Origin of the sequence: Rhizobacter sp. Root1221, from assembly GCF_001425785.1 — a bacterium.
Classification (GTDB): domain Bacteria; phylum Pseudomonadota; class Gammaproteobacteria; order Burkholderiales; family Burkholderiaceae_C; genus Rhizobacter.
Window position 1 is genome coordinate 1 of sequence record NZ_LMDI01000038.1, and the last position, 46,150, is coordinate 46,150.

Annotated in this window: 38 protein-coding genes and 3 pseudogenes; 17 read left to right on the top strand and 24 right to left on the bottom strand. The window is 66.5% G+C overall.

Annotated elements, in window-relative coordinates:
* Window positions 1–72 precede the first annotated feature (72 nt).
* Entirely contained in the window at window positions 73–570 is a 498-nt protein-coding gene (locus ASC87_RS23025; RefSeq protein WP_255359227.1) for a site-specific integrase, read from the top strand.
* Between the two features lie 32 nt (window positions 571–602).
* On the opposite strand, the gene ASC87_RS23030 is transcribed toward ASC87_RS23025, so the two are convergent.
* The 4 genes and pseudogenes from ASC87_RS23030 to ASC87_RS33870 all read right to left on the bottom strand — a co-directional run.
* On the bottom strand, window positions 603–1,295 hold the full coding sequence (locus ASC87_RS23030; protein ID WP_056668104.1) for a hypothetical protein: 693 nt from the start codon (window positions 1,293–1,295) through the stop codon (window positions 603–605).
* A gap of 12 nt (window positions 1,296–1,307) precedes the next feature.
* Window positions 1,308–2,375: an AAA family ATPase gene (locus tag ASC87_RS23035; protein ID WP_235582253.1), complete on the bottom strand. Its 1,068-nt coding sequence runs from the start codon at window positions 2,373–2,375 to the stop codon at window positions 1,308–1,310.
* Between the two features lie 592 nt (window positions 2,376–2,967).
* Window positions 2,968–3,510 (bottom strand): hypothetical protein, encoded by a 543-nt coding sequence (locus tag ASC87_RS33355; RefSeq protein ID WP_235582254.1) that lies wholly within the window; start codon window positions 3,508–3,510, stop codon window positions 2,968–2,970.
* 88 nt (window positions 3,511–3,598) lie between these two features.
* Window positions 3,599–3,922 (bottom strand): annotated as a pseudogene (locus ASC87_RS33870) (hypothetical protein); the annotation flags it as partial.
* A 253-nt stretch (window positions 3,923–4,175) separates the two neighbouring features.
* Here ASC87_RS33870 and ASC87_RS32090 point away from each other — a divergent pair.
* Both ASC87_RS32090 and ASC87_RS23040 read left to right on the top strand, forming a co-directional pair.
* Entirely contained in the window at window positions 4,176–5,378 is a 1,203-nt protein-coding gene (locus ASC87_RS32090; RefSeq protein ID WP_157604253.1) for a hypothetical protein, read from the top strand.
* 499 nt (window positions 5,379–5,877) lie between these two features.
* Window positions 5,878–7,059: an aminotransferase class V-fold PLP-dependent enzyme gene (locus tag ASC87_RS23040; RefSeq protein WP_235582255.1), complete on the top strand. Its 1,182-nt coding sequence runs from the start codon at window positions 5,878–5,880 to the stop codon at window positions 7,057–7,059.
* 27 nt (window positions 7,060–7,086) lie between these two features.
* On the opposite strand, the gene ASC87_RS23045 is transcribed toward ASC87_RS23040, so the two are convergent.
* The gene (locus ASC87_RS23045; protein ID WP_200954494.1) at window positions 7,087–8,046 is read right to left on the bottom strand and encodes a pirin family protein; all 960 of its coding nucleotides are present in this window, start codon (window positions 8,044–8,046) and stop codon (window positions 7,087–7,089) included.
* 29 nt (window positions 8,047–8,075) lie between these two features.
* Window positions 8,076–8,471, bottom strand: coding sequence for a DoxX family protein (locus ASC87_RS23050; RefSeq protein WP_056668112.1), 396 nt, complete (start codon window positions 8,469–8,471; stop codon window positions 8,076–8,078).
* 108 nt (window positions 8,472–8,579) lie between these two features.
* Here ASC87_RS23050 and ASC87_RS23055 point away from each other — a divergent pair, with 108 nt between their 5' ends.
* Window positions 8,580–9,452, top strand: coding sequence for a LysR family transcriptional regulator (locus tag ASC87_RS23055; protein WP_056668117.1), 873 nt, complete (start codon window positions 8,580–8,582; stop codon window positions 9,450–9,452).
* A gap of 42 nt (window positions 9,453–9,494) precedes the next feature.
* Here ASC87_RS23055 and ASC87_RS23060 read toward each other — a convergent pair whose 3' ends face one another.
* The 9 genes and pseudogenes from ASC87_RS23060 to ASC87_RS33890 all read right to left on the bottom strand — a co-directional run bounded on the left by ASC87_RS23060 (window position 9,495) and on the right by ASC87_RS33890 (window position 25,194).
* Window positions 9,495–10,250 (bottom strand): response regulator, encoded by a 756-nt coding sequence (locus ASC87_RS23060; protein ID WP_157604255.1) that lies wholly within the window; start codon window positions 10,248–10,250, stop codon window positions 9,495–9,497.
* A gap of 190 nt (window positions 10,251–10,440) precedes the next feature.
* The gene (locus tag ASC87_RS23065) at window positions 10,441–11,781 is read right to left on the bottom strand and encodes an HlyD family type I secretion periplasmic adaptor subunit (protein ID WP_157604257.1); all 1,341 of its coding nucleotides are present in this window, start codon (window positions 11,779–11,781) and stop codon (window positions 10,441–10,443) included.
* Window positions 11,778–13,544 (bottom strand): type I secretion system permease/ATPase, encoded by a 1,767-nt coding sequence (locus ASC87_RS23070; RefSeq protein WP_056668121.1) that lies wholly within the window; start codon window positions 13,542–13,544, stop codon window positions 11,778–11,780. Before ASC87_RS23070 ends, ASC87_RS23065 begins: the two co-directional genes overlap by 4 nt.
* Window positions 13,545–13,711: 167 nt before the next feature.
* The coding region (locus ASC87_RS23075; protein ID WP_255359228.1) for a VCBS domain-containing protein at window positions 13,712–17,336 on the bottom strand (3,625 nt) is incomplete at its 5' end.
* A 1-nt stretch (window position 17,337) separates the two neighbouring features.
* Window positions 17,338–18,622: pseudogene (locus tag ASC87_RS33875) on the bottom strand (VCBS domain-containing protein); the annotation flags it as partial.
* Complete coding sequence (locus ASC87_RS23080; protein WP_056668127.1) at window positions 18,510–19,748, bottom strand: VCBS domain-containing protein; 1,239 nt, start codon at window positions 19,746–19,748, stop codon at window positions 18,510–18,512. The pseudogene ASC87_RS33875 and the gene ASC87_RS23080, both read right to left, overlap by 113 nt.
* On the bottom strand, window positions 19,684–20,025 hold a 342-nt coding region (locus ASC87_RS33880; RefSeq protein ID WP_369820785.1), incomplete at its 5' end, for a VCBS domain-containing protein. The genes ASC87_RS23080 and ASC87_RS33880, both read right to left, overlap by 65 nt.
* Before the next feature lies 1 nt (window position 20,026).
* A pseudogene (locus ASC87_RS33885) lies at window positions 20,027–23,494 on the bottom strand (beta strand repeat-containing protein); the annotation flags it as partial.
* A gap of 548 nt (window positions 23,495–24,042) precedes the next feature.
* Window positions 24,043–25,194: a YopJ family acetyltransferase gene (locus ASC87_RS33890; RefSeq protein WP_082568874.1), complete on the bottom strand. Its 1,152-nt coding sequence runs from the start codon at window positions 25,192–25,194 to the stop codon at window positions 24,043–24,045.
* 259 nt (window positions 25,195–25,453) lie between these two features.
* On the opposite strand from ASC87_RS33890, the gene ASC87_RS23095 reads away from it, so the two are divergent.
* Genes ASC87_RS23095 through ASC87_RS23110 form a run of 4 tightly spaced genes read left to right on the top strand, consistent with a single transcriptional unit; the run spans window position 25,454 to window position 28,749 of the window.
* Window positions 25,454–26,398, top strand: a complete 945-nt coding sequence (locus tag ASC87_RS23095) for an ABC transporter substrate-binding protein (protein WP_056668135.1) — start codon at window positions 25,454–25,456, stop codon at window positions 26,396–26,398.
* 11 nt (window positions 26,399–26,409) lie between these two features.
* Window positions 26,410–27,189 (top strand): ABC transporter ATP-binding protein, encoded by a 780-nt coding sequence (locus tag ASC87_RS23100; RefSeq protein WP_082568875.1) that lies wholly within the window; start codon window positions 26,410–26,412, stop codon window positions 27,187–27,189.
* Window positions 27,182–27,979: an ABC transporter permease gene (locus ASC87_RS23105; protein ID WP_056668139.1), complete on the top strand. Its 798-nt coding sequence runs from the start codon at window positions 27,182–27,184 to the stop codon at window positions 27,977–27,979. The genes ASC87_RS23100 and ASC87_RS23105 overlap by 8 nt, the downstream gene beginning before the upstream one ends.
* A complete protein-coding gene (locus ASC87_RS23110) occupies window positions 27,976–28,749 on the top strand; it encodes an ABC transporter permease (RefSeq protein WP_056668142.1) in 774 nt (257 codons plus the stop codon). The genes ASC87_RS23105 and ASC87_RS23110 overlap by 4 nt, the downstream gene beginning before the upstream one ends.
* 154 nt (window positions 28,750–28,903) lie before the next feature.
* Here ASC87_RS23110 and ASC87_RS23115 read toward each other — a convergent pair whose 3' ends face one another.
* Window positions 28,904–29,803, bottom strand: a complete 900-nt coding sequence (locus tag ASC87_RS23115; protein ID WP_056668146.1) for a LysR family transcriptional regulator — start codon at window positions 29,801–29,803, stop codon at window positions 28,904–28,906.
* A gap of 146 nt (window positions 29,804–29,949) precedes the next feature.
* Between ASC87_RS23115 and ASC87_RS23120 the strand changes: the two genes are divergently transcribed.
* Both ASC87_RS23120 and ASC87_RS23125 read left to right on the top strand, forming a co-directional pair.
* Window positions 29,950–30,330: a DUF4440 domain-containing protein gene (locus ASC87_RS23120; protein ID WP_056668149.1), complete on the top strand. Its 381-nt coding sequence runs from the start codon at window positions 29,950–29,952 to the stop codon at window positions 30,328–30,330.
* Between the two features lie 165 nt (window positions 30,331–30,495).
* Window positions 30,496–31,491: a DnaJ C-terminal domain-containing protein gene (locus tag ASC87_RS23125; RefSeq protein WP_162255196.1), complete on the top strand. Its 996-nt coding sequence runs from the start codon at window positions 30,496–30,498 to the stop codon at window positions 31,489–31,491.
* A gap of 30 nt (window positions 31,492–31,521) precedes the next feature.
* Here ASC87_RS23125 and ASC87_RS23130 read toward each other — a convergent pair whose 3' ends face one another.
* The 4 genes from ASC87_RS23130 to ASC87_RS23145 all read right to left on the bottom strand — a co-directional run bounded on the left by ASC87_RS23130 (window position 31,522) and on the right by ASC87_RS23145 (window position 33,733).
* Window positions 31,522–31,854: a multidrug efflux SMR transporter gene (locus tag ASC87_RS23130; protein WP_056668200.1), complete on the bottom strand. Its 333-nt coding sequence runs from the start codon at window positions 31,852–31,854 to the stop codon at window positions 31,522–31,524.
* An 83-nt stretch (window positions 31,855–31,937) separates the two neighbouring features.
* Window positions 31,938–32,867: an oxygenase MpaB family protein gene (locus tag ASC87_RS23135; protein WP_082568876.1), complete on the bottom strand. Its 930-nt coding sequence runs from the start codon at window positions 32,865–32,867 to the stop codon at window positions 31,938–31,940.
* A 23-nt stretch (window positions 32,868–32,890) separates the two neighbouring features.
* Window positions 32,891–33,355 (bottom strand): GNAT family N-acetyltransferase, encoded by a 465-nt coding sequence (locus ASC87_RS23140; RefSeq protein WP_056668155.1) that lies wholly within the window; start codon window positions 33,353–33,355, stop codon window positions 32,891–32,893.
* A gap of 63 nt (window positions 33,356–33,418) precedes the next feature.
* Window positions 33,419–33,733, bottom strand: a complete 315-nt coding sequence (locus ASC87_RS23145; protein ID WP_056668158.1) for a YdhR family protein — start codon at window positions 33,731–33,733, stop codon at window positions 33,419–33,421.
* A gap of 168 nt (window positions 33,734–33,901) precedes the next feature.
* Between ASC87_RS23145 and ASC87_RS23150 the strand changes: the two genes are divergently transcribed.
* From ASC87_RS23150 to ASC87_RS23165, 4 genes are all read left to right on the top strand, one after another.
* Window positions 33,902–34,411 (top strand): sigma-70 family RNA polymerase sigma factor, encoded by a 510-nt coding sequence (locus tag ASC87_RS23150; protein WP_056668160.1) that lies wholly within the window; start codon window positions 33,902–33,904, stop codon window positions 34,409–34,411.
* Window positions 34,412–34,418: 7 nt separating this feature from the next.
* A complete protein-coding gene (locus ASC87_RS23155; RefSeq protein WP_056668163.1) occupies window positions 34,419–35,399 on the top strand; it encodes a FecR domain-containing protein in 981 nt (326 codons plus the stop codon).
* A 99-nt stretch (window positions 35,400–35,498) separates the two neighbouring features.
* Window positions 35,499–37,943, top strand: coding sequence for a TonB-dependent siderophore receptor (locus ASC87_RS23160; RefSeq protein WP_056668166.1), 2,445 nt, complete (start codon window positions 35,499–35,501; stop codon window positions 37,941–37,943).
* Between the two features lie 90 nt (window positions 37,944–38,033).
* Entirely contained in the window at window positions 38,034–38,438 is a 405-nt protein-coding gene (locus ASC87_RS23165; RefSeq protein ID WP_056668169.1) for an SRPBCC family protein, read from the top strand.
* A gap of 22 nt (window positions 38,439–38,460) precedes the next feature.
* Here the strand turns inward: ASC87_RS23165 and ASC87_RS23170 are convergent, their stop codons facing one another.
* Both ASC87_RS23170 and ASC87_RS23175 read right to left on the bottom strand, forming a co-directional pair.
* The gene (locus ASC87_RS23170) at window positions 38,461–38,880 is read right to left on the bottom strand and encodes an energy transducer TonB (protein WP_162255197.1); all 420 of its coding nucleotides are present in this window, start codon (window positions 38,878–38,880) and stop codon (window positions 38,461–38,463) included.
* A gap of 65 nt (window positions 38,881–38,945) precedes the next feature.
* Window positions 38,946–39,764, bottom strand: coding sequence for an SDR family NAD(P)-dependent oxidoreductase (locus tag ASC87_RS23175; RefSeq protein ID WP_056668175.1), 819 nt, complete (start codon window positions 39,762–39,764; stop codon window positions 38,946–38,948).
* A gap of 105 nt (window positions 39,765–39,869) precedes the next feature.
* Between ASC87_RS23175 and ASC87_RS23180 the strand changes: the two genes are divergently transcribed.
* The 3 genes from ASC87_RS23180 to ASC87_RS23190 all read left to right on the top strand — a co-directional run bounded on the left by ASC87_RS23180 (window position 39,870) and on the right by ASC87_RS23190 (window position 43,896).
* Window positions 39,870–40,748, top strand: a complete 879-nt coding sequence (locus tag ASC87_RS23180; RefSeq protein ID WP_056668178.1) for a LysR family transcriptional regulator — start codon at window positions 39,870–39,872, stop codon at window positions 40,746–40,748.
* 111 nt (window positions 40,749–40,859) lie between these two features.
* Complete coding sequence (locus ASC87_RS23185; RefSeq protein ID WP_056668181.1) at window positions 40,860–42,995, top strand: acyl-CoA dehydrogenase; 2,136 nt, start codon at window positions 40,860–40,862, stop codon at window positions 42,993–42,995.
* Between the two features lie 73 nt (window positions 42,996–43,068).
* The gene (locus tag ASC87_RS23190; RefSeq protein WP_056668184.1) at window positions 43,069–43,896 is read left to right on the top strand and encodes a hypothetical protein; all 828 of its coding nucleotides are present in this window, start codon (window positions 43,069–43,071) and stop codon (window positions 43,894–43,896) included.
* 7 nt (window positions 43,897–43,903) lie between these two features.
* On the opposite strand, the gene ASC87_RS23195 is transcribed toward ASC87_RS23190, so the two are convergent.
* Window positions 43,904–44,137, bottom strand: a complete 234-nt coding sequence (locus tag ASC87_RS23195; protein ID WP_162255198.1) for a DUF2805 domain-containing protein — start codon at window positions 44,135–44,137, stop codon at window positions 43,904–43,906.
* A gap of 56 nt (window positions 44,138–44,193) precedes the next feature.
* A complete protein-coding gene (locus ASC87_RS23200; protein ID WP_056668191.1) occupies window positions 44,194–45,762 on the bottom strand; it encodes a methyl-accepting chemotaxis protein in 1,569 nt (522 codons plus the stop codon).
* Window positions 45,763–46,150: the final 388 nt, after the last annotated feature.

Below are 46,150 nucleotides of genomic sequence, written 5' to 3' on the forward strand. Positions count from 1 at the left end.
TGGCTCTCGCTGAACTTGCTCTTTCTCATCGCGTCCTCGTCTTCCTTGTGAGGCCGCATTCTCCAGATTCAGGTGTCTACTGGTTGGGGGAGCTTACGCCTGTTCACGTTGATGGCGCTCACCACCGGCGCGCGGCGCGGAGAACTTCTCCAACTTCGAGGGCGAGACCTCGACCTCAATATTGAGCAACCCACAGCCACCGCACACCAAACGAAGAACGGCGACATCAAGGTCATGATCCTGACGGCGGCAGTCGTGCGTGAGATCAAGCGCCTCGGGCTGCCGCCCAACGACGATTTCCTGTTCCCGGCAGTGCGGGGCACGGGCAAGCCGTTCGCAGTCGCGAAGTCGTTCGAGCGTTTGCTTCGTCGGGCCGGGCTGAATGAGGCGCGGCTGCACGACATGCGGCACACCGTTGGCAGCACCCTGGCCCGCGAGGGACGCAGCGCCGTCGAGATCGCGACCGTACTCGGCCACAAGACCCTGGAAGTCGTCAAGCGCTACAGCCACATCAACGTGAAAGCCAAGGCCGGCATCGTCCGCGCGTCTGCCCTCGCGAAACTGCGCTGAGCACCCTTCCTTTGCCCCGAATCTGCGGTGGGCTAAAACAACGACGCCTCAAGCGAGGCAATGAATCGGTGAAAACTCGGTGAGCGCTGCCGCCCGTCGCCCAGCATATCCGGTAGCGACATCGCATTCACGGTCCGGCAGATGGTCTTGCCACGCTTCTTGTAGGCCCTGTTGCCCAACTTGTAGATGCGATGAAGGGTGTCGGCCGGATGCGGCCACGTATGCCCCACGCTCGTCACGATGTCGAATCCCGCCGCAACGATCACCTCGACCGTCAAAGCGGGCGCGATTCGCGAATAGTGCGTGTGCTCATCGATGAACCACGCCTCGGTCTCCAACTCGGCGAAATGAAGCGCCCTTGGGATCGTCCCTTGCGGCAAAACACGTGCGAAGCCCTGCTGGAGTTTCGGGACGTCCGTTGCACTGAAGTTGGGATAGAGATCTTGCAAGCCGAGTACCGATGTGTACCCTGCAGCCTGCAGTCCGGCGTACCGCTCCTTGATTTGAGTAACCACCTGCCCGTCGCTACAACAGTTGACGATGGTGACGTGGATGGTCGGCGCTTGGTTCGGAGCCGCGGGGGTTGCACGTACGGGGAGAAGGTTGCCGCCATACTGCCGCTGCACTTCAACGGTGTAGTGATGGCTATGGCACAAGTGCTCGACCAGCCTCACCGTCAGTTCGACCTCGGTCAAGCCCTCGACGAAGATGGCAACCTTGCGCACGATGTCGCCTGGTCAGTGGTAGCGACCGGCCGTGAAAAAGTCGAAGTTGCTCAAACCGAGAAACTTGAAATCTTCGAACGCTTGAGGCGAGTTCCGCGCCGTATACGCGCGGACCGTGTGCTTCTTCCGCTCCAACACAGCCCAGTATTGAAGCGGCACTTTGTTCATCACGAAGCGATCGTTGCTAGTCATCACAAGTTGAAACTGGCTCTGTTGGGCGAGTTCAATGGCGATTTCTACCAGCAACGATGCTCGCTCGTAGTCGAGCCCTTCACCGATGTCATCGATCAGGCACAGAGTCTCCGAGCCCGAGAACATCGCGGCATTCAAGTGAATGACCAAGGCGAGTGCCCGGTACTGTCCCTGCGACATGTGGGTCTGTGGAATTTCAAGATTCAACTCGTCGTCGTGGATCACGAGGCCGATGGGAGCTTCCTGAAGTCCTGGGAACAAGTCGGACGGCAACTGCTTTGCGTGAACAGCCGAGATCGAGTAGCCCAACTTTCGCATGCCCCGGACGATCGCGTGATCGTAGTCCGCGCCGTACGCCACGAAAGAGCTGATGTAAACATTGATCAGCGACGGGCGGTCCTGAAGCCGCCCCGCGGATTGAATGATTGCGACCTGCCCTAGGGCCAACTCCCGCTTCCCCAATTCCGAGCCGAAAGGGACGAGGGTGACCCCTGCCGCCCATTCGGCAAGTTCGACCGCGAAAGGATGCTGCAACTTGTCCCGCCGGTTGGGCAGAGCGAACTGACGCGGGTCCAACTCGAACGAGACGAATTCTTGCAACTGTTCGAACCAGATTTTCCCCCGCCCCTCTTCGCTGCGTTCGAGCACAAGCGCGCCGTTTACTCGGAGCACTTCGCGGACAACGTTTCCCGCGTGCATATGAAGCTCAAGCTCGTAGGCGCCGTGCTCCAACTCGAATTCAGCTTCGAACGCCCCGCTTTGATAGACAACGGAAAGCTTGCCAGAAAGAATGTGAGCGAGCCCAGCCAGCGTGTTCATCGCGCGAGACTTTCCAGTCGAGTTCTTCCCGACCAGCAAGTTCACCCGACCGAACTCGGTGCGTTCCAACCGCCACTCCTGCGGCTGCCCGGCAGATTCTGAGTATTTGAGAGACTTGAGCATGGCGAGGCGCTAGGTAGGAACGGTTGGTACCAAGAATTTTCTCACACGAACTTTTGCGCATCTTTGTGACTGCCACCGCGCCGGATCGTTCAGGGCTCCGCGCCCCTCGACATGCGACGACAGTTCAACGCCGGCTGACCATGCCATAGGGTATGGCGAGGTCAATCCTGATCGACCGTGAGCGGCGGCACGCTGTGCCCCAACATCGCGCCATCGGGCTCTCGACACGTTGCCCTCCATCGGACTACGCAGTACACCGCGCACAAGGCGCGCCGTCTCGGCCGACATCGTTTGGACAACGAAGGTCACCCCACCGAGTTCCGTCATCACCTGTTGCGGGATAACCTCGCCAGCAGGTTCATGTAGGCGACCGGGTTGATTTCGGCCTTACGAGCGAGGTAGTGACGCACACCCACCATGTCGAGCGATGCGAGGACTGAACCACGAAACACTTCCCGTCCTCTGTTGCACAAAAAGGCAGCAGAGTAGGTTCTTCACCTGGCTCAGTTTTGGGTCGGCGGCAACATGAATTGACGCTTCATTCCTCATAAACATCTGCCCCTTCGTCGTTGTTGTCATCGCCTTCATCCTCCGCATCGGCCCCTTGCTCTTCGGCATACGAGCGACATCCTTCGATGAACGATTCGGATTTTCCGCCACAGTCGTCTGGGTCGTCGATATCGTTTTCCTCCGCCCATTCATATCCGACTTCGTGGCCCGAGCAATCAACCGTGCACGCGTAGCCCCGCGAAAGATCGGCGAAGTGACAGACTCGACGAGCGGAGCGTGCGTCGATTTGGCACTGCGCGCCGCTGTCGGCAGCGTCCCTGACGCTGCTTCCGGCGAAGGCGCATGTATTGGCACGATTGGCGGTGACGCAGGCGCCGCGCTGTGAAGCTCGGCAAATCCCAAGAGAGCCGCAGCACCGAGAAGGATGAGGACTTTCATCAGCAGCCGCTGTAATTCTTCCGGCCGCTCGCCGTGATGGTGTACGTGCCGCCGCGAGGTCCGGTGTAGCAGGGTGACCGGGTTGTTGGTTGAACCACTGGAGCAGCAGATGTTCGAATTTCGTTGTTGGCAACGCTTGGCGAACTGAGCAACTCCGCTCGGGCGTCAACCCTCTGGGTCGGAGCCCGATGACAGTGGTAGTCGCCTGTCTTGCGGTTGTTGTGGCACCCCTCCGCATTGAGACCGCCACCGTGTGCCGATGCGAACTGACTTACTGCAATCAGCACTGTTGTGATACCGAATCTCAACTTTCCCATGACGGTTTCCCCAAAGTACGGAACGATGGTGCGCGTAGCAACCGTGGCATGCAAGGTCACAAGCGAGGGGAGCGAGGCGCAATTTCCTGGGATATTTGTCCTAGGAGAAACGCCGTCTCGAAACCAGACAGGATTCGGGATGTGTTCGAGCAATGCCAATCGCCCTGGCCGCGAACGGAAGTTCGTCAGGGGGCATGGAACGCCCCCCAGGAAGCAACACGGATTCATCGCGCGACTTGAAACTCGGAAGATGGCACCTCCCGCCGACGCAACTCAAGTCCATGCGCTGTCACCACCTGCCACTATGTGGGAACGTAGCCTGTCAGGTCACGGCTGCGGGTTCAAGGACGTGTGTCGACCGCTTACGAGCTTTTGTCCCATGCTGCCCCCAGATCGAGGGAGTACGAAGATCACTTGGTGCTCTACGGCCACGAGTCATAAGGTGGCGTACCTCCAAACCCGCCAGGGAAGAAAGCGAACCATGAAGCTCCCGTCACTCGCGCTGCTGACTTGCCTGCTCAGTGGTTGCTCGACACTGATCGCATACCGACCACAACTGATCGGCCCGGACCAAAGGCTGAAGTATGTACAAGGGGTTGGAACGCTCTCCGTGAAGAACGAAGACCACGAAGTCTTCATCTATCCGACCTTCAAGACACAAGGGCCGACCCAACCGACTTTCACGATCGGGTTCGCCAATAACTCAGCTGGCACGGTTGATTTTTCCGTGAACAACATCCGCGCCTACTTCCGAGGCGCATCCGTTCCGATCTACACGTATGTCGACAAAATCGACGAGATCAAATCGGAGAAGCAAGGGAAGCAGATTGCCCTGGCCCTTCTTGGTGGTCTGGCGGCCGGTGCAGCCGCATACAGCGCATCGCATCAGACGTATCAGTCGAACTATGCCGGTTCGGTGTGGACCCGGAGCGGTAGCGCTGGCTTTGCCGGATCAAACACAGTGCGCGTCTACGATCCGATGAGTGGCATCTTCGCGGGTGCGGCTGTGGCTGGCGCCACCGGCCTCGGCATCCGGCAAGTCCACTACAGCGCTCAGGCACAAGAGGAGGCGGCAGCTTCGATCCTGCAAGAAAATACCGTGGATCCTCATCAGATGGTGACAGGCAACCTCATCCTCAAAGACTGCTGCGATCAGTTCTCGAATCCGAACGATGTGATTCGGTTCGAGGTCACCGCAAACAATCGAGTGACCGCGTTCGAGTTTGCCCGGGTGAGCCCGAACGCGCCGGCTGCTGCTCCGCCGACATCACGTTCGCCTTCTGATGCGTTGCCTGCGCGCGAAGTGCAGCCACCGGCCATTGCAGCCACGGCAGTTCCCCCGGTCAGCGAAACAGTTCCCGCGGGCTTGACGAATCCGTTGGTCACCCCAAATGAATTCGATGGTGCGCCAACGGGACAGGCAATTCGAGCCCGCCCTGTGACTGCCCCGGCATCGCCTCGACAGTCCAACCTGGTCGTGGCTGAAGCGACACCGGCCGCGCAAGGAAATTGGTGGCGTGAGGCGGAACAGGCCGCGATCTTCTTTGGCTGCGTAGCGCCAATCGCGCGACTGACAACCGCAGAACCTGGCCTCGAGCGATATGCAGTCCGGTGTGGCGGGCGCAGCAGCGATGAGTCGCTCAGGATCAACTGCGAACGGGGCCGATGCGGTTCGGAACTGTGAGCTCCGCATGTGAATTTGCTGATGGGGGTCGATGATCGGCTCCTGATGACCGCTCGCGTGACCATATGGGACGAGCGCCGTGCGGCCTGAACGATATACCCGAGCGGCGAGGTGGCCCCGCGACCACTATGGATCATGAATTTTCCGTTCGGATTGAGACCACCCAGTAAGTCCAAGGTCGTTGGCTGTCCCAGATCGGGCCGATTCACATTGCGCGGGCGTAGACCAACTCCTTCGCAACGAAAGGCCGAAGATGCAGACCTTGGCGGCCACTGCGACGCCAGGCAGCGGGCAGGCGGCGGGCAGGCCGATCATCCCGGTGCCTGGAACCGCAACTTTCATTCCGTGGCACCTGGCTTGCACGCCAAGAACCTGCTGAACCCAAGACCCAAGAGCCGACGTTCAACCACAGGCGCGACCCATTTCAGCATCACATGCGCCCGCCCTTGCCGCATCATCGTGGCCCCTCCCCGCTTCACGCGCAAGGCGTGACAAGATGATGTCCGACCGACGACTGGCCCACGACGACGACGACAAGTACTGGGAAAGCGTGCGCGCGCGCTACCCGGCGCAGCAGCCTTTGCTCAACCTGAACAACGCCGCCGTCAGCCCGCCACCGCTCGAGGTGGAGCAGAGGACGGTCGAGGCCCTGCGCTTCATCAGTGCCAACCCCGACGTCAACATGTGGAGCAAGCTCGACGCGGACCTGCCTGCCATCAAACAGCAGCTGGCCGCCGTGGCCGATTGCGATCCCGACGAGATCGCCCTGAACCGCAACACGACCGAAGGCCTGTGCACGGCCATCTTCGGCCTGCCGCTCTCGCGCGGCGACGAAGTGGTGGTGTGCGAATGGGACTACCCCAGCATGCGCGCCGCCTGGCGGCAGCGCGAACAGCGTGAAGGCATCCGTGTCGTACCGGTGGACTTCGACCCGATGGACAGCGACGAAGCGATCGTGGCGGCCTACGCCAGGGCCTTGACGCCGCGCACGAAGGCCATGCAGATCACCCACATGCTGCACTGGACCGGCCGGCTGCTGCCTGCGCAGCGACTTTGCGCGCTGGCGCGCGAACATGGCATCGCCAGCGTCGTGGACGGTGCCCAGACCTTCGCGCAGATGCCGCTGAGCTTTCGCGAACTGGGCTGCGACTACTTCGCGACGAGCCTGCACAAATGGCTGGGGGCACCGGTGGGCAACGGCATGCTGATCGTCGCCCGGGAGCGCATCGGTTCGACGTGGCCGCTGCTGGGGCCGTTCGACCCGTCGCCGGGTGTCGACAAGTTCGACCACTGGAACCTTGGCACCTACAACTCCGCGTTGCAGGCCGGGATCGCGCCGGCGATCGCATTCCATCGCGAAATGGGCGCCGCGCGCATTCACGCGCGGCTGCGCGCGCTGACCCGCCACTGGGTGGGCATGGCACGGCGCATCCCCGGCTTCAGGCTGCACACGCCCATCGACGGTGACGGGCTCGGGGCGCTGAGCCTGTTCTCGATTGACGGCACGGACGCCAGGCGGATCGAGCGCGAGCTGCGCGAAACCCACCGCATTCACACGAAGTACCGCGAGGTGCGGCAGCTGCGCGGCCTGCGCGTGTCGCCGCATGTGTATACGACGCTGCCGGACCTCCAGCGTTTTGTCGACGCGCTGGAGGAGGTGGCCGCCGGCGCTCGCGCCTGACGCCACGTGCCGCCGGTGGGTTGCCGCCTATCGGAATACCGGCACCGTCCCTGATGACGTGCGCCGGTCTCCCATCGCGCGCAATTGGCGGCCCAACTCGGCAATGCGGCGCTCCCCTTCCACCAGGGCTGCCGCAGAGGTGTGGACGGAATAGTGGCCAAGGTGCAAGGGATGAGGATGTGGCACCGCCGAGCCCAGCACGAACACGGCATCCTCGCCAGCACCGGCCTGCAGGGCGATGGCTTCTTCACCGTGCTCGAACAGCACCATCTCACCCGCGCTGATGGACGTGCCTGCGTCGAGGACGCCGGTGGCGAGTGCAAGCCAGCCGACGTCGTGGCCTGCCGGCGGGTGGTAGATCCAACGATCGCCGGCCCGCAGGGTGACGAGCAGGTAGTTGACGCCCGTCGGGGCCGGCACGGGGCTCGAAACGCCGTCATGGGTGCCAACGATGACATAGGCCGGGCCGGCGCGCGGCATGTCTCCAGCCTCGATGTAGCGACTCTCCGGCGCACCATTTTCAACGTCGGGCGGGAGCGCGAGCCAGAGCTGGAAGCCCCGGACGCGCGACAGGTCAGGCGCCGGGGACATCTCCTTGCCGTGCCACACCCCACCGCCAGCGCGCATCCATTCCACCCCGCCGTGGGCGATCGTGCCGGAGCCGATGGTCGGATCGTCGTAGCGCAAGTGCCCCTCGGTGAGGACCGTGACGGTCGCAACGCCTGAATGGGGATGGATCGGCATGCCACCGCCGGAGGCCGAGGCGCGCAAGAACTCTTCATCCAGGTCGAAGATGTCGAGGAACACGAACGGCTTGAGCTGCTGCCCGAGGTCGGATGGGCTCATCAGCCGATTGATCGGTCCTTCACCGTGGCCCCGGGTACGGAATGCAACACGCCGGGTTGCCTCCGCCGCGTCGTTGCCGGTGGGCCGTGCGTTCTCCGGGTGTTGGCCGGGAATGCTGGGATCGACATGCAACAGGTTCATCTCCGTACTCCCAAATCAATCTGGCCCGATCAGGCCTTTTGTTGAAGGCGACGCGCATCGAGGCTCAGTCGCCCGGCGCCTGCCGCGGCCACTTGGAGCAAGCCACCCGCAATGGCAAGGTTCTTGACGAAGTGGATCGCCTGGTTCTGGTCAGCGAAGTTGTTGTGAAAGAAGATGGCTGCGCCCAGGGTGAAGAGCGCCAGCACCACGGCCACCGGCTTCGCCTGGAAGCCGATCAGCAGCAGCAACCCACCGCCGATCTCGACCAAGAGCGTGATCGCGTAGGCCACGCCGGGCAGCGGCAAACCGGCCGAGGCGATGTAGCTCGTGGTCGCTGCGGTAGCGCCCAGTTTGGACAGGCCGCTGATCAGGAACAAGGCGGCAAGAAGGAAGCGGCCAACGGCAGCGATCGAAGCATCACGCATGGGGTTTGGTCTCCAGGACTGGTCATCAGGTGCTTGCATGTTGCAGTTCCAAATGTCGATCCGCTAGCCCCAGAATGCAGCCTACCGAGTTGCTCAAACAGGAACGCCATGGATCTGGAAGACCTCAGGACCTTCGTAGAGGTCGCGGACACTGGCGGCGTGGCCCCCGGCGCGCGCCGGCTGGGGCTGTCCAAGTCGATCGTCAGCCGGAGGCTGGCCCGGCTGGAGGAGGCGCTCGGCGTTCAACTGCTCTCGCGCACCACCCGGGGCTCGGCCATCACCGAGGCCGGCGCCACCTTCCGCGAGCACGCCATGCGCATCGTGGCCGAGATCGACGCCGCGCAAGAGACGCTGTCGCCGGAAGGCGAGATCCGCGGGCTGCTTCGCATCGCCGCGCCGCTGTCATTCGGGACGAGCCAACTGGCACCGGTGTTCGCAGAACTCGCCCGGCGCCACCCCCAGCTGCAGGTGGAGACGTCCTACAGCGATCGCTTCGTGGACCTCGTCAGCGAGGGGTTCGATTGCGCGGTACGGCTCGGCTTCCTGTCCGACTCGAGCCTCATCGCCCGGCGAATCGCCGCCTTCAGGGGCAGGCTCGTCGCCAGCCCCGCCTACATCGCGGCGCATGGAACGCCCCTGACCGTGGAGGATCTGGCACATCACCAGGCGGTGACAAAGAAGGGCGAAGTCTGGCAAATCGGCGATGGGCACAAGACCGTCACGGTTCGCCCGCGCGGGCGCTTCTTCGCCGACAACGGTGAAGCGTTGCTGGCGGCCGCCTTGGCCGGCGTGGGAATTGCCGCATTGCCCGATTTCCTGACCGACCCGCACATCGCGGCGGGCGCCCTCGTGCCCTTGCTGGCGGACTACCCTGTCCCCGAAGCCGGCATGTTCGTCGTACGCCCGCCGGGTGCCTTTCCCTCCCGAAAGATTCGGGTCTTGATCGACATACTTGTCGAGCATTTCGGGAAAACGGATTAGCGTGCGAGTGCCCGGACCCGCAGAGGGGCGAGAGCGAGGGTGTCAGGCGACCCGCATGGCGTGCTCGCCCATCGCCCCGGCGACGGGCCGGACCGGCGCGAACCTCGGCCGGATCTTCTGCGCCGCCGAACGGTCATGCAAGGGGGCCACCTGGTCCAGCCAGCCGAGCAATGCCGAGCGCTGGCGTGACGAGCCGATCCGCTCGGCGATGGCGTGTGCCATGTCGGTGGCGCAGGCCTTGTGGCGACAGCCTGTGTCCGCACGGAGCTTCTCCACCGCCAGGTCCAGCGCCTGCAGGGCGTCCGGGTTCAGTCGGCCCAGCGACAACAGGCTCGAGATCACGAGGCGCCGGGCCGCATGCAGGGTCGAACTGGACGTCGGGTTGCCGAAATCGTCGGCCCCGCAGACCTGGTGGCTCCAGCCGGACAGGCAGGAGGCAATGGATTCGCGGCTTCGCGGCATGACGGCGAACGCGCCGCAAGACTGGCCCCACAGGGCCACCGCGGGATGCACGCTGCGAGACAGCAGGAAGACCGACACCGTGGGATCCTCCGCCTTCACGCGCCGCGCCAGATGCGTTCCCGTCGTGCCGCACGCCAGCTTCTCGAAGTCGATGAAGACGCGGGTGGGCCGGTGCTGCCGCAGCAGGGCCAGGGCCTCCGTGGCCGTCGAGGCGATGTCCGCCCATCCACTGTCGTCGACGTTGACCAGAGGGGCAGCCAGCACCAGCAAGGGCCGCCATGAGTGCCCCGTTTGAGCAGGGTGCCCGACACTAGTCGTGCAGCTCGCATTGTTCATGGTCGCTCCTCCATCGCGGTTTCCGATGCCTGATACTGGCCGCGATCGGATTCCTTGGCGACCACGGCGCGAAGGGGTTCGGGAGAATGCGAACTCGGCCGAAGATGCGAGCGGCCTCTGGCGCATTTTGGGTGATGTCAATGGCCCAAAATGCGCGACTCGGCCAACAGCAACACGGCCAACGCCAGGCTCAACGTTCTCGCCCCGCACGCCTCAGCACCTGCGTCACGGGCTCGATCAGGTATTGCAGCGGCGTGCGTTCCTCACCGGTGATGTACACGTCGGCCGGCATGCCGGCCTGTAGTTTCACGTCGCCTGCCTTCGCGAGCGATGCCGGGTCGGCCTCGATCAGTGCCACGTAATAGGCCTGGTTGGTCTGCCGGTCGAGCGTGCGGTCGGCTGCCACGTAGAACACCTTGCCCTGCACCAGCCGCGTGGTGCGGTACTTGAACGCGGTGAAGCGGATGTCGGCCGGCTGGCCTTGCTGGACCCGGCTCACGTCTTCGGTGCGGATGTGTGCCTCGACCACCAGGCGCGGGTTGCTCGGCACGATGTCGGCGATGGGTTCGCGTGGCGACACCATGCTGCCCGGCGTGGTGAACTTCAGGTTGATCACGTCACCGGCCACGGGCGCCACGATCACCTGCCGGCTCGATGCATCGACGGTCTTGCGCTGCTCCTGCTGAAGCTCGGCGAGCTTGGCTGCGCTCACCTTCAGCTGGTCGCTCGCCTGCTGCCGGTAGTCGCCCTCGAGCGACTTGATGCGCAGGTCGGCGTCGACCAGGCGTTGCTCGGCGCGTGCCAGGTCGGCACGCTTTTCCTCGAGCTTGACGCCGTAGTCGGCCACCGTGGCCTCCAGTTGCGAGATGCGGGTGGCGGAGATGAAGCCGTCGCTCAGCAGGCGGCGGTTGGTCTCGAGCTCGGCCGTCTGGTGCCTTTGCGATTCAGTGGCCTGGGTGATCTGCGCGCGCAGCGCCGTCGCCTCCTGCGCCACCTTGGCCTGCTGCGAACGCAGCAGCACCGACTGGCCGACCAGCGCCTCGCGGCGCGCGCCGAACAGCGCGCGCTCCTTGGCCATCTGCTCGGTCAGCCTCGTGTCGCTGCGGGCCGCATCGATCACGTCCGCCGGAAACTGCAGCGTTGCGGCCGACACCTGTTCGGCCTCGAGCCGCGCCAGGCTGGCGCGCTCGACGATCACGCGGTAGTTGAGGCGGTTCAGGTCGGCATCGACCGACACGTCTCCCAGCACCAGCAGCGGCTCGCCTTGCACCACATGCTGGCCGTCGCGCACCTTCACCTCGCGCACTGTTCCGCCCTCGGCATGCTGCACCACACGGCGGTCGAGGTCGACCTTGACGAAGGAGCTTGCGACGACGGCGGCCGACAGCGGCGCACACGCCAGCCACGCGGCCGCCGGAACGAGGCCCATCAGGAGCACCACGCCGGCCCGGCGAGCGAGCTTGCGCGCCTCGATCAGGTGCTGCGCCAGCGGCGCCTCGGGATCCATCGCATTCATCACCGCAGCGCTCATGACACCTTCTCCTCGCGTTCAACCTGGCTCGCGCCACGCTCTGCCGGCGGCACCGCACGCGGCGGCATGGCAACGACCAGCGCCCCGCCACCGCCGGGCTGCACCGCCTGCGGGGCCTTCTGCTGCATCGCCTTCATCACGTCGGCCGTCGGGCCGTAGTGCTGGGTCTTGCCGGCGTCGAGCACCAGCATCTTGTCGACATGCTGGATCAGCGTGGCGCGGTGCGTGACCACCACCACCGTAGCCTGCCCGCGCAGGGCCTTCAAGGCCTCGGCCAGCGCCGCTTCGCCGGCGCCGTCGAGATTGGAATTGGGCTCGTCGAGGATCACCAGCTTCGGCTCGCCATACAGGGCACGCGCCAGGGCGATGCGTTGGCGCTGGCCGGGAGAGATGAGGGCACTGTGCGGATCGACGATCGTGTCGTAGCCCTCGGGCAGCGACAGGATCAGATCGTGCACGTTGGCGCGCTGCGCAGCCCGCACGACCTGGCCCGAGTCCACCTCGCCCAGGCGTGCGATGTTCTCGGCCACCGTGCCGGGGAACAGCTCGACGTCCTGCGGCACGTAGCCCAGCCACGGGCCGAGGTCTTCACGCGGCCACTGCGACAAATCGGCCTGGTCGAGCCGCACCGCGCCCGCGCTGGGCTTCCACACGCCCGTCAGCAGGCGCACCAGCGTCGACTTGCCCGCGCCGCTGGCGCCGATGATGGCGAGCGACTCGCCTGCGGCGAGTTGCAGCGACACGCCCGCGATCAGCATGCGCTCGCCCTGCGGCGCGCGGAACATCAGGTTCTCCGCCAAGAGTTCGCCGCTGGGCGCGGGCAGGGTCATGCGCAGCGGCTGCGCTTCGGCAGCGTTCAGCAACTCGCCCAGGCGGCGAAACGATGCGCGCCCTTCGGCGAGGATGCGCCAGCTGCCGACGATCAGTTCGACCGGTGCGAGCGCGCGGCCGAGCAGCGTGGTGGTGGCGATCATCATGCCCGCACTCGCCTCGCCGCTGATCACCAGGTAGGCGCCGAGCGCCATCATCAGCACCTGAACCGCCTGGCGCACGATGCGCGTCAACGCCGCCATCGCGACGGTCTTGGTGGCGGTGGGCTGTTGCAGCGCCGTGACCTCGGCGTTCTTCTGGCGCCAGCGTGCGATGAGCGCATCGGTCATGCCCAGCGTTTGTGCCACCTCGGCGTTGTGCAGCGAGGCCTCGAGGTAGCGGGTCGCGCCGGCCGCGGCCTTTTGCAAGGCCTCGATCTCGCGGCGGGTGACCGCGTCGTTGATCAGCGCCAACGCCAGCATCACCAGCGCTGCACCCGCCGCGGCCATGCCGAGCACCGGATGGGCGAGCCAGATGACGGCCACATAGACGACCGCCCATGGCGCATCGAAGAGTGCGAGCAGGCCCTGCGCCGAAAACAGCGCACGCAGCGAGCCCACGTCACGCAGGCCCTCCGAACTGCCACGACCACTGCGCCGCGCGCCCTGTGCGATGACGATCTTCGTGACCGCGGGCGACAGCGACTCGGCGACGATGTTGCCGGCCACCCCCTGCAAGCGGGCACGCAGGTAGTCGAGGGCGAGCAGCAAGGAGAGCGCAATGCCGACGCCGACCATCAACACCAGCAAGGTCTCGCCGCTCTGGCTCGCCAGCACGCGGTCGAAGACCTGCAGCATGAAGAGCGCGGGGACGAGGAGAAGGAGGTTGACGAAGAAGGAGAGGCTCGCGACGTGGAGAAGCGGGCGGCGGAGAAGGTGGATCAAGGATTTCATCGACTCTTCCAGAGTGAAAATCATCCTAACGCTGAGCTTTCATCGGCAGGTGGTCGTACCGCACGAATCCATGAAAGGGTCGACTTCGACCCCCGATCCAGGTGGGACTGCGACCTCGCTCGCTCAAAGGACCAGCGCCACCCGGCGCGAGGCCGGGTGGCACATGGTTACGGGCCAACCTTGATGTCGTTGTAGTCGAAGGTGTCCGCTTGACTGCTCAGCGTCAGCGACGCCACGAGCGTGCGATTTCCGGCGCCCAAACCGTCCGAGTCGTAGTACAGGTTGCCCGTCGTGCTGTCGTAGATCACGTGCACGGCCGCGCCCACTGTGTCCGCCGCACCACCGCCGTTCGACGACGCGAAATCACTCGACAACAACGTACTGCCGCTCGCCGTCGTGAGCGCCATGAATGTCGCCAGCGACAGTTCGAGAAGGTCGCCACTCGCCGCTAACCCGGAGGCGTTGAAGTCGGTGATCGAGTCGACGGCATTCGGCGCCGAATCGAACACGAAGGTGTCGTTGTCCGTGCCACCCGTGAGCGTGTCGGCGCCGGCACCGCCGACGATTCGGTCGTCACCGGCGAGGCCGTTGATCACGTCGTTGCCGACACCGCCGCGCAACTGGTCGGCAGACGCCGAGCCGGTGAGCGTGTCCGCGAAGGCCGTGCCAATCACTCCTTCGAAACCCGAGTACGTGTCGCTGCCGAGACCCGCCGCGCCGGTGTTGAACACGGTACCGGAACCGTTGTTCACGAGCGTGAAGGCAATGCCGGCCGCGGCGTCGGAGAAATCAATCAGGTCGTTGCCGGCTTTTCCGTCGAGCGCGTCGTTGCCGCCACCACCGCGAATGATGTCGTTAAGGCCGCTGCCGGCGAGGATGTCGGCGTTGGTGGTACCGATGACACCCTCGATGTTCCTGTACGTATCATTTCCAAGAGATGTCGTGCCGGGTGTGTTGAAGGTAGTGTCGCTGCTGGACTGGGTCAGAGTGAATGCTGTGATGCCGCCGGCACCCGCCGCATCGGAGAAGTCAATCAGATCCTCCGTACCGGCCCCACCGTCAATGTTGTCATTGCCCTGACCACCGCGCAGCACGTCGTTGCCGGCACCGCCCGACAGTGCGTCACCGCCGTCGCCGCCGCCCAGGAAGTCGTTGCCAGCTGAACCGACCAAGTCATCATTGCCGGTTCCCCCAATGAAGATGTCGCCGGCGGCTCCACCTGTGAGCCTGTCCATACCACCCCGACCATCGATATAGGAGGCCTGGTAAGTCCCGGCCGCGCCGAGGTCGATTGTCTCGGCGGTGTTGCCGCTGGCCACGGCCCTGATGTCGATCGTTGCCGTTGCCGTCGTAGTCCCACCCGCTCCATCGGACACCGTGTACTGGAAACTGCCAGCGGTAGCGCCGACCGTGCTGCCGCTGCTGAAGCTGATCGTGCCGTTGGTGGCGTCCAGCATGAGGTCGGTGATGCCGGTTGCGATCCCGACGCTGGTGATGGCCAACGCGAAGCCGTCGATGTCGTTGTCGTTGGCAATAAGTGAGCTTGCCGCAATCGTGACGATCGTGTTGTTTGAAACGATGAGCCTGTCGGCCACGGCGACCGGGTTGTCGTTGACCGCGCTAACCACAATGCTGGCCGTGTCGGTCGCGATTGAGAACGCCGAGGTGCCGCCGTTCGTCGAAGTGCTCACCTTGGTCCCCGCCGTGCCGCTCGTTTGATCCCACGCTCGGAAGGTGATGCCGTCGCTGACGGTCCCATTGAAGTTCGAGTTCCCCTGGAAGTAGAGGCGCGTGTTCGCGTTCGCCGCCAACAGCAGTGCGGATGAGTCGGAAACTGCACCAACCTGCGTCCACGCAACACCATTGTTGGCCGAGTACCACCAGGTGCCGTTGCTTGAGTTCGTGCCGGTAATCGCGATGCCCGTCACCGCTGCATCGTCTGCATCGCTTGTGTTGTTGAGTCCAGCAACAGGCGGATTCAAGTCGACCAAGCTCGTGACGAGCGTGCCAACCGCCCCGCTCGGTGCGCCCGCATCCTCGGCAATACTGGAGAGAGCCGGCGTCACCGCAGCGTTCAACACCGACGCATCGTTGGTCCCGGTGATCGTCACGTCCACCGTGCTCGTCGAGGTCACGCCGAACTGGTCCTGCATCTCGTAGCTCAGCGTCACGTGCTCGACCGCGCCCTGCGCCAGGTGGTCGAAGTCGCTCCCAGGGGTGAACACCACCTGGTTGGCCACCACGCTGGCCGTGCCCTTGCCCGCCGGCGCACTCGCCGTGTTCAGCGTGAACACGTGCCCGTCGTCCACGTCGGTGTCGTTGCCCAGCACGCCGATCGTGAGGGTCTGGTTTTCCGTGCCGGCGGCCACGTCAGCCACCGCCACCGGGCCGTCGTTGGTGCCGGTCAGCGTGATCGTCAGCGCGCTGATGCTCGTCGCACCGTGCTCGTCGGTCACGGTGTAGTTGGCCACCACGTTGGCGGTCGCACCTTGGGCCAGGTGCTGGTACGCGGCGTTGGCCGCGTTGAAGCTGTAGCTGCCGTTGGCAGCGAGCGTCAGCCCGGCCACCGGAGCGTTCAGGCTGTAGGTCAAGCTCGCGCCGTCGTCGGCGTCGCTGTCGTTGGTGGCTAACGTGCCAGTGAGGGTCGTGTCTTCGACACCGCTGTTGGTGTCGACCACCGCGATCGGTCCGTCGTTGGTCCCGGTCAGCGTGATCGTCAGCGTGCTGGTGTTCGCAGCGCCGTGCTCGTCGGTCACCGTGTAGCTGGCCACCACGTTGGTGGTGTCGCCCAGGCCCAGGTGCTGGTACGCGGCGTTTCCTGCGTTGAAGCTGTAGTTGCCGTCGGTGGCAATCACGAGGCCGGCCACAGGGACATTCAGGCTGTAGGTCAGGACTGCGCCATCATCGACGTCGCTGTCGTTGCTGGCCACCGTGCCGGTGATGCTTGCGTCTTCATTTCCATTATTGACGTCGACCACTGCCACCGGCGCGTCGTTGGTACCGGTGATGGTCAGCACCACGTCTTGGGTCGCGACCGCCCCCTTGTCGTCGGTCACGGTGACGGTAAAGGTCTCGCTCTGGGATTCACCCTGCGCCAGGCTCTGGTGGGTGTTGTCCAGCGTGTAAGTCCACACGCCCGTGCCCGCGTCGACTGCGAAGCTACCGTAGGTGCCCGTCGTGTTGCCGCTGTAGGCGGCCGTCGCGCCATGGTCGACATCGCTGGAGGCCACCGTGCCGGTGGCCGTCAGCGTGGTGTCTTCCTTGACCGTGTCGCTCTGCGCCGTGCTGGTGATCACGGGCGCATCGTTGGTGCCCGTGATGGTCAGCACCACGTTCTGCACTGCGGTGCCACCGAAGTCGTCCGTCACCGTGACCGCGAAGGTTTCGGTATGGGTTTCGTCCTGTGCCAGGTTCTGGTGGGTGTTGTCCAGCGTGTAAGTCCACACGCCCGTGGCGGCGTCGACCATGAAGCTGCCGTAGCTGCCCGTCGTGTTGCCACTGTAGGCGGCCGTCGCGCCATGGTCGACATCGCTGGAGGCCACCGTGCCGGTGGCCGTCAGCGTGGTGTCTTCCTTGACGGTGCTGCTCTGCGCAGCGCTGGTGATTGCCGGCGCGTCGTTGGTGCCCGTGATAGTCAGGATCACGTCCTGGATCGCGGTCGCGCCCCTATCGTCGGTCACGGTGACCGTGAAGGTCTCGGTGTGGCTTTCGTCCTGCGCCAGGTTCTGGTGGGTGTTGTCTAGCGTGTACGTCCACACACCTGTGCCGGCGTCGACCACGAAGCTGCCGTAGNTCTCGGTGTGGCTTTCGTCCTGCGCCAGGTTCTGGTGGGTGTTGTCTAGCGTGTACGTCCACACACCTGTGCCGGCGTCGACCACGAAGCTGCCGTAGGTGCCCGTCGTGTTGCCACTGTAGGCGGCCGTCGCGCCATGGTCGACATCGCTGGAGGCCACCGTGCCGGTCGCCGTCAGCGTGACGTCTTCCTTGACGGTGCCCCTCTGCTCCGCGCTGCTGATCACCGGCGCGTCGTTGGTGCCGGTGATGGTCAACACGACGTCCTGAGTCGCGGTCGCACCCATGTCGTCGGTCACCGTGACGGTGAAGGTCTCGCTCTGGGATTCACCCTGCGCCAGGTTCTGGTGGGTGTTCTCCAGCGTGTAAGTCCACACGCCCGTGGCAGCCTCGACCACGAAGCTTCCGTAGGTGCCCGTCATGTTGCCGCTGTAGGCAGCCGTCGCGCCATGGTCGACATCGCTGCAGGCCACCGTGCCGGTGGCCGTCAGCGTGGTGTCTTCCTTGACCGCGCCGCTCTGCGCCGTGCTGGTGATCACGGGCGCATCGTTGGCGCCCGTAATGGTCACGATCACGTCCTGGGTCGCGGTCGCACCCTTGTCGTCCGTCACGGTCACCGTGAAGGTCTCGTGCTGGGTTTCGCCCTGCGCCAGGTTCTGATGATTGGCGTTGTCCAGGGTGTAGGTCCACACGCCCGTGCTCGCGTCGACCGCGAAGCTGCCGTACGTTCCCGTTGCGGCGCCGCTGTAGGCAGCCGTCGCGCCATGGTCGACGTCGCTGGAACTGATCGTGCCGGTAACTGTCAGCGCCGTGTCTTCTTTGACCGCACCGCTCTGCGCTGCGCTGGTGATGACCGGCGCGTCATTGGTGCCGGTGATCGTCAGGACCACGGCTTGAGTCGCGGTCGCACCCTTGTCGTCGGTCACCGTGACCGCAAAGRTCTCGGTGTGGCTTTCGTCCTGCGCCAGGTTCTGCTGGGTGTTGTCCAGCGTGTAAGTCCACACGCCCGTGGCGGCGTCGACCACGAAGCTGCCGTAGCTGCCCGTCGTGTTGCCACTGTAGGCGGCCGTCGCGCCATGGTCGACATCGCTGGAGGCCACTGTGCCGGTGGCCGTCAGCGTGGTGTCTTCCTTGACGGTGCCGCTCTGCAAAGCGCTGGTGATCACCGGCGCGTCATTGGTGCCCGTGATCGTCAGGGCCACGGCTTGAGTCGCGGAGCGTGTACGTCCACACGCCTGTGCCGGCGTCGACCACGAAGCTGCCGTAGGTGCCCGTCGTGTTGCCACTGTAGGCGGCCGTCGCGCCATGGTCGACATCGCTGGAGGCCACCGTACCGGTGGCTGTCAGCGTGGTGTCTTCCTTGACCGTGCCGCTTTGCGCCGTGCTGGTGATCACGGGCACATCGTTGGTGCCGGTGATGGTCACGATCACGTCCTGGGTCGCGGTCGCACCCTTGTCGTCCGTCACGGTCACCGTGAAGGTCTCGTGCTGGGATTCACCCTGCGCCAGGTTCTGATGATTGGTGTTGTCCAGCGTGTAGGTCCACACGCCCGTGCCCGCGTCGACCTCGAAGCTGCCGTAGGTGCCCGTCGTGTTGCCGCTGTAGGCGGCCGTCGCGCCATGGTCGACATCGCTGGAGGCCACCGTACCGGTGGCGGTCAGCGCGGTGTCTTCCTTGACCGTCCCGCTCTGCACAGCGCTGGTGATTGCCGGCGCGTCGTTGGTACCGGTGATAGTCAGCAACACGTTCTGCACTGCGGTGGCACCGAAGTCGTCCGTCACGGTGACCGCGAAGGTCTCGGTATGAGTTTCGTCCTGCGCCAGGTTCTGATGATTGGTGTTGTCCAGCGTGTAGGTCCACACGCCCGTGCCCGCGTCGACCACGAAGCTGCCGTAACTGCCCGTCGTGTTGCCGCTGTAGGCGGCCGTCGCGCCATGATCGACATCGCTGGAGGCCACCGTACCGGTGGCGGTCAGCGCGGTGTCTTCCTTGACCACGCCGCTCTGCACGGCGCTGGTGATCACCGGACCGTCGTTGGTGCCGGTGATGGTCAGGATCACGTCCTGGGTCACGGTCGCACCCTTGTCGTCCGTCACGGTCACCGTGAAGGTCTCGGTATGAGTTTCGTCCTGCGCCAGGTTCTGATGATTGGCGTTGTCCAGCGTGTAGGTCCACACGCCCGTGCTCGCGTCGACCGCGAAGCTGCCGTAACTGCCCGTCGTGTTGCCACTGTAGGCGGCCGTCGCGCCATGGTCGACGTCGCTGGAACTGACCGTGCCGGTAACTGTCAGCGCCGTGTCTTCCTTGACCGCGCCGCTCTGCAAAGCGCTGGTGATCACCGGCGCGTCATTGGTGCCCRTGATCGTCAGGRCCACGGCTTGAGTCGCGGTCGCACCCTTGTCGTCGGTCACCGTGACCGCAAAGGTCTCGGTGTGGCTTTCGTCCTGCGCCAGGTTCTGGTGGGTGTTGTCTAGCGTGTATCGTCAGGGCCACGGCTTGAGTCGCGGTCGCACCCTTGTCGTCGGTCACCGTGACCGCAAAGGTCTCGGTGTGGCTTTCGTCCTGCGCCAGGTTCTGGTGGGTGTTGTCTAGCGTGTAMGTCCACACGCCYGTGSCGGCGTCGACCACGAAGCTGCCGTAGGTGCCCGTCGTGTTGCCACTGTAGGCGGCCGTCGCGCCATGGTCGACNCACGAAGCTGCCGTAGCTGCCCGTCGTGTTGCCACTGTAGGCCGCCGTCGCGCCATGGTCGACATCGCTGGAGGCCACCGTGCCGGTGGCCGTCAGCGCGGTGTCTTCATTGACCGTGCCGCTCTGCTCCGCGCTGGTGATGACCGGCGCGTCGTTGGTGCCCGTGATAGTCAGGATCACGCCCTGGGTCGTGGTCGCGCCCTTGTCGTCGGTCACGGTGACAGTGAAGGTCTCGGTGTGGCTTTCATCGGCGGCCAGGTTCTGGTGCGTGTTGTCCAGCGTATACGTCCACACGCCTGTGCCGGCGTCGACCACGAAGCTGCCGTAGCTGCCCGTCGTGTTGCCACTGTAGGCGGCCGTCGCGCCATGGTCGACATCGCTGGAGGCCACCGTGCCGGTGGCCGTCAGCGCGGTGTCTTCMTTGACCGTGCCGCTYTGCGCCGYGCTGGTGATGACCGGCGCGTCGTTGGTGCCCGTGATAGTCAGGATCACGTCCTGGGTCGCGATCGCGCCCCTGTCGTCGGTCACGGTGACCGTGAAGGTCTCGGTGTGGCTTTCGTCCTGCGCCAGGTTCTGGTGGGTGTTGTCCAGCGTGTAAGTCCACACGCCCGTGCCCGCGTCGACTGCGAAGCTGCCGTAGCTGCCCATCGTGTTGCCACTGTAGGCCGCCGTCACGCCATGGTCGACATCGCTGGAGGCCACCGTTCCGGTGGCCGTCAGCGCGGTGTCTTCCTTGACGGTGCCGCTCTGCGCAGCGCTGGTGATGACCGGCGCGTCGTTGGTGCCCGTGATAGTCAGGATCACGTCCTGGGTCGTGGTCGCGCCCTTGTCGTCGGTCACGGTGACCGTGAAGGTCTCGCTCTGGGATTCACCCTGCGCCAGGTTCTGATGATTGGAGTTGTCCAGGGTGTACGTCCACATGCCCGTGCTCGCGTCGACCGCGAAGCTGCCGTACGTTCCCGTTGCGACGCCGCTGTAGGCCGCCGTCGCGCCATGGTCGACGTCGCTGGAGGCCACCGTTCCTGTGGCTGTCAACGTGGTGTCTTCATTGACCGTGCCGCTCTGCGCCGCGCTGGTGATGACCGGCGCGTCATTGGTGCCGGTGATCGTCAGGACCACGGCTTGAGTCGCGGTCGCACCCTTGTCGTCGGTTACCGTGACCGCAAAAGTCTCGGTGTGGCTTTCGTCCTGCGCCAGGTTCTGGTGGGTGTTGTCTAGCGTGTACGTCCACACACCTGTGCCGGCGTCGACCGCGAAGCTGCCGTAGCTGCCCGTCATGTTGCCGCTGTAGGCGGCCGTCGCGCCATGGTCGACGTCGCTGGAACTGACCGTGCCGGTAACTGTCAGCGCCGTGTCTTCCTTGACCGCGCCGCTCTGCGCTGCGCTGGTGATGACCGGCGCGTCATTGGTTCCGGTGATCGTCAGGACCACGTTCTGGTTCGCGGTCGCACCCTTGTCGTCGATCACCGTGACCGCAAAGGTCTCGGTGTGGCTTTCGTCCTGCGCCAGGTTCTGGTGGGTGTTGTCTAGCGTGTACGTCCACACACCTGTGCCGGCGTCGACCACGAAGCTGCCGTAGCTGCCCGTCGTGTTGCCACTGTAGGCCGCCGTCGCGCCATGGTCGACATCGCTGGAGGCCACCGTGCCGGTGGCCGTCAGCGTGGCGTCTTCGTTGACGGTGCCGCTCTGCGCAGCACTGGTGATGACCGGCGCGTCATTGGTGCCGGTGACGATCACCGTCACCAGCTGGGTGACCGTGCCGCCGTGGCCGTCGGCCACCGTGACGGTAAACTTTTCGGCGGCGCTCTGGCCCTCGGCCAGGTACTGCGTGGCGCTGTTGGCCACGTTGTAGGTCCAGCCCACCGTGCCCGGCTCGGTGCTGGCGAGTTCGTTCACCGCGCCCATCGTCAGCGTGCCGCCCAGCGTGTTGCCGGCGTCCGCTGCAACGCTGGTGCTGTGCACATCGATCTGGTCGAGGTCGTTGAAAGCGATCGTGCCTGTGTCGCTCAGGGTCGGCGTGGCGACGTCTTCCGTCACCGCACCGCTCGCATCGGTCCCGTCCGCCGCGATCGTCGGCACGTCGTTGGTTCCAATGACGGTGAACTTCACCGTGGCAGGCGTCACGCCCGTGCCGTCGGACACGCCATAAGTGATGATCACATCCGTCGCCTGGCCCGCGGCAAGGTGCTGGTACGCCGGGTTGCTCGGGTCCAGCGTGAAGCTGTGCGTGGCGGCGTCGTAGCTCACGCCGGCCGGCAACGAGCCGGGCAGGTTCGTCACCGACAGCGTCGCGCCGTCGTCGACATCCGTCGCATTGGCCAGCGCGTTCAGCGTGACCGTCGCGTGGCCCTCGGTGGCGTTGCCCGTCACCGCCCCGCTGACCACCGGCGCATCGTTGGTACCCGTGACCGTGATGGTCAGGGTTGCAACGTTCGACTTGGCCGTGCCATCGCTGGCCTGGTAGCTCACCACCACATCTTGCGTGGCACCGGCTTCGAGGTGGTCGTAGGCACCCACCGCCGGATCGAAGCTGTAGCTGCCGTCGGCGTGGAATATCAAGCCGGCTGGCGCCGCGCCGCCGATCAGGCTGTAGCCCAGGGTTGCGCCGTCATCCATGTCAGTGGCCACGACATTGCCATGGATCACTGCCGCGCCTTCGGTGGCGACAGCCACCTTGGCCGCGACCACGGGCGCATCGTTGGTTCCCGTGACCGTGAACTTCACCGAAGCCGATGTGGTCACCGTGCCGTCGCTGACCCCGTAGTTGACGGACACATCCACCGCCTGGCCGGCCGCCAGGTGCTGGTATGCCGGGTGGCTCGAGTCGAACGTGAAGCTGTGCGTCGTGGCGTTGTAGGTCACGCCTGCCGGAAGCGAGGCCGCAGCCGGCATGTTGACCACCGTCAGCGTCGTGTTGCTGTCGACGTCGCTCGCATTGGCCAACGCGTTCAGCGTGACCACCGCTCCGTCCTCGGTGGCCTGGCCCGTCACCGCGCCTGTCACGACGGCCGCGTCATTCACGCCGCCGATCTGCACCGTCGCCGTGGCCCAGCTGAGCGTCCCGTTGCCGAGACGAATCGCATAGACGAACGTGTCGGTCAAGACGTCACCGGCCGAAAGATGCTGGAGTCGGTCCTTGAAGGCGGCAGACAGCGTGGCGGCGTCGTAGCCAACCTTGCCCTCGGCGGTGATCCAGATCTTGGCGCCGTGCGCGCTCGTGTCAGTGCAAAGCGCCTCAGTCCTGACGATGTCCTGGGCCAGGAGGTCCGTCGTGCTGAAAGCGCTGCTGCTGCCGGTCGTACCGTTGTCAAGGGAGTAAAGCGTCTTCGCTGCGCCCCCCAGATCGTTGCCCATCACCGCAAGATATGTAATGCAGAGCTTGTCCTCCGTCAGCCCGGTCATTGTTGTCGTGAACAGATCGTCCCCGGCTTGCGGCGTGTTGTTGAAGGAGGTGCTGTTGATGGCCATGACGTTGTCCTTGATCGTTGCCTGCGACTAGAAATTCGATTCGCTGCACAAACCTGTTCGACACAGTGACCGGCGCACCCGACACGGTTTTCTTGCGCTGCCCACCACTGCCTCCTGAGCCGTGGCCACCCCGGACGGAGTGGCCGCATGCAGCGTCGCGTGGCACCTCCCATCGAAGATCACCTCGCGACTCAGGCCTCAATGTAGGCAGCCGCACCGTGCCGGGCATCGGCGTTGTCGCCCATCGCCGGGGGGTGCTTGCGCCCACCGGCAGGGGACAGAGCGCTCCCTCTGTCCAGGGGGTGTCGCCTTGGCTGCGCAGCCGCCGCGGCAGGAAGAAGAGCATCGGCTTCCGGCGTTCCGCAAGCCGATGGAGGAGCCTGCCCGGGCCGTGCGGGGCGAACAGATGTTGGCCGGCGAGTCGGTCACACGGCCGGTGCCGGTGGATGAACTGCGTTCAGCGCTTCTTCGCAGTCAACTCCGCCAGCGCGGTCTTGATCATCTCGATGCGCTTGGCCTCGTAGGAGTTGCTGTACGTCAACTCCTTTTCACTCCGGGGATCGTATCGAACCACCTCGTTCGATTCGTAGCGTTTCAACAAGGTCTCGCCGCCTTTGTTGACCGGCTCGTCCGGACCACCGAAATCTCGTCGCCATGGAGGGACGTTGGCCGTGGGGTTCAGGTCCGTTCGGTGGTCGCGGCGCCGGGCCTCGACGTACGCCTTGATGGTCTTCTCGGACGTCGCGTGCTTGAACAACGATGGCGGCAGGTGGTCGTTGGCCTCGACCCACGCAAGGCCAGGTGTGATGTCCTGGGTTGCCAGACCGTCGAGCGTGCGGGCGTGAAGTGATGTGAGGGTCGGATGCCATCTTCTTGGTGGCCGACAGCGAAAAGATGGCGCATCCCAACGGGCTCTTCTGTGCACCAGAACAGGTGAAGGTCGTGTGAAGCCTGGGGGGTCCGGCTGGCGACTTCAGTGTTTCGCCCACGCACTGCGCCACCGCGCTCATGATGTCGAGCCACTTCTTCGACATGAACCGCTTCGAGTCTTCACTCTCGGCCGCGCTGGCGTCCACCACAAGGATCGAAGCGTCGTTGGAACCCTTCGAGCACTGAATGCTCATGGCCACGCGATGGTTGCCGCTGTCCACGACGGCCCGCCAGGCGTCTCCTGTGCCCAGGCCGACCCGAAGATCTTCAACGAGCGGCGAGTCCAGCAGGGCCGATGGTTTGTCGGGTACCTCGAGGGCGTAGGACTTGAGCTTCAACGAGGGGTCGGCGCTGTTCAGGCCCTCGATCAAGTCACCCAGGTGGATCATGTCCTGGATGAGTTCAGCGCCCGCAACGGTATCGCTTTCGTGCGCGGCTTCCAGGTCGTCAAGGTAATCCGTCAGTTCGGGATAGTGCCTGACGGCAAGCCCCCAGTCGATGACCGGTCGGGCGGCGGCAGGCTGCGGCGCAGGAAGATTCGCTCGCGGCCGTGCGGAACTGGCGCCGGCTTCAGGCGCCGCTTTCGCCGCTTGCTGCCGCATGTCCGGCGGACTCGATGTGGGCAGCCCACCAAGCGGCCCGTCCGGCGGATTCAATCGTCGCCGGACCGCCCGAGGCCCCGACGGCCCCGCCGTCTCTTCTCCCGTCCGCGCGCGCACCTGCGAATCGGGCGATCCGGGAGGCGACGGCAATGACGGGGGCATGCGCATGGCGCGATGGTGGCCGCCGAGCCGGATCCTGCCGGCGGATGGGCGAAGAAAAGCAGGGATTTGCGAATGGGCAATTGGCTCGGCAAGGAAGCCTCGTCCAGCATCGCGCGGGGGCACGTCCGACGACCCATAATCCGGCCGTCCTGCCAGGGGAGTCGGGGCGGGCGCGCGTCGGAAGTGACCATCAGCATGTCGAAACGTGCCGCGCGGCCCGCGCTGAACCCTTCGCTGAAGAAAACCACCTCAAGGAGAGAAGAACATGATGAATCGACGCCACCTGTTGTCAGCGCTGGCTGCCGGCCCCGTCTGTGCCGCACTGCCCGCGCGCGCGCAGTCCGACACGCGGATCCTCTTCGGCTACACCGCCGTTTCCGACTTTGCCTCGGTCTTCGTGGCGGCGGAGGAAGGCTATTTCAAGAAGCGCCATCTCGACGTCGAGCTCAAGTTCATTCCGCTCAACTCCACGATTCCAGCCGCGCTGCAATCGGACTCGCTGCAGATCGGCGGGCCCACGCCGTCGGTGTTCCTGCAGGCGGTCGATGGCGGGCTCGATCTCGTGCTCGTTGCCGGAGGCGGGCTGACGTCCAAGACCCTCACCGGCTTCGGCCTCGTGGCACGCCCCGGCTCCGGCATCCGCGGCCCGCAGGACTGCGTGGGCAAGAAGATCGGCGTGCCCGGGCTCGGCGCCTTCTTGCACGTCACCTTCCGCGCCTGGCTCAAGGGCCAGGGTGTGGACTACCGCCAGGTCAACTTCGTCGAAGCCGCATTCCCGCAGCATGGTGACCTGCTGCGCGGCGGATCGATCGATGCGGTGGTCACCGCCGACCCGTTCATGAGCCGCATCACCGAGAGCGGCGCCGGTTACGTTGCTTCGTACTACTCAACCTTCCTGCCCGAGGGCAACCACACGATCGTGCATGCGGCGAAACGCGAGTGGGTGGCGAAGAATCCGGCTGCCGCCCGGGGCTTTCGCGAGGCGGTGCAGGAAGCCGCCGCGTTCATGGTTGAGCCGAAGAATGCCGCCAAGGTGCGGGCCAGCATCGGCAAGTACATCAAGCTGCCGCCCGAGGTGCTCGCCAAGGTGCAGATCTCGCCTCCCGGCCCGCTGGTGACCGACAGGCAGCTCACCTACTGGGTTGGCCTGATGAAGGACCAGGAGATGCTCAAGACATCGATCGACGTGGCGAAACTGGTCGCGAAATAAGGGCCCGCGGCATGCGCGACACGGCCTTCCTGCGCTTCGACGGTGTGGCGATACGCCTCGGTGGGCGGGAGGTTCTGTCTCCCACGTCGTTCGAGGTGGCGCGCGGCGAATTCGTCTGCATCGTGGGCCCCAGCGGCTGCGGCAAGACCACGCTGCTGCGCGCGGCCAGCGGTCTGGTCACGGCCAGCGCCGGCGGTGTCTGGCGCAATGGCCGGCCGGTGACCGAACCGTCGCGTGAAGTCGCCTTCGTGTTCCAGGACTACGGGCGGGCACTGCTGCCGTGGCGCAGCGTCGCCGGGAATGTGAGCCTCGCGCTGGAGGCAGCCGGCATGGCGGCGGCGGATCGGCCGCTGCGCATCAGCGACGTGCTGGGCAAGGTCGGCCTCGCCCGGCATGCCCACAAGTTTCCGGCGCAGCTGTCGGGCGGCATGCAGCAGCGCACGCAGATCGCGCGCTGCCTCGCGCAACGACCCGAACTGATGATGATGGACGAGCCCTTCGGCGCGCTCGATGCGCTGACGCGCCAGGGCCTGCAGGACGAACTCGCCCGCTTGGTGCGAGAGGACGGCCTCACGGTGCTGTTCGTCACCCACGACCTCGATGAAGCCATCTACCTGGGTGACCGCGTGATCGCCCTGCAGGCCCAGCCCGGCCCCGGCCGGCCGAGCCTCGCGCGCATGATCGATGTTCGCATTTCGCGCCCGCGCGACCAGCTTGCCACCAGGGAGCATCCCGAGTTCCTGCGCCTGCGGCGCGAGCTGTTCGCCTTCATCGCGCAAGGCCATGACTGAACAGGCGGCCGAGCGGCGGCAGGTCGTGCGTGGCAGGTTGGCACGGCTGCGTCCGTGGGTGTTGCCGGCGGTGCTGCTCGCGCTGTGTGAAGTTCATGCGCGGCGCGCGAGCGCACTCGGCAGCGAAGCGCTGGCGCCGCCCAGTGCCGCACTGAAAGCCCTGGCCGGTGCGGCGGCGGACGGCTCGCTGTGGCAGGCCACCGGCTTCACGCTGGGCACGGCGGCCCTCGGCTTGCTGCTCGGCGCCATGCTCGGCACGGGCCTGGGCATCGTGCTCGGCCTGTCGCGGCGGGCGGCAAGGCTCTCGCTGTTGTCGATCGAGGTGTTGCGCCCGGTGCCGTCGGTGGCGCTGATCCCGCTGGCGATGCTGATGTTCGGCTTCGGCATGCGGATGGAGCTTTGCATCGTGGCGTTCGCCACGTTCTGGCCGATGCTGATTCTCGTGCAGTCGGCCGTGCGGCAGGTTGATCCCCACCTGCTCGAGGTGAGCCGCATGCTCGGCCTGCCTGCGCGGGAGCGGGTGTGGAAGATCGTGCTTCCGGCAATCGTGCCGCGGCTGTTCATCGCCTTGCGGCTCGGCGTTGCGGTGGCGCTGGTGGTGGCCGTCACGGTCGAGATCGCGGCCAACCCGAACGGCATGGGCTACGCGATGGTGATTGCGCAGCAGAGCCTCGAGCCGGCGTTGATGCTGGGGTGGCTGGGCTGGATCGGGGTGCTTGGCTTTGTCATCAACGCCGCGATGCTGCGCCTGCAACGTGCTGTCGCGCGGCGCATGGGGGCTGCTCCGTGACCCGGCGGATACACGACTGGCTGGGCTCGGCCGCGGTGCTGGCGGTGCTGATCTCGGTGTGGTGGGCCGCCAGCAGCGCCGCCTGGGTGAGCCCCGTCTTCCTGCCCACGCCGCAGGCGACGCTGGCGAGCCTGGCGGAAGGCCTGAACCTCCGCGGCAACGGCCACGGCGAACTGCTGGCGTTCACGCGCGCGACCGTGACCCGCATGCTCGAAGGCTGGTTGCTCGCATCGCTGTTCGGCGTGTTGCTGGGCGCGGCCATCGGCGTATCGTCCGCGGTACGCGCCTGGGTGCAGCCCACGCTCGAATTCATTCGCCCGCTGCCGGCCTCCGCGATGCTGCCGCTGGCCATTTCAATCTTCGGCCTCAACCCGGGGATGGTGCTGTTCGTCGTGGCGTTCGGGGCGATGTGGCCGGTGCTGCTGGCGACGGTGCATGGCATCGCGGCCGTCGAGCCACGCCTGATCGACGTCGCGCGCAGCCTGCAGATGCCGCGCACCGCCTTGGTCTGGAAGATCGGCCTGCCCAACGCGATGCCGGACATCCTGGCCGGCATGCGCCTGTCCATGACCCTCTCGCTGATCGTGGCCGTGGTGGGCGAAATGATGGCCTCGCAACCGGGCCTGGGCCAGGCCATCCTGCTCGCCGCGCGCGCGTTCCGGGCCAGCGAACTCTTTGCGGGCATCGTGCTGCTGGGGGTGATCGGCTTCGCTGGCAATGCGCTGATGGCCATGGTCGAGAGGAAGCTGCTGCGCTGGCAGCGGGGGTGACGGGCCGGACCGCAGTGGACCTCGCCCCGCTCTTCTGCACCGCCGGGCGGTCACGCAGGAGGGCAACCTGGTCCAGCCAGCCGAGCAATGCCGAGCGCTGGCGTAACGAGCCGGAAGACTGGGCGTCTTCTCGCCAGAGGGCCTCGAGGGCGCTCTACGGCTGAATCTGCTCTTGGCCGAATGCAGCAACACAGTAGTCCACGAAACTTCGAAGCTTGGGTGTGATGCGGCGGTCGGGTGCATACAACATGCTCAGAGGTTGCGTGGGCACCTTGTAGTCAGGCAGAAGCCCGACCAGAGTTCCGGCTCGCAGCGAGTCCCTTACAAGCTCCAATGGTTGCAACATGACGCCGAGCCCGGCCAAGGCGGCGCCAAGCAACGGCTCGCTTTGGTTGACGATCAATCTGCTCGCTACCTGGACGTCGATGCGGCCGTCAACACCTTCGAAAGTCCACTGCGTCCGCCCGTCGGAGTATGCAAAGCCCAGGCACTCGTGCTGTTGCAGATCCCAAGGCGTCGAAATTGATGGGCGGTTCGCCAGATAGGACGGCGCCGCACAAAGGACGAGTTGGTATGGACCCAAGGGTCGCGCTATGAGGCCGCTGTCCGAAAGTTCGCCAATCCGAAAGACAACGTCGTAACCCTCCTCCACGAGGTCGACGACTCGGTTGGACAGCGTGAGGTCCACGGTCACACGTGGATATTTCGCCATGTACGCCAACAATCGAGGTGACAAGGCACGCACGCCAAATGTCACCGGGGCATTGATCCGTAGTCGACCGCCTGGGATGCCACGGGTTTCGGCCGCCATGCTCTCCGCCGTCTCGACTTCAGCAAGGATGATCTTTGCGCGCTCAAGGAACGCCCTGCCAAAGTCCGTGAGGCTCTGTTTACGTGTGGTTCGATTCAGCAGGCGCACGCCCAGGCGCTGCTCAAGGGCATTGACCTGTTTGCCGACGAGCTGGGCTGACAGCTTCAGGGAATCTGCCGCTGCGCTGAAGGAGCCGAGTTCGACGACCTTCACGAAGGTCGCCATGTTGGTCAGATGGTCCATTGCAAACGATGTGTTTGGAGTGTTGCGCCGTGGCGTGCCTTTATCTCCACTGCCTCGAGCCCTAGATTCTGGAACGTCATCCGCGCAACGCACAACTCAACGCAGGCGGATTGTCGAGACCACTCAACCAGCAACTGGAGTAAACCATGGCAGCACACAGACCCGAAGAATGCGACCTTCATATTTTTGACGCGATCAAGACCAAGGATCTGGAGGCTGCGGTAGCCCTCTACGAGACCAACGCAACGTTCTTTCTCGAGTCGGGCGAGGTTGCAACCGGCCAGGCGGCCATTCGAGAGGCTCTCAGAGGCTGGATGGCGCTGGAAGATCCGCAATTCACGACGCCGCTCCAGGTGTTCTTCAACGCGGACCAGGACCTCGCCATCCTGCGCGGAAGCTGGACTGCAATCGCCAAAGGGCCTGACGGCGCACCGACCAAGATTGCGGGCAAAAACATCGAGGTCGTCCGCCGCCAGCCGGACGGGACTTGGCGTTTCGTGATCGATCATCCCCGCGGCGCGGATTGAGAGGGGTTGAGCAGCAGGGGCGCTCACCTCGAAGCAAGGCCTGCCGGTGAAGAGAACGTCCCGCGATACCTTCTTGGCATGTCGACTCGCCGGCGCCCCGATGCGGCAGAATGCCCTCACGTTGACGCAGGTCCCCGCGTCTGACGAACTGCCAGGAGGATGGGTTTGGGCCTCGATGATGCTTACGTCGAACTCGGTGTGTCGCCCGGGGCGAGTGAATCGGAAGTGAAGGCGGCCTGGCGGCGGCTGGTGTCCCGGTGGCACCCCGACCGCAACGCGTCGGCCGATGCGGCGGCGCTGATGCAGCGCATCAACCGCGCGTACGACCGCATCCGGCTCGCCTTGGTCGAACCCGCGGGGCACCCCGCTCCGGCGGCCACCTCCGGCCCGGTCGTTCACCGGCGGGTGAGGCTGTCGGTCGAGCAGGCGGCGCTCGGGGTCACGCGCCTCCTGCGCGGCAAGCTGATCCACCATTGCACCGGCTGCGACGGCGAGGGCCTCCTGCGCACCATGACACAGTGCCCGGCATGCGAGGGTGCTGGCACCACGCGCTCGCCGATGTGGTTCGGCTGGGTGTCGTCCCGCGAGGCGTGCGGCACGTGCGAGGGCAGCGGCACGGTGCGCGAGTCATGCAGTGCCTGCGATGGCCGCGGCCATGCCGTCCAGCGCTACAGGCGGTCTGTCAGGTTCCCGGCCGGCGTGCGCGCGGGCGAGGTGTTGACCATCGACGGCGCCGGGCCCGGTGCCGGGGGCTTCGACGGTTCCCTGGAGATGGCGGTGGAGCTCACGCCCCACCCGTTTTTCACGCTGGACGACCACGGCACGCTGCGGTGCCAGATGCCGGTCGACGGTTTCGCGTGGCTCGCCGAAGCCTGGATCGACGTGCCCACGCTCGGTGGCCTGCAGCACATGCGGCTGCGGCGCAACCGCCATGTGTACCGCCTGCGCGGCCAGGGCTGGCCGCTGGACCACGACGGCGCCGAGCGCGGCGACCAGATCGTCACCGTGGTGCCCACGTTCCCGGACCACCCGGCGCCCGGGCAGCAGGCCTTGCTGGAGCAGCTCGTGGCGCTGGCCAGCCCGCAGGATGCCAAGGCCACGCGCGAGTGGGACACGCGGCTGCGGGCCTGGGCAACACGCGCCCCACGGCATGATGAATGACCGAGGGGTGACTTACCCGGCGTGGCCGATCTACCGGCTACCCAGGTTGAGGGCAATCACCCCGACAACGATGAACCCCAACCCGGCAAGGCGCAGTGCACTCGCGGATTCACCGAACCACAGGATGCCCAGCAATGCGGTGAGCGCCGTGCCACTGCCCGCCCACACCGCGTAGGTCAGCCCCATCTCGAGGTGGCGCACCGCGATCGCCATGAGCCAGATGGCGCCCGCATAACAAGCGCCAACCAACAGCGACGGTACAAGCCGGGTGAAGCCATCTGCGTGCCGCAGGGCGACGGTGCCCGCCACTTCGGCAATGACACTCGCGGAAAGAAGCAGCCAGGCAAAGGCCTGTTGGCTCATGGGGCACCTCTCGAACCTGGCGCTTGTACCGAGCGCGGCTCTGAGGTTTTGGGAGCGGTACCCCAACTCGAATCGAGATCCTATCAGGCACTGGGTCCCCCCAGGCCAACCCGAAACAGGTAGTCATCCGGCAACCCCAGCCGCCGGCTGGCCTGCACGGCCGGGTGGTTCACCAGCACCAGCCGCTCCATCGCGGCCCCCGCCCGCCGGACAACCCCGCGCTGCCACGCAGAAAGCCGCCCCGCCCCGCCCAGGTCGAGCCGGTCGCGCAACGGCGCCGGCACCACGGTCACCGCGGCATCGACCAGCAGCCCTTGCAGCGGCCGCAACACCACCGGCAGCGCCGGCATGCGCCGCACGATGCGCAGGAACTCGTGGAGGATGGGCGACGGCTCCAGGCGGCCGGACATGCGCGCGAGCAGGGCGTCCATGCCGGCCTGTGACCTCGGGGCCGACAAGGCCCCGTACAACACGGCCGCGGCCTGGCCTTCCTCGTAGAACGTGTCTCGCCCGGCTGCACTGACCGGGGCCACGTACAGGTGGTACGCCTCCAGGAAACCGAACGACGCGGTGGCGTGCACCCAGTCGAGCAGGTCGGGGTCGGTGGCGCGGTAGGGGCGGCCGTCGGGCGTGTGCCCCTGCACCTGCGCGTGCCGGCGCGTGATACCCGCGATCATGGCCTCGGTGCGGCTGCGCGGCCCGTACACGGTCATCATGGCCGCGTAGCCGGTGCGCCGCAGGCGGTCGAGCGGGTGCGTGCGGAACGTCGAATGCGTCCACACGCCGCTGCGCACACCGGGTTCGGCCAGCTCCAGCAGCACCGCGGCCACGCCGCCCACGAACAGCGAGACCGGGTTCTTGAAGACCCGCCACGAGATGGAGGATGGCGCCAGCAGCGCGGGCTCACCGGCCGGCCACCGGAAGTCACCCGGGCCCGTGCCCTCCGGCTGGATGAGCCGGGCAAGGCCGGTCTCGAAAGGACGTTTCAGGCGTTCGGACAGGGCAGGTGCCATAGGTTCGGCGCACAGCCCAAGGCTCAAGCCCTGGTCGCCCTCGACATGAGCGCAATGGGCACGCCATGGAAATGCGCCCTCTCGAACGTTGCCCACCCCAGCCGCTGGTACAGCGACTCGTTGTGCGGCGTGAACAGATGAAGCGTCTCGAACCCGAGGCGCGCCGCCTCCGACACGGCCCTGAGTGAAAGCGCCGAGGCCACCCCCCTGCCCCGGCATGCCGCGGGGACCACCACGGTGGAGAGCCAGGGCGTCAGGTGCGCATGGGTGATGGTGCTGGGCAGGATGCTGGCAGCCCCGATCGGGTGGCCTTCGCCGGACAAGGCCACGAGGGCCAGCGGAATACCGTCGCGCCGCAGGCATTGACGGAGCCGGTCCTGTCGCTGTGCCATCGTGACGGCGCGGTTGAGGTACCCGAACTCGGCGTGCTGCCAGCCGGCGACCGTGGCCAGGTGTTCCTCGCAATCCGCCAGGTGCTCGATTCGCATGTTCAATGGTCGCGGTTCGCGCCTTCAGCCTGCATGTCGTGAGCCGCGCTGTGCCCGGCAGGTCTATTCGTCCGAGAGAATCTCGTGCGTCAGGTTGTCCACCACCACCGGGCTGTCGAGGTACGTGACCGACGGATCCGTCCCGTACTTCTCCCGCACGAAGGCCTTCCAGGCCTCGGTGTACATGGCCTCCGCCTCGGCACGGGACTTCCACAGGTAGATGCCGCCCGCCGTATCCCCTTCTTCCGAGAGAACGTAGACCTTGCGGACCAGGCCCGGCACGCCCTGGTACTTCGGCGCGGTGCTCAGGAAGATCTTTCGCGCCTCGTCACGGGTGATGGGCGTGGGCAACCGGAACGTGGTGATGGCAGTGATCATTCGGACTCTCCTTTCGGGGAATGAGGGAACCTCCCAGGCGCTGGTTCACCCAGGCTGACGCTGCACTTTACGGCATCGACCATGCCCGGCGCCGTACCGGGCCGATGCCGCATCAGGGCCTACAATGCGAACAATTCTTGTTTGAGTAGTTCGACCGAGGGAAGTACCATGCCGGTCGCCGACCCTGCCCTGCAACACGACGTGCGCGCGCTCTACAGCCATCACCACGGATGGCTCTACGGATGGCTTCGCAAGAAGCTGGGTGATTCGTCCGATGCCGCTGACCTGGCGCACGACACGTTCCTCCGCATCATCTCGTCGCAAAAGCCGGTGGCCGTGCTCCAGCAGCCGCGGGCGTACCTGGCCACGATCGCCAAGGGCATCCTGGTCAACTGGTATCGCCGCCGTGCCCTGGAGCAAGCTTATCTGGCCGCGCTCGCCTGCCACCCGGAGGCCGAGGCGCCGTCCCCGGAGCAGCACCTGAGCATCCTGCAAACGCTGTACGAGATCGATGCGATGCTCGACCGCCTGCCACCCCGCACCAAGCGCACGTTTCTCCTGTCCCAGCTCGAGGGCTTGAAGTACGAGGAGATCGCGGCAGCGTTGAACGTATCGCTGATCACCGTGAAGCGGGACATGAAGGCGGCCTTCGCGCAGTGCCTGGCGGCGATGGCATGAATCGCCCATGACGAACACCGCGCGCGCGGTCGCTCCCATCGACCAGCGCATCCTCGACGAAGCGGCCGACTGGGTGGTGCAACTGCACGCCAGCACTGCCACCGAGGCAGACCGCGCGGCCTGCGAGCGTTGGCAGCGCCGCGACCCCGAACACGCCCGCGCCTGGGCCAGGGTGGAACTGCTGCTGGACAAGCTCGGCAGCTTGCCAGCCCGCGCGGCCTTGCCGGCACTCGACCTTCCGCGAAGCGCCGGCCGCCGCGCCGCGGCGCGCAAGATCGCGGTGCTGCTGGCCGCCGTGCCCGCCGGTTTCGCCGCGTGGCGTGTGGCGGAATGGCAGGCCTGGACCGCCGACCACCAGACCGCCTCGGGCGAGCAACGCGAAGTGGGCCTTCCCGACGGCACACGGCTCACGCTCAACACCGCCACGGCGATCGACGTGCGCTTCGACGCCATGCAGCGCCTGGTGCACCTGCGCCACGGCGAGGTGATGGTGGAAACAGCGCCCGACACGTCTCCGACCCATCGGCCGTTCCGGGTCGAAACACCGCACGGCCGGCTGGAGGCCATTGGCACCCGCTTCAACACTCGCCTCGACGGCGGCGAGACACGCCTGCTCGTGCTGGAAGGGCGCGTGCGCGTCGAACCACGCCATGCCATGCCCGGTTCGACGCAGGTGCTGGAGGCCGGTCAACAGACCACCTTCACCACCCACACCATCGCCGCGGCATGGGCGGCGGGCCCCTCCGCCACGGCCTGGACCCACGGGATGCTGTTGGCCGACCGCATGCGGCTGGCAGACTTCGCGGCAGAGGTGGCACGCTACCACCCCGGCATCGTGCGTTGCGATCCGGCCATCGCCGACCTGCGGGTGTCCGGTGCCTTTCCCGTGATGGACCGCGGCCGCACGCTGTCGATGCTGGCCGCAACCTACCCCATGGACGTGCTGACACGCTTCGGCGGGCTGTGGGTCACGTTCAGTCCGCACTGACGATCCGGTCCATTCATTTCGCGCGCTGGTGATACTTTTTCTGATCTCGGGTGGCCTGGGAAGTGAAGAACCCACAGTCCCTCCATTCCCAGGTCCCTCATGTCAACCCTCCGCATCCGCAGCCCCGAGCTGCCCTCGAGCCGAGCCATCGGCATCGCCCTGATGGGCATGGCACTGGCCTCCGCTGCCGGCCTGGCCGCCGTCGCGCACGCCGCGCCCGCGTCGCCGGCCCTCGATGCCACCACCATCCGCACGTACGATGTCCCGGCCGGCCCGCTGGGCCGCACGCTGTCGAACTTCGCGGTCAGCGCAGGCCTCGCGCTGTCGTTCGAACCCGCACTCACCGACGGGCTGACGAGCGCTCCCCTTTCGGGCACCTACACCGTGCGCGGCGCCATCGATTCCCTGCTGGTGTCCACCGGACTGGAGATCGTCTCGCGGCCGGACGGCACGTTCACGTTGCGGCGGATGGCCACGAAACCGGCCGTGGGCGAATCGGCACTGCCCACGGTGAAGGTCTTCGCCCGCGCGGAGGCCGAGACCGCCACCGGCCGCGTGCCCGGCTATGCGGCCAAGCGCAGCGCGACCGGCACCAAGACGGACAGCCGGCTGATCGAGAACCCCCAATCGATCTCGGTCGTGACGGCCGACGAGATCGGTGACCGCCACGCCGAATCGGTCGACGAAGTGCTCCGGTACACCGCGGGCGTCACGCCCAACCAGCGGCCACTGGGCTCTGACGATTCATCACTGCTGCGCGGATTCGAACTGGAGACGTCCGGCATCTTCGTGGACGGCCTGCGCAACTCGGGGCGCACGTTCGCCGCCGCCATCGAGCCCTACGGGATCGAACGGCTGGAGGTGCTGCGGGGGCCGGCATCCGTGCTGTACGGGCAGATGCCTCCGGGCGGCATGGTGAACGCGGTCACCAAGCGCCCCACGGCCGAGCCGGTCGCCGAGATCGGCGTGGACGCAGGCACCTACCGCCGCAGACAGGTCAAGGCGGACTTCGCCGGCGCGATCGATGCGGAGCGCACCTGGACCTACCGGCTCACGATGCTCGGGCGAGAAGCCGAGACACGGCTCGACCATGACCAGGATGACCGCCTCTATGTGGCGCCCTCGCTCACGTGGCAGCCCGATGCCAACACACGGCTGACGGTGCTGGCGCGCTACCAGAAAGACAACCAGCAGTACGCCTTCCCCAACCAGTGGGCATCTCCTGGCCCGCTGGGCCAGATCGATCCGGGGCTGAACACGGGCGGGGATGACAACCGTTTCGAACGCGCCAATTCGACATTGGCGTATGAGTTCGAACACCGCTTCAACGAGACGTGGTCGGTGCAGCAGAAGGTGCGCTACAGCCACCTGAAAAACGATCGAACCGACCTCTTTCCCGCCCGGATCCGGCCGGACGGCCGGACGCTCGACCGCTACTTCCAGCCGGTCGAGACCCGCTCGAAAGACCTCCTCGTGGACACCTCGGTTCAGGCCCGGTTCGACACGGGCCCCGTCGGGCACACCACCCTCGTCGGACTGGACTACGCCAGGACCCGCAACGAGGACCGCAATCCGTACGAGATCGGCTTCGTCGATCCGCTCGACCTGTACAACCCGGTGTATGCCAAGCTGCCGCTGATTCCCTCGACGGACCCCACGGTCAACCGGATGCCCTCCCGGCAATTGGGTTTCTACACGCAAGACCAATTGACGTGGAAACGCTGGGCCGTCACCGCCGGCCTGCGGCACGACAAGGCGGCGCAGTCGAGCACCACCACGCACCTGGACACAGGCGCTTCCAGCATCGCCTACGACCAGACGGCGGAGGCGACCTCGGGGCGTCTCGGCGCCGTCTACCTGTTCGAATCGGGCTGGGCGCCGTACGTGAGCTATGCCACGTCGTTCGCGCCGGAGATCGGGAACGCGGTGTCCGGCGAGCCGCTGAAACCGTCGCGCGGCAAGCAGGTGGAAGCAGGCCTCCGGTACCAGGCACCCGATCAGCAAAGCACCTACACCGCAGCCGTGTTCGACCTGGTGAGGCGCAATGTCACCACCACGGAGCCGGGCGGTACGGGGCGGGTCCAGACCGGTGAGGTCACGTCGCGGGGTGTGGAACTCGAGGCCCGCACCGCCTTGACGCCGCGGATCGCCATGGTCGCGCAGTACACCTACCTGGACACCGAGATCACCCGGAGTGGCAATGGCGACGAAGGCCTGCAGCAAAAGGGTGCGCCGAAACACAGTGCCTCGCTGTGGGCGAAGTACGCATTCCGCGTGGCCGACGCGGTCCCGGCCTACACCGCCCTCGGGATGCGTCACCTCGGCGCCATGCGATCAACTTCCGATGGCAACGCCGACCTTCGCAACGGCAGCCTCACCTTGTGGGACGCGGCCGTCGGCCTGGAACGAGGCCCGTGGCGCATCGCCTTGAACATCAACAACGTGTTCAACACGCAGAAACTGTTCGACTGCGGGACCCTCGACAGCCTCTGCTACCGCAGCGCCGAGCGCACGGCCAACCTCAGTGCGATATACCGCTTCTGACATCGCAAGAGGCCGAAGGCCGGGTCTCGAGTCCGGCCGCCTGGATGAACATGTCCGGATCCGGCGGCCACGAGCGCCTAGACTGTCTCCATGGCCTCCATCCACCAAGACATCGTCATCGACGTCCCACCCGGCAGGGCCTGGGACGCCCTCGCCGACCTCGGCGCGCTGCACACGCGCCTCGTGCGGGGTTTTGTCATCGACTGCCAACTCGACGGTGATGCGCGCGACGTCACGTTCGCCAACGGCGTGAAGGCCCGGGAGCGCATCGTCGACGTCGACCCGGCCAGGCGGCGCGTGGCCTGGAGCGCGACGGGCGATCGGCTCACCCACCACAACGCCAGCGCGCAGGTGCTGGACGAACCGGATGGGCGCACGCGGGTCGTGTGGGTGGCCGACCTGCTGCCGAACGCGATGGCGCCGGCGATCGCGGGGATGATCGCGCAGGGCTTGCAGGCGATGAAGGTGACGTTGGAGTCGGACGTTCCGCGTTGACGGCGGGGGTGAAGGAGGGGCCTCAGGGCTTCGTCGCCCCGGCCTCCGAAGCCGCTGTGGCCGGTCGGCGCGGCGTTGGCACGTCGACCTCCCACACCACCGTCCGCATGAACTCCGGGGGCTTGCCCTCGATGGTGCCCTCGAGCCGACACCGCTTGAGGGCCTTGACGGCTGCCGCATCCAGCTTGGCGTGGGACGGTGTCTCGCCGCTTCGGCGCGCCACCGCCGCGTTCGACACCACCCCGTTGGCGCCGAAGGTCAGGCGCACGGCAGTCGTGCCCTCGGCTCGGTCCTTCAGGGCGGCAAGTGGGTACAGGGGTGCTGGCGGGCAGTTGACCTTCCACGGCCCGGCGGGCTCAGGGTCGAGTTCGATCGGCTCGGCGGCATGGGCCCACGACACGGCCAGGCAGGCCATCAGGGCGGCGATTCGGGACAATGGCAAGCAGGGCATCGGGACGGGCGTCGTGTCGGAACCCGAAGGCTATCACCCGCGCTCGCCCCACCCGCTCACGCCGCGTGCTGCGCCACGAACCCGTTGAACCACGGCCGCAAGCCACCCAGCGTGAAACCGCCATCCACCAGCAGGCTCTGGCCGGTCACGAACCGGGCGTCGTCGGACAGCAGCCACGCCACCACGTCGCCCACGTCTTCCGGCTGGCCGATGCGTTGCAGCGGGGTCTGTTTCTCGAACGGCAACGCAGCGGTGGCACTGGCCAGCACCCCGCTTGCCATCGGCGTGGCGATGATGCCGGGGCTGACGTTGTTGATGCGGATGCCGTGGGCGCCGAGTTCCACCGCCGCCGTGCGCATCAATGCATCGAGCGCGGCCTTGCCGGCGGCATAACCGGCGAGCCCCGGCATGGCCCCATGGGCCGTCCACGACGAGGTGTTGACGATGGCACCACCGGCACCGGCCTTCAGCATGGCCTGCACCTCGTACTTCATGCAGGCGAACACGCCGCGCAGGTTGGTGGCCGTCACCACGTCGAACTCGGCCAGGCTCATGTCCTGGAACGGCACGAAGGCGCCCAGCATGCCCGCGTTGTTCCAGGCCATGTGCAACGCGCCGAAGGCCTCGACGGTTCGGGCCACGAGTGCCTGCACCTGCTGTTCGTCCGAGACGTCGGTGGGGATGGCCAGCGCCACGCCGCCCTTGGCGCGGATGGCTTCCACGACGCCGTCGAGTTCGGCCGCGCGCCGGCCGGCCACCACCACGTTGGCACCGTCGCGGCCGAGGCGCAAGGCCGCCGCGCGGCCCATGCCGGTGCCCCCACCGGTGATGAGCACGGTGCGGCCTGTGAAACGAGGGGTCGATGGGAAAGTCATGGTCAGGTGCCCTGCGGCGATGTTGAGTCAGGGCTGCAGTGTCATTAGGAACCACTGAAAGATAATCAGCCAATTCCTTGATTCATTTCACAGCATGAGTGCCGAATGGACCTTCTGACCAGCATGCAGGTGTTCGTCCGCGCCGTGGACAAGGGCAGCCTGAGCGCCGCGGCCGAGGCTTGCGGCATGTCGGCCACGATGGCTGGCAACCACCTGCGCGCGCTGGAAACACGCCTGGGCACGAAGCTGCTCCACCGCACCACGCGCCGCCACAGCCTCACGGCATTCGGTGAAACCTACCTGGCGCGTTGCCAGGAGATCCTCCGCCTGATCGCCGACACCGACACCCAGGCGCAGAACCAGCAGGCCGTGCCCAGCGGCCGCCTGCGCGTCACGGCGCCGGTGTCGTTCGGCAGCGAGGCCCTGGTGCCCGCGCTGGCGGACTACCTGGCGCGACATCCGCAGGTGCGGGTGGAGTTGTCCCTCAGCGACCGCACGGTGGACCTGGTGGACGAAGGGTTCGACGTGGCGGTCCGCATCGGCACGATGCCCGACTCCGGCCTGGTGGCGCGGCCCCTGGCCCCCTACCGGATGATGGTGTGCGCATCCCCCGGATACCTCCAACGCCGCGGCACGCCGCGCACGCCGGAGGACCTGGCCGCGCACGAGTGCCTGGCCTTCAGCCCTACCGCGGGAACGTCGTGGCACTTGAAGGGTGCAGAAGGAGAGCGCCGGGTCACCGTGAGCGGCCAGTTGCAGATCAACCACGGCCAGGCCCTGCGCGTGGCGGCGCTGAACGGCCTCGGCATCGTGATGCAGCCGGCGGTGCTGCTGGAAGCCGACGTCGCGGCCGGCCGCCTGGTGGCGCTGTTCCCCGGCCACGAACTCGGCAGCCGCCCGATGCAGGTGGTGTACCTGCCCGACCCGCGGTCGCTGAAGCTGCGCAGCTTCGTGGCGTTCGTGGTGGAGCGGTTCGGCACCTGACGCAGCGCCAGGTCGCGGCACCGTCCGACACCACGGCAGGGCCCGCGCCGCTGCCGCGTGCGGCTCGATCGGCCTACCGTCGACACGCGAACCACTCCAACACCGGACACGATGGGACTCGCCTCACTCCTCGGGCGCGCCGCGCTCAAGCCGTTTGCCAAGGCCCTGCCCCCGATGGGCGACACCGAGCGCGCCGCGCTGGAGGCGGGCACCGTCGGGTTCGAAGGCGACCTGTTCGCGGGCCGCCCGGACTTCGATGCGCTGCGCGCACGGGGCCCCAACCGCCTGACCGACGAAGAGCGTGCGTTCATCGACACCGAGGTGCGCACGCTGAATGCGATGCTCGACGACTTCGCGATCGACGAGGCGCGCGACCTGCCCGCGGAGGTGTGGCAGTTCCTGCGCGACAGGAAGTTCTTCGGGATGATCATCCCGAAGGCACACGGCGGGCTCGGCTTCGGCCACTTCGCCCACGCGGCGGTGGTCACCCGCATCGCCACGGTGAACACGTCGGCCGCGGTGACGGTGATGGTACCCAACTCGCTCGGGCCCGCCGAGCTGCTGCTGCACTACGGCACCGGCGCGCAGAAGGCGCACTACCTGCCGCGGCTGGCCGACGGGCGCGACCTGCCCTGCTTCGGCCTGACCTCGCCGTACGCCGGCTCGGACGCGGCCTCGATCCCCGACGTGGGCGTGCTGTGTGAACGCGATGTCGATGGCCGGCGGGTGCGCGGCTTCAGCGTCACCTTCGACAAGCGCTACATCACGCTCGCGCCGGTGGCCACGGTGGTGGGCCTCGCGTTCCAGGCGGTGGACCCGGCGCGGCCCGAAGGCCAGCGCGAACTCGGCATCACCTGCGCGCTGATCCCCGTGCCCACCGACGGGATGACGATCGGACGCCGCCACCGCCCGATGGATTCCGCGTTCATGAACGGGCCTATCCGCGGCGAGGACGTGTTCGTGCCGATGGACTGGGTGATCGGCGGCGAGGCGCGCGTGGGCCAGGGCTGGCGCATGTTGATGGAAAGCCTCGCCACGGGACGGGCCATCTCGCTGCCCGCGGTCGGGGCCGCGATGCAGCAGACGGCGCTGTTCGTCGTCAACGGCTACGGCCAGATCCGCGAGCAGTTCGGGCTGCCCATCGGCAAGTTCCATGCGATCTCCGCCATCACGGCCCGCATGGCCGCCGACCTCTACGCGAGCGACGCGGCACGGCGCTACACGGCCGCGGCGCTGGATGCCGGCGAAAAACCGAGCCTGGCCGGCGCGATCCTCAAGGTGCACCTCACGGAGGCCGGCCGGCGCGCGGTGCTGGATGGCATGGACGTCCTCGGTGGCAAGGGCATCATGGGCGGCCCGAAGAACCTGCTGGGTGTGGCGTACCGGCATGCTCCCATCGCCATCACCGTCGAAGGCGCGAACCTGCTCACGCGTTCGCTGATCATCTTCGGCCAGGGCGCCGTGCGTTGCCACCCGCACGTGCTGGCCGAGATGAAGGCGGTGGAAAACAACGACCCCGAGGCGCTGGGCCGGGCGCTGCTGGCCCATGGCGGCCACGTGTTGCGCAACCTGTGGGGCAGCCTCGTGCACCCGGCGCTGCACGGCACCCCTCCGATCGACCTGCGTGCCGAGGCCGTGATGATCGCGCGGCTGTCCGCCGCGTTCGCGCTGACGGCCGACCTGGCGATGGGGCTGCTCGGGGGCAAGCTCAAGCGGCTCGAGCTGCTGTCGGCGCGGCTTGGCGACGTGCTGTCCGCGCTGTACCTTGCGAGTGGTGCGCTGTGGCGCTACGACGTGGAAGGTGACCCGGCGATGCTGCCGTTCGCCCGCGCGGCCATCCGGGTGCAGCTCGCACGGGGCGCCGACACCTTGCACGAGCTCTGCGCCAACCTGCCGTCGGGCCTGCTGCGGCTGGCCGCCCCGCTGCTGCTGCGCGGCACGCGGCAGCGCCGCCCGCTGACGGACAAGACGGTGCTGGCACTGGCCGAGGCGCTGCGCGCCGACCCGGCCCTCGTGGGCCGGTTGTGCCCCGACATCGGCCAGCCGCGCGCGGGTGGCCTGCGCGACCTGATGGACGCGCTCGCGCTGTCGGTCCCGGTGGCCGATGAACTCGCCGAACTGAACGGGGTGCTGCGCCGCACCCGGTCGCTGGAACAAGCCGCGGCGCGGTCACGCGACCCGGCCGCAGCGCTGGCCTACCTGCGGGCGGCCGACCGGGTGATCCAGGTGGACGACTTCGCGCCCTGACGGCGCCCTCTTCCGAGGGATCGCGGCGTGCCCGGGATGCTGGTCCAATGCGGGCCAAACTCCGCGCCCCACCATGACCGCCTCCACCGTCCCGCCGTTGCCGGCGCTCCCCGCCCGGCCAATCAAGCAGGCGCGCAAGCGCGCGGTCATTCGCCCGCTGATCGGCTGGCTGCTGGCCGCCATCGCGTTCGTGGCGATCGGCGTATTCATGGCATGGAACTACGGGCCGCAACTCGCGCGCGAGGTGGCGCTGCGCCACGGCGGCGCCACCACCCAGCAGGCCCGGTTGCTCGACGGTGTCTGCAAGACCCGCAAGGCCATCTTCACCGACTGCTCGGGCCACTTCGAGTTCCTGACCCGGCCCGAACACGGCCAGCAGTTGGTCAAGGCGAAGCTCGACTACCTGATGATGCTGTCACTCGACGACGACATCCCGCTGACCGTCACGTACGACCCGGCCCGCCCCGAGGTCAACACGACGTCGTGGGGCCAGAACCACTTGTGGAACCGCGTGGGCACGCTGGCCGGCATGGTGCTCTTCTGCGTGGGCATGGGGCCGCTGTTCGTGATGATGGCCTTCACACCGATGCGCCGCGAGCGCGCGTTGCGCGCCGCGCTGCAGAAACCGAAGGCCGGTGCGGTGCGCCTGTCGAACCTGCGATCGGCCGGCAAGCGCCTCACCCTCAAGGTGCACTTCAAGCGCGGTGGCAAGTGGCGCGCCTTCGACCACGTGATGTTCAAGGACGAATCGCCGCTGATGCTCGGCGAGACAGACCGGGCGCTGGCGGTGATGTCACCCGACGGCATTCCGCACGTGCTGGACACCGGGCTCGCCGACCTGGCGCTGAGCCCGCACGAGCGCGAGCAGATCCAGCGGGCCGCGCAGACCTGGCCCGCCTGACCAGCCGTCAGCGCCGCTTGCCCGGCCCGGGCCGCGCCGCACTGGCCGGCGCACCCCGGGTGCGTGCTGTCCACGTCTTGAAGGCGCTGGGCGTGAGTTCGCGCTTGAGCAGCTGAACCACCTGGCCGTGCGTGAGCCCGTGGGTGTGCAACACACGGTCGAACGGCGGGCGATCGTCCCAGGCGGTGGCGATCACCCGTTCGATTTCTTCAGGTGTGAGTCGGGGGACGGGCTTGGCCATGGTGGCATTGTCCTCCATGCCTTGCCATCCCGACGCGGGCCATGATCTGCACCCGGTCAGTACGGCGCCAACTTGAACGCCGCCACCACCTCCACCAGGTTGCGTGCCTGGTCGCGCAGCGATTCACCCGCGGCCGAGCTCTGCTCGACGAGTGCGGCGTTCTGCTGCGTCATCTGGTCCAGTTGCGTGACGGCCTGATTCACCTGCGCGATGCCGTCGCTCTGGGCGGTGGCCGCGCCGGTGATCTCGCCAATGATCTGCGACACACGCTGCACGGAACCGACGATCTCGGTCATGGCCGCACCGGCCCCCACCACCAGTTGCGCACCCGACGCCACCTTGCCGGCCGACGCCGAGATCAGGGTCTTGATCTCGCGGGCGGCCTGGGCCGAACGTTGCGCCAGGCTGCGCACCTCGGACGCCACCACCGCGAAACCGCGGCCCTGCTCGCCCGCACGGGCGGCTTCCACGGCCGCGTTCAGCGCGAGGATGTTGGTCTGGAACGCGATGCCGTCGATGACACCGATGATGTCGGAGATCTTCGCGGACGACGCACGGATGTCCTCCATGGTGGACACCACGTCGGACACCACCTGGCCGCCGCGGGCCGCGGAGGTCTGCGCCGACGTCGCGAGTTCGTTGGCGGTGCGGGCGGACTGGGCCGTCTGCTGCACGGTGGAGGTGAGCTGCGCCATCGACGACGCGGTCTGCTGCAGGTTGGAGGCGGTCTGCTCGGTGCGGGCCGCCAGGTCGGCATTGCCGGTGGCGATCTCGGTGGAGGCGGTGCCCATGCTGTCGGTGGCGAGGCGCACGTTGGCCACGATGCGGTTCAACGACGTCTGCATCTCGGCCAGTGCCGTCTGCAACGCGGCGGTTTCGTCACGGCCTTGCACCTCGACCGACTGGGTGAGGTCACCCTGTGCGATCGCCAGCGCCAGGCGGCGCGCGTCGCCGAGCGGGCGGCAGATGGACGCCGTGTTGAGCAGCGTCAGCGGCACCACGATGAGCACGGCCAGCAGCAGCGCGCCGGCAAACATCAGGATGGTGCGCGACACCATGTGCTTGGCGTTGGCGCTCGCCGCCTGGGCGTCCGCGGCCAGCACCCGGTCGAGTTCGGCCAGCAGCGGCACGATGGCCTCGATGTCGGCCTTGGCCTTGCCAAGCATGCGGTCGGCGCCAGCCGCGGTGTCGTAGCTGCTGGCGGCCAGCTGCTTGACGATGTGGGTAGCCTTGGTCTCGTAGCCCTGCAGCAGGGGTTTGATCTTTTCGACGATGGCGCCGGTGTCGGGGCGCCCGCTCGATGCAAGCTCGTCCGCCGCCTTGCGCATCTGGCCCAGGGCGGCCACCCAGCGCGGGTGGATCGTCGCCACCAGCTCGGGCTTCTCGTATGCGAGCAGCATGTCCTTCTCGTGGCTGCGCACTGTCGCGACCGACTCCCGCAGGACGCCGAGCCGCGTCGACTGGACGACGGTAGTCTCCAGGAACGCCGTGTTGAGGGACACGATGCCGAACATGCCCATCAGTCCTGCACCCCCCACGAGGGCAAGCGACAAGAGCACCAGCACGATCGTCCCGTACATCCGGGTGCGAATCGTGAACTGGCGCATGGAAGAGACGAGGTTCATGCAGACTACTCCAACGGACAACCGCGGCCAACCATGGTCACGGTTCCAGGTTTTCGGCCGGTGGAGCGGAGGACTTGACCCCGGATTCCCTCAGAAAAGTCACGCGCGGCGGTGTTTTGGGGCCCTGTGACTGGTGTTCAGCGCGCCGGTTGGTACCCCGTGCCCTCTCGGGTGGGGTGCGCAAACGCCCATGCGTTTCCCCACACGCCGTGTCGTCCCGGCGCAGGCCGGGACCTCCACCTTCTCGTTGAACAGCAGCGTTCCCGTCCACCGCTGGAGATCCCGGCCTGCGCCCACTGCTGTCCGGGGAAAATCAACCTGAATGGCTGCGTTGCCAGCAGGCATCGATGGTGCAGCCGATTCACCGATGGGTCGACTCAATCGCAGC

Coding starts and splice junctions, on each gene's coding strand:
- ASC87_RS32090 (WP_157604253.1), top strand. CDS start 4,176: ATGAAGCTCCCGTCACTCGCGCTGCTGACTTGCCTGCTCAGTGGTTGC.
- ASC87_RS23040 (WP_235582255.1), top strand. CDS start 5,878: ATGTCCGACCGACGACTGGCCCACGACGACGACGACAAGTACTGGGAA.
- ASC87_RS23045 (WP_200954494.1), bottom strand. CDS start 8,046: ATGAACCTGTTGCATGTCGATCCCAGCATTCCCGGCCAACACCCGGAG.
- ASC87_RS23050 (WP_056668112.1), bottom strand. CDS start 8,471: ATGCGTGATGCTTCGATCGCTGCCGTTGGCCGCTTCCTTCTTGCCGCC.
- ASC87_RS23055 (WP_056668117.1), top strand. CDS start 8,580: ATGGATCTGGAAGACCTCAGGACCTTCGTAGAGGTCGCGGACACTGGC.
- ASC87_RS23060 (WP_157604255.1), bottom strand. CDS start 10,250: ATGAACAATGCGAGCTGCACGACTAGTGTCGGGCACCCTGCTCAAACG.
- ASC87_RS23065 (WP_157604257.1), bottom strand. CDS start 11,781: ATGAGCGCTGCGGTGATGAATGCGATGGATCCCGAGGCGCCGCTGGCG.
- ASC87_RS23070 (WP_056668121.1), bottom strand. CDS start 13,544: ATGAAATCCTTGATCCACCTTCTCCGCCGCCCGCTTCTCCACGTCGCG.
- ASC87_RS33890 (WP_082568874.1), bottom strand. CDS start 25,194: ATGCGCATGCCCCCGTCATTGCCGTCGCCTCCCGGATCGCCCGATTCG.
- ASC87_RS23095 (WP_056668135.1), top strand. CDS start 25,454: ATGATGAATCGACGCCACCTGTTGTCAGCGCTGGCTGCCGGCCCCGTC.
- ASC87_RS23100 (WP_082568875.1), top strand. CDS start 26,410: ATGCGCGACACGGCCTTCCTGCGCTTCGACGGTGTGGCGATACGCCTC.
- ASC87_RS23105 (WP_056668139.1), top strand. CDS start 27,182: ATGACTGAACAGGCGGCCGAGCGGCGGCAGGTCGTGCGTGGCAGGTTG.
- ASC87_RS23115 (WP_056668146.1), bottom strand. CDS start 29,803: ATGGACCATCTGACCAACATGGCGACCTTCGTGAAGGTCGTCGAACTC.
- ASC87_RS23120 (WP_056668149.1), top strand. CDS start 29,950: ATGGCAGCACACAGACCCGAAGAATGCGACCTTCATATTTTTGACGCG.
- ASC87_RS23130 (WP_056668200.1), bottom strand. CDS start 31,854: ATGAGCCAACAGGCCTTTGCCTGGCTGCTTCTTTCCGCGAGTGTCATT.
- ASC87_RS23135 (WP_082568876.1), bottom strand. CDS start 32,867: ATGGCACCTGCCCTGTCCGAACGCCTGAAACGTCCTTTCGAGACCGGC.
- ASC87_RS23140 (WP_056668155.1), bottom strand. CDS start 33,355: ATGCGAATCGAGCACCTGGCGGATTGCGAGGAACACCTGGCCACGGTC.
- ASC87_RS23145 (WP_056668158.1), bottom strand. CDS start 33,733: ATGATCACTGCCATCACCACGTTCCGGTTGCCCACGCCCATCACCCGT.
- ASC87_RS23150 (WP_056668160.1), top strand. CDS start 33,902: ATGCCGGTCGCCGACCCTGCCCTGCAACACGACGTGCGCGCGCTCTAC.
- ASC87_RS23155 (WP_056668163.1), top strand. CDS start 34,419: ATGACGAACACCGCGCGCGCGGTCGCTCCCATCGACCAGCGCATCCTC.
- ASC87_RS23160 (WP_056668166.1), top strand. CDS start 35,499: ATGTCAACCCTCCGCATCCGCAGCCCCGAGCTGCCCTCGAGCCGAGCC.
- ASC87_RS23165 (WP_056668169.1), top strand. CDS start 38,034: ATGGCCTCCATCCACCAAGACATCGTCATCGACGTCCCACCCGGCAGG.
- ASC87_RS23175 (WP_056668175.1), bottom strand. CDS start 39,764: ATGACTTTCCCATCGACCCCTCGTTTCACAGGCCGCACCGTGCTCATC.
- ASC87_RS23180 (WP_056668178.1), top strand. CDS start 39,870: ATGGACCTTCTGACCAGCATGCAGGTGTTCGTCCGCGCCGTGGACAAG.
- ASC87_RS23185 (WP_056668181.1), top strand. CDS start 40,860: ATGGGACTCGCCTCACTCCTCGGGCGCGCCGCGCTCAAGCCGTTTGCC.
- ASC87_RS23190 (WP_056668184.1), top strand. CDS start 43,069: ATGACCGCCTCCACCGTCCCGCCGTTGCCGGCGCTCCCCGCCCGGCCA.
- ASC87_RS23195 (WP_162255198.1), bottom strand. CDS start 44,137: ATGGCCAAGCCCGTCCCCCGACTCACACCTGAAGAAATCGAACGGGTG.
- ASC87_RS23200 (WP_056668191.1), bottom strand. CDS start 45,762: ATGAACCTCGTCTCTTCCATGCGCCAGTTCACGATTCGCACCCGGATG.